This is a genomic window from Phocaeicola oris, assembly GCF_021295095.1.
GTDB lineage: Bacteria > Bacteroidota > Bacteroidia > Bacteroidales > Bacteroidaceae > Phocaeicola > Phocaeicola oris.
In genome coordinates this window covers 1-57,671 of record NZ_JAJLQX010000020.1, presented here as the reverse complement: position 1 = coordinate 57,671, position 57,671 = coordinate 1, and the positions used below count along the sequence as shown (strand labels likewise).

The window sequence follows — 57,671 nt, the reverse complement described above, 5'->3', positions numbered from 1 at the left end:
AATAGTTTAGTTAGCTCTACTCCCCTTTCTGTCAGCGAGCTTCCCAACTACTTCTTCCTGCCTGCTCTTGGCCTCTACGAAAACGGCAAGCTCTACCGCATTAACAGCGCTGGCCACTATTGGTCGTCGAGTGCTCGCCCGTACGGTGACAACAGCGCATACAATATGAATTTCAACTCGGGTGGCGTGATCGTGAGCATCGCTTCCCGTTACGCTAGCTACGCAGCCGTTCCGTTCTAGTAGTCCGCTGTTGTCCACTTGAGATTTGCTCTTTGACATATTGACACACACGATGGGAAAATGAAAAACCCCATTGGATGTTTGGAATTTTTGTTTGTTTGTATTACATTTGCATACAATGTAATCAGAAAGGATAAGAAGATGGATACAATGACAGTAAGAAAGCCGGCATCTTTCAGATTGAACGCAGAATTGCTCGAAACGTTGAAGCGTCGTGCTAAGGCTGCCAATCGCAGCCTGAACAACTATGTGGAAAGCGTGCTGTTTGATGCCATGTACTTTGAGCCTAACGAGGAAACGAAAGCCGCCATTGAGGAGGCCCGCTCGGGAAAACCCTCTGCCGGAGAACTCGATCTCTCTAATTTTGACGCGTTTGTGAAATCTATTGACGAGATTGATGAAACAGATTGAGTACAGCGCCAAGGCAAAGAAAGACTTGAAACGCTATCGGCACAAACCTCGCGAATTGAAAGAACTTTTCAATGTGCTGAAAATGTTAGCGCAGGGACAAGAACTTTCCACACCTTATCATCCTCATCAACTACATGGCGAATACGAAGGCTGTATGGAATGTCATATCAAAAGTGATTTCCGACTTATCTGGATAGATGAAGATTTATCCAAGATACGAGTGCTAAGAGTAGGCAGCCACTCCGAACTTTTCAAGAAATACTGAAACTCCTTTCTCGTCCCACGCTTCAATCAACACGAAGCGTGGGACGATTGTTTTCAACCGTTCGGAACGGTATTTCGTTTCCCCGTCGTGTTGTCAGTGTGGTAGAAACATCGTCGATTTCGCTCGACAGTGCTTTTATGAAAGAAAAAGCGTTGGCGAGCCACTCACCACTCCATTCTTTATAAAAATAGACTTAATGTTCAACTCAAAAAACGAAATGCTTATGAAAACTATAAAAATCAAATCGTTCGACCTCGCCCACACACGTGTGGAGGAAGATTTCGGATTTCAGAAACTCGTTGTGGCAGAAACCGAGAAACTGCCATTGGCTGGCAGCAAGCCCGGACACGCCGCGGGATTGACGCGCTGCGCGACGAGGCATGGCGCGCCATGCGCAAGTATGTGAAAGCCTCGACAAGTTATCCCGTGGCGGAAGTGGCGCAAACTGCCACGGAAGTTTATGAATTGTTCAAGAAGTATGGCGACTTAGCTACGTTGCCGCAGACCGAAGAGACGGGTCGGTTGCACAATCTGCTGCAAGACCTCAATGCCATGGACGACGCGCTCAGCCCCCGTTTTTTATATCCTTACTAATTCTGATGGAACGTACATCCTCTTTTTTGATTACAAAAGTCATCTTTTTGAGAGGTTACTGCTATTAACCAAAACATTCATAAACCTCAAGATTCTGCGCCATCCAATGCCACCATACTATCGTCATTATCTGTTGACTTGGGAAGGTTATACTTTCTCTTAGAATTCTCCTTGGCTCCAAACTTAATAAGGTTGTTGGCCGCAGTAATAATACTTTTGCCTGTAGGAGCTGTGGTCTTCTTCAGATTATCAAAGGCTTGTCGAGTTTTACCCAACTGTTCATCGGCAACATTGAAGCGCTCGTAAAACATCTGTACGCGGTTGACTAACTCATTGGCAGTAGCCATTATATTGTCCTGATTCTCCACCTGTCTCACTTGTCTCCACGTCATTTCCAAAACACGGAGCATCATGTAGAGGTTCTGACTACCCGAAATCACTACTCCCTGATCATAAGCTTCCTTCCAGATTAATGGGTCGTTAGCAAGTGCCAATTGCAAGGCACTCTCGCTATAGATATACATCACCACAAAGTCGAGCTTATTATGTCCCTTCTTCAGATAGCGGCTATAATCCTTGTGTGCCAACTCCTTCACATGGTTGCGTACAGAGAGAATATGACGTGAAAGAGCATCACTACGCAACTTCTCATCGTCACTGTCAAAGTATTCTTCGAAGGCTTTCAACGACATTTTCGAGTCGATAATTACATCGCGTTCGTCAGGGAAGTGCAAAATAACATCCGGCTGCATGCGTCGCCCATTCTCTTCCTCGTGAATCACCATACCGATTTCGTCTCTCATGGTAACTTGCTCTTCAAACTGTATCCCTTCTTCCAGTCCCATGTTCTCCAGCAATGTACGAAGTCGGAGCTCACCGAAATTGCCTTGGGCTTTGTTCTCGCTTGTCAATGCCTGAGCAAGCTTGTCGGCACGATCACCAACTTGTTGTGCCTGCTTCATATTCTCCTTGATCGATTGGTCTAAACGTGCCATCGTTTCAGTCTGTTCACGATCGCTCTTTTCCACGGCTTCTTTCATCTGTCGAAGATTCTCATGTAACGGATTGAGGATGGCAGACATCTGTTCTTTGTTTACTGTAGACAGTTCCTCTGATCGTTTCTTCAAAATCTCTTCTGAGGCAGTATTAATCTGCTCCCGTATTAAGTGCGACTGTTGTTCCATCTGAGACTTCTGCTGTGTGTGAAACTCTTCAAGCTGCTGTTTATAATGCTCCTTCATCTCTACTTTCTGAGCGTCGGAACTCTCCTTGAGCGCGGCTATTGTTTTTTCGTAATGTAGTCTCTGTTCCGATAGTTGATTTTCTCGTTCCTGCTTTTGAGAATCAAACTGTACTTCATATTGCCTTTTAGTTTCATTGAGTTGTTTTTCCGCGTTTTCTTTCAGTGTACTGATAATTTGCTCATATTGCTTTTTTGTCTCACCAAGTTGATTGGATGCTTCCTCTTTCGAATTTAATATCATCTTCTCATATTGAGCCTTTTGCTCTGTCAGTTGACTGTCTTTATCTCTCTTCAGCTCACCCTTCTGCTGCTCGAAAGATTCCTTCAGTTCGTTGGTAGAATTCTTCCATGACTCAACTTGCGACTTCATTACTTCCACTGCCGAGAGAGCCTTATGGTACTCTTGATTCAAAGTATCAAGCTCTATTTGTCTTTCGCTCAATTGTTGGGTAATTTTCTGGCATTCGTGCTCTGTCATTTTCGATTTTATCACAGCGCTTGCCATACGGCTATGCGCAAAAAAGTAACCAGCAGTTATGCCGATAATAAAACAAAGAACAATAATAGAAATAACAGTAATATCCATTGTGCAATCAATTTAAATTAAAGTTCGTACTCTATCATTTTTCCGGCCAATTCTGGGAGAGTGGATTCAAGATAACCAATGATAGGGCTTTTTGGCAAAGATAACTATTTCTCTGTTATGTATCGATCTCCCTCCTATTTTTAATATTCAAAAAACATTCTAAATCTTCCATTAGACACCATTTAGCATAAAGGAATTCGAAGAGAAATAAATATCCATCAATATAAGCAACTATCGTTATGCGCGACAAAAACAAAGTTACTCTGAAAAGAAGCCCGCCATTGATATGAACTTTGTCAATGACGGGCAACTTGGTATTTTTAGATTTTATGTCGAATACGTTATTTATTAATAGCTTTTTTCATAGGTTTTATCTCCAACCTTATATACAATCTTTAGACGTGGTAAAATTGTTGATATGGAAAGTTTTGATGTCACGTCAAAGCTACCACTAACAGAACCACCATCTGCGGCTACAGTTAACTGATAGTCGATTAATGTACCCATACTATATCCGGCACTGCTATTGAAAACTTCGATTGAGGTTATAATGATTTCCTTACTTGAATTATTTGTCACAAACCAATCTACACCAGCAGCATAATTACTTCCCCATGGTGTAATAGATGCACTATTATTACCATTCCACTGCAACCTAACGGTTATAAGCTCTGAAAGGTCGTTAACAACCTTCACATGGATAGCGCAGACATGATGACCATCTTCAGATGTTATGGTTATAGTTGCATTACCTTTTGCGACCGCTGTGTAAGTACCATCGTTACTAATTTTGACAACATGGGGATTAGAAGAAACAGCAGTTACCTTTGAATTTGTAGGATCAGCTGGTGTTATTGTATACAAGTCCTTAATAGAACCAGACTCTCCCTTTACCATAGTTAATGATTCTTTCTTAGCATTAATATCAATAACTCGGATATAATGCTTCCACGAATCAGCTTCGCTTGTTTTCGGACCGTTGATAACAACATAATCTCCAGCTTTTGTTTGCTTTCCTGAATAGGTTCTTGTATATGTAGACCCATTAGCATTAACTAAAGTAACCGTAGTATTGTTAGCTTGAGTGCTTTCTAATACTCCATAGTACACGCATGTATCTCCATATATTTCTTTATAGGCATCAGCATTAGACTTCTGGTTTTTCTTCCAAGAAACAGTTGAGAGACTCTCTAACCTGTTGAAAGTAGTTAATCCATCAAGCCAATAACCTTTAGCCATGCCAATGACAGCAAATCTACTCACTGGGCGCTGATTCATCGTAAGATTGATTTCTACAGCATTATTGTATTTCTTGTAAGAGCCCTCTTTGGTATAAAGAACATCACCTTCCGTGATTGTATTCCCTGAGTTATATACAAGATTATCAGCGTGAACAGCTGTCAGGGCCCCTTCGTCTTTAGAGAAAGTTGTTGAGTCATCCTGCTTAGTTACCTTCCACAATCCGTTACCTTCGTACTGAAGATTACAGATATTATTCTCATCTCCATCTATAGACATGACGATTTTGTCTCCAACATTCCAATCGCTTTTGTCCGTGGCAGCACGTGTCGAACAACCCGTATTAACGTTGACAATAAACTTGAAATTGTCGAAATTTGAGGAAGCCACTGTCAAGGATTCTTCTATATCATTTGAACAACCTGTTATTATTAAACTTACTAATACAAGAGAAAACAAGCTTAATTTGTTGATAATATTCTTCATTTTCATTTTTTTCTATATTAATCGTTACCATTTTTGCGCATCCCCATAAGGATCATAACCTACATTCTCCGACTTTTTAACAGCAACAGTGCATGAAGCCACCTTATTACCATCATCTGTCGTTACTGAGATTACGACAGTACCTACTTTTACTGCAGTTACTAAGCCCTTATCGTTTACAGAGGCTACGGAGTCATCACTTGATGACCATGTTACCTTGGTGTTAGAAGCATCAGAAGGATTGATTGTCTCAGTTAATTGGATGGTTTCACCAGTAATCATCGAAAGGGAAGTTTGACTGAGTGACACTCCTTCAACCGGAACGGTGACTGCAACATTACAGGTTGCTTTGAAATTGCCATCCAAAGATGTTGCTGTGATTACGACATTTCCACCATTGACAGCTGTAATAGCACCATCCTTGACTGTAGCTATTTTGTTGTCACTTGAAGCCCACGTCACATCTTTATTAGTGACATCTTCAGGTAATACTTTTGCAACAAGAGTCTCTGTAGTACCCTTGACTAAAGTAAGTTTGGTAGATGAAAGAGAGATTCCTGTCGCTTTTACATCAACAGTTACACTACAAGTAGCAGTAAATTCACCGACCTTAGCTGTAATGGTAGTAGAACCAGCTTTTAGCGCAGTAAGTTTACCATCAGAAACTGAGGCAACGGAAGAGTCTGAACTGCTCCATAAAATTGTTTTTTCTGTAGCATCTGGAGGTGTAATTGTAGCTACAAGGCGCAAAGTGTCACCTTTATGCATACTCACAGATGTTTCGTTTAACGAAATTCCTGTTGCAGGGACATCATCATCACTGCAAAAAGACAATCCTATTGCCGCAATAAACAAGCATAGGATAAATAGGAAACTTTTTACTTTATCCATACTTTTAAAATTTAAGTATTAATTATTGGCATATAATAAAAAAGCGTGGAACTCGGTTACCCGTTCCACACTTCGAAGCTCTCGCATTGCCCATCTCAGTTGAACGAGCAACGCAGAAGCCCACGCCGATATATAATCCATCCCAAACTGTACACCTATATTATATAGGCATACGACGAGTAGCATGTATATTACATACCTCATGAACATCTACCGTTGCCTCATCCTTGACTGAGATTGAAATTTGCGAGATTTCGAAGTATCAAGAACAAAGCGTCAAGTAAACGCCTTTTCATTATGTCATCCCCAATTCAATCATCCACGCTCTCTGTGTGAACAATATCATAGAGACAATCGCAAATTTATTTATTTTATTCATAAGTTCCAAATTATTATTTTAAAAACTAAAAAACTTTCAATAAACTCCCAATTCAATACCTCACACTCATTTAATACCTTTCATCTATCAATTCTCTTAAATTCTTATCTCCACCCTTGTGCTTAATATTCAGATTTATGCCGCTATAGAAATCCATTGGGATACTTTCATAGCACGCTGCGGAAAAAGGATAACAAACTTAAAGGAATGACTGCAAAGATGTATTCAGTTCTTTGATGTTCATATTAAAATAATTTTGTATATTTGCATTTGAAGCATGGACTGCCGGAAAATGAAATACGCAGTACCTCGCAGGTGATGGGTACGTAAACAGACTGAGTACAGTGGCAGTACCATGTTAACCTGAAGCAGAGGCAGGACACCGGCTATCTAACCGTATGAAGCGGAATCTCTACGTGTGGATGTTCCAATAATTAGGACGGCGGACGTGAGGGCCTGCCTCACGATTTTTTTATAAATAGAGACATGCTGCTTGCATGTTTGGTTTCACATCTGCATATAGAAGACGATTGACATACAACTTACATTATTCCTTCACTCAAAGCTCATCTTATTTTGCCGCAAATATGTATGATACAATTAACCTATGGCAACATTTCAAGACTAATGGATTTTCGTACACGATGAAAGCGAAGTCATGTCAGACTTAAGTTTCCTATTAAAGCGGTGTTACAGTATGTTTAAACGACGTTTTTGCTTCTTCGCCAGATTCATTGAAATTATCATCAAGATGACTGGAAAAAGTGATCCGCATGAATCGTTCAACTCATGCGGATGAATCACACAACTCATGCGGATGAATCGTTCAACTCATACGCATCACTTTTCACGTTCATACGCAACACCGAAAGCACTTATCCTTTTCTCCTCACTCGGAGGTAATGATCACCCTGTCAAAGCTACTTTATCGATTTTAAAACCAATCTTTACTTCTTTATATATACGTTACGGAATTGAATGGGACCGCCTTCACTCTGCAGAGCGATATATCCTTCGGTATCTTCGCAATCAGCCTCATTCACCAGTATGCCATTGACTGTTGCGGTGTAATGATTATCTTTACAGGTAATAGCGGTGGTATTCCACTCCCCGATAGGCTTCTCTGTGGTTTCATCTGTTAATGCCGACTTGAAACAAACCGGGCCTTCAGACGCTACACCCAAAAGTTTAACGGCACTGATCAGCACACCCAACTGCCCGTCTTTCATCTGCATTTGAATTCCTTTAGGCCATATACGGTCTTCATCGCCTAATGCCACATAAATGCCACTGTCATAACGTGCTCCTTCCGACCAACGCCACTCCACCGATAAAGTAAAATTCTTATATCTTTCTTGTGTTCGGATATAACCGTTCGGCTTTCCGGTTACATTAATCACACCATCCTGTACAGAGAAAACGTTATCAACTGAAGAATGACTTTCCGGATCAACAAAACCAACCCAATTCGACAAGTCTTTACCATTAAAAAGAGCTGTTCCCTTATTGCTACATGCTGAGCATAAGGAGATTACCATAACCGATAAGAATAATATTTTTGCTTTCATAATTATATGATTTGCCGTAAAAATAAAAAAAAGGAAGAAGCAAAACAAGAAAAAGTTCGAAAAGAAAAAAGCTATTTAAACATCGGATTAGGCAGAAATTCAGAATTTAATTATATTTGCAGCCTTACGTTATTATTTAAATAAATATTTAAACTTTAAATCTAAAAGGATGATAACAGAAAATGCTCAAAAGGTTAAAAACAGGAACTTTGCGCTCGATATTGTACGCGTCTTGGCCTGTCTGCTTGTCGTATGGCAACACTCCAGTGAATTATACTATATTAGTCCGCAAGGTGAAGTCGTTCGCGAACACAGCACATATTTAATTGGTATCATTGACAGTGTAGCCCGTACTGCCGTTCCATTGTTTGTGATGATTTCCGGGTACTTCTTGCTGCCAATGAAAGATACATTCACCAACTTCTTCAAGAAAAGGATGAACCGTATTCTTTTCCCGTTCATTTTCTGGTGTATCATTTATGCGCTATTCGGTGTCCTGACTAAAGGAGACACTATTCAGCAGTGCCTTATTAACATCGCTCATATTCCGGTAAACTATGGAACTGAAGTCGGTCACTTATGGTATGTTTACATGCTTATCGGGCTGTACCTGTTAGTTCCCATCCTCTCGCCTTGGCTGCAGAGCTGCACAAAGAAACAACTTGAAGTATACCTCGGCATTTGGATATTCACTTGTTTCTTGCCATATATCCATCTGTTATTCCCAAGCATCTTGGGTGAATGCTACTGGAACGCCTCTCCATTATTATACTATTTCTATGGAATGGCAGGCTATTTCATCCTCGGATTTTACGTCAAGAAGTACGGAACTCCGAAAGCTATCGTATCAGCAATCATATTAATAGTAGGATACATAGCTACTGTGGTAATTTACAACTCACGTATCGCGACAGCCGAGAGCATTCATTCACTTGAACTCAGTTGGGATTACTGTGCTGTCAATGTAGCCATGATGACATTGGGTATCTTCGGTTTGGTTACAAAGATTACATACGACGGACATAGCAAATTCCGTTCATTACTCACCGACGCAGCAACCCGCGGATACGGAATATACTTAGGACATATCATCATCCTTACCCTGCTCAGTCCATACATAGTAAACAAATGGGGCAGCGTAGTCATTGAAGTACCGATATTATCTGTTACGGTTTTAATACTCACTTATATCGGCATCCGAATCCTTTCATATTTACCGAAAGCGAAATGGTGGTTAGGCATTTGAATACATTACCATTAATCCCTATCAAAGTCTGTTATTAACAATAAAAACCGCCAACCATTAGAAACAATGAGTTGACGGTTTTTTGTTGTACTCGAAGCGGGACTTGAACCCGCACAGGCGCAATGCCCAAGGGATTTTAAGTCCCTCGTGTCTACCGATTCCACCATTCGAGCATCCTCAAATGAGAGCGGAAAACGAGACTCGAACTCGCGACCCCGACCTTGGCAAGGTCGTGCTCTACCAACTGAGCTATTTCCGCGTTTACTTAGACGGGTGCAAAGATAAAACCTTTTATATAATCAACAAAATTTTGGTGTTAATTTTTTAATCCCATCGTTCAATTTAAGCGCATTAAGCATTCCACTAACGACCTAACAACTTCTTCTCTGCCTCTTGTATCTTCGCAAAGTCAAATTCATCAATCACCTTTTGCATCAGTACGGTAATCTGATCATTACAAAGATTACCAATACTGCCATCGTGTGTATGATAAATCTTTTTATCAGGTTTAAAGTTTCCTGCCACAATATCTAAGCCAACCTTTTTATATGCATCACGGAAAGGCATTCCATCCAAAGTCAAACGGTTGACTTCCTCCACACTAAACATATTATCGTAACGACTGTCATCCAAAATATGACGATTAACCTCCATACGTCCCATGATATAAGCAGCCATATCCAAACAATCTTCCAATTCTTGAAAAGAAGGCAAAAATATTTCCTTAATAATTTGAAGGTCACGGAAATAACCCGAAGGCAAATTATTCATAATCATCATAATCTGCTGTGGAAGAGATTGGATTTTATTGCATTTTGCACGAGTAAGCTCGAACACATCAGGATTCTTTTTATGAGGCATAATACTTGAGCCTGTGGTACACTCATCAGGCAACTTAACAAATCCGAAATTCTGGCTGCTGAACATACAAGCATCGAATGCCATTTTAGAAAGAGTCCCTGCAACAGAAGCTAAAGCAAAAGCTACGTTACGCTCCATTTTCCCACGCCCCATCTGAGCATAAACAACATTATAATTCATTGAATCGAAGCCCAATAGTTCTGTTGTCATAGCCCTGTTCAAAGGGAAAGAGGAACCATATCCGGCAGCGGATCCCAACGGATTACGGTTCGTTATCTTAAACGCAGCCTGAAGAAGCATCATATCATCTACCAAACTTTCGGCATAAGCACCAAACCACAATCCAAAAGAAGAAGGCATAGCCACCTGAAGATGGGTATAACCCGGCATCAGAACATCTTTATAATTATTACTCTGATCAATCAAAATATGGAAAAGAGACGATACTTTCTCTACCATACACTTAATCCGGGCACGAGTAAAAAGCTTCAAGTCAACCAGCACTTGATCATTACGCGAACGTCCGCTATGAATCTTCTTTCCCACATCGCCCAACTTACGAGTCAGCATCAATTCTACCTGAGAATGAACATCTTCAATGCCATCTTCAATAACAAACTCACCCTTTTCGGCCAAAGCATAAATTTGCTTCAATTCAGCTGATAGAATTTTCAACTCATCCGGCATCAACAGACCGATACTCTCTAACATAGTAATATGAGCCATAGAACCGAGCACATCATATTTTGCTAAATAGAGGTCTAATTCACGGTCTTTTCCTACTGTAAACTTGTCAATCTTCTCGTTTACTTGCACATTTTTTTCCCATAGTTTTGTTGCCATATCTTCAATATTTTATCATCGCAAGCAAATCTGCCAACTTCTCCACTCCTTCTTGAAGCGGCTTTGCAACCATTGACTTCATAAACATATTTACATCAGCACGAATAGTCAGCTTCATTTTAGACTGTTCTACAGTTTGATGCGGAAGAATTTGAACCCAAAGATTCATAGGAATAGGTGTATTAACCCCTTCAAACTTAATTTCTTTGCTCGGATTACGTTCAATAATCTTCATAGTCAGATTAAATCCTTGTATCTTAACCGAGATGGAATCCTGATCGAACGAGAAATCTTCGATTTTCCCTTGCAACTGTTCTTTCATTTCTTCCAACTTTCCACCCATATCGCTCAAGTTATTCAAATCGGATAACTTTTCATATACCCGTTCCTGACTATAAGGAATGTATTTTATATTACTTTCGTACTGTGCCATATTATTTATATATAAAAAGAGAATCTTCTAAAGCAATACACTCCAGAGGACTCTCTCTTCGTATGATTTAATCTGTCTTATTTTTCAACATCCCAATGAGCAGGATCCTTACGCCATGTATTCAGAACAGTAACATCTTCCTCACTGATATACTCGGTTTTCAAAGCCTCTTCGAGCACTGCTTCATAATTGGTCAACGTAACCAACGTTACTTTCGCGGCCTTAAACGCATCCACTGAAACCTGAAAACCATAAGTAAATGAAGCTACCATTCCGATAACCTCACAACCATTATTGCGAATAGCTTCTACAGCTTTTAAGCTGCTCCCACCTGTTGAAACCAAATCTTCAACAACAACAACTCTCATCCCCGGGCGAAGCTCGCCTTCAATTAAATTTTCCAATCCGTGATCTTTAGGATGAGAACGGACATAAACAAAAGGCAAGTTCAGTTCATCGGCAACTAAAGCACCCTGAGGAATTGCTCCGGTAGCGACACCGGCAATAGCATCCACCTGACCAAAACGTTCCTGAATGATCCGACTGATTTCAATCTTAACAAAATTACGGAGAGAAGGGTAAGAAAGAGTCTTGCGGTTATCACAATAGAATGGAGACTTCCAACCGGAAGCCCATGTAAATGGATTTGCAGGTTGCAACTTAATAGCCTTAATTCTCAATAACTTTTCAGCAAATAACTTCTCTAACGTTTTCATAATGCAAAATGTATGATTTGGAATGGCAAAAATAAAAAAATCAAATGTAAAAAAGAAACTTCAAATAGGGTATTTTTAATAAATAACGTGAATTCAATATAATTGGATAAATATATGGTTGATGATAAGCATTGTCATCATCGTAACATGGTTTAATGAAAACTTTTTGCATTTTTCTTGATTAATTTAAACTTAATACTTACCTTCGCCACCGAAATCATCAACGTGGATGATTTACATCCTATTATATAAATGTGTAAAGCGCAAGACTATTTTAATCATAACGTGAATTTTAAGACAAATTATTTGGCCATTCCAAACAATTTGCTAACACACACACACACACACACACACATTCTAATCGCCCCTACTTAAGCACATTTTTCCGTCTTTTCATACGCGCGCGTGTAAGCGCTGAAGACACTATCCATAAAGAGATTCCGATGAATTCTCTTGCCTCATTATTCATACCCTTTCGCGGGACTCGCGAAGAACATTATAAGCATCTAAATTCACTCAAAAAAAATATAAGTTATGAACGAAAAAGTAGAAAAAGATCAAAGTAGAAAGAAGTGGGCTTACGCAAGCCCTGCAATAGAAGTGATAACACTCCACTGTGAAAGTGTACTGCTAAGCGCATCGGGAGATCACGAACCGGGAACGGTGGCACCACCACTCGGTGACTAATGAGACTTTTATTTCGACGAAAAGGAGGGTACAGAACAAACAGTTTAGGTAATCCCCATCCTGAAACGAAAATACAGAAACATAAAGAAGAGTTATTAAGAATAAAAAACAGTAAATAAAATGAAGATAATAAAATCACTATTCATATCTGCCCTCGCATTGACGTTGGCAAGTTGCGCAAACGATGAGGTTATTGAGAATTTCTCCGGAGATACCACCTCGAAAGAGCAATCTGTGGCGGGAACGATATTCACCACAGGCGAAGATGTCTTAAAGACACGCACGAGTATGGAGACCGATTTGGCCAGCTATCTCAACTATTTCTGGGAAGCAACCGACAAGATAAGCGTGAAGAACGGTGCATCATGGGTTGCCAGCGGCAACGCCACCTTGAAAGACAGCAAAGGTAGGCGGGCTGATTTCGTTTTTGCAGGAAGCCCGCTCGCCGCTCCGGAATATATGGTTTACTACACCGGCAACGGTTCGAACAACGAGGTGAGCATCCCGGCCGAACAGATACAGGCGGAGGCAGGCAGCCACAGTCATTTCGGTATGTCGGGCGATTGCGGTGTAGCTAAGGCCGTCAAAGGTGCCGACGGGCATTACCATTTCACCCTTCACCACAAGGCGGCCATCGTAGCCTTCACACCGTACAGCACGCTCAACCTGGCCACTACGGTAAAGGTGAGAAGCATCACGTTCAAGGCCACGGAGGCTTCGAACGGAACGTTCACATTGCCCGACACGGAGGAGGGCGCCCTTGCTGTCAAGAACGCCGGTACAACCACAACCAAGGTGACGGTAACGAGCGGTGCGCCTTTCCCTAACGCAAAAGGTGTGACCAACGCCGTTTACATGGTGCTGAAACCCGGAAACTACACCAATGTAGAAATTACATACAACATAAGCGACAGCGGCAACGAGTTCGGCTCTGAAGTAAGTACCTCTTTCGTCAAGAAATATCCCTCGCTCACCATCAGCAGCAACCAGGTGCTGCCCGCAGAGCTGAAGGTCGACGAGTCGGCAATAACCACCACGCCCTACGACTATTATTACTGGGGCGCACAAGTGAGATACCCCATAGGCACCCCGGGTAGCGAGATTCATGAAGATAGTCCTGCCTACTGGAGCAATGCCACCACTTGCCCTCCGGGTACAGCCACGGCCGCATGCCCCAACATCAATGAACTGCGCTGGTATGTAGAGAAAGGTGACATCCACTGGGACGATGCCAAGCTATGGTGCATGCATGGCCATCTCTATAAGGGAGGTATATGGATAAAGAAACAGCAGGTCATTGCCACGGAGAACAGTGCAACGACGGGTGGCAGCGTAGCCTACCTGAAGACCAAGGCACCTAATGGCGTGGATTATGAAACGAATGTTGAGAATGCAGGTAGTATTATTTCGTCTGTTCCCAACGTTGCAACACAGCCCCTTACCAATGCCGATGATTATTTCTTCCTGCCGGCAGCTGGCGAGGTAGAACCCGATTGGAAGCCCGGTGAGCTGATTATTAATAATGGAAGTTGGTATTTGTGCAGTACGGCCAATAATACTATGACGTCTGTTAATGAGGGCGCGGTAGCTTTACGTATTGAACCCACTTTGATAGAAATTAATACCATTATCTACCGCAGCTGTGTTTACAAGGCTTGGACAGCCCAATAATATAAAAAACAGGCCTTGTCAGCCGACAAACCGTCCAAACGAGTAAAAAGTACGCATTGTCACGCTGACAAAGTCTCCAGACGAGTAAAAAGTACGCTTTGTCAGATGACATAGCGCCCAAACGACTCAAAAGCACGCTTTGTCAGGCTGACAAAGCCCTCAAACGAGTCAATCGGGCAATATGTCGCCTGACATTGTGTTTTATCAATAGTACTAACCCCTCAAACATTAAAAACTATGGCTAAGAAAACTGAAACCATTCTGTTTTATCGTGTCAACGCAAGTTCACTAAGGCGGAGTTTGAAATACAGCTCGGTCAGCTGGGCGGACTGCAGATAAAAAGGATAGGATAAACTGAAAAAACTTATACAATAATCTTTAAATATCAGGGGGCTGGTCGCGGTGATACGCTCAGCCCCCTTTTTTATACCCTTGCTAATTTAACGTGAATTCGATGAAATAACAGGATGCCTATGTAGAAATCTACAAAGATGGAATACGACCTTATAGTATGTTTAAAACGATGTTTTTCTCTTTTTATCAGGTTCTTTAAAATTGTCATAAAGAGATTAGTAAAAAAGAACCGTATGAATCACTCAACTCATACGCATAATCTACTTGTTTCACATCAGTGAAACAAGTGACTCACATCTGTGAAACGAATGTATCACATCTGTGAAACGAAAAATTCTTTTGATGAATACGGCAACATATATGGCCACTTTCTTTGTTCCTACGTATCGGGGTAGTAGCCGTGTACCATTGATTTCTTCAAAGATTTGCGTGTCTGTTTAAGAAGCTGCGGAGATACGCGGCTTACATTATTTTGAATTCGTCGAACTCACGTTAATTTACTTACGTATAAATAGAAGAATCGGTCAATCATATCCCGCCAAAGCTAACGTAAGTACACTTATCCGGAGTCCGCCAACTCCGGCCATAGCATCGGATGCCGCGACCAAGGTAGCGCCGGTAGTCAGCACATCGTCCACCAATAAGATATGTTTATCCTTTAAAACCTCCGGATGGATACACTCAAACATATCCCGCATACTCTCAAAACGTTCAATTCTTGTTTTATGTGTCTGAGTAGTTGAATAAGAAGAACGAATAAGCACCTCTTTATGAATGGGGAAATGTGTAATGTCAGCAATCCCTTTAGCCAACCATTCACTTTGATTATACCCTCGCTCTTTCTCTCTTTTGGGATGAAGAGGTATCGGGACGATAAAATCAATACCATCAAAAAAACCGGAAAGAGAAATGCTATTCGCCATGCAATGTCCCAAAAAACGTCCAATCTCTTTATTGCCATAATATTTTAGCTCATACAAAAGATTTCTGACATCTCCACCTTTTGAATAGTATAAATAAGAAGTAGCACGTTCGATAGGCATCTTCCCCCAAAAGTTCTTCTCTATCTCATTATCTTTCTGCAAATGCAAATTTGTCAGAGGCAAATTACTAAGACAATGCAAACAGACAAAATTCTCCATTTGCAATAAAGGCTTACCACAAATTACACACGGACGAGGAAAAAATAAATCCCATAAATTAGTCCATATAGTCATCTGTCTCGGGTTGTTTTATCAAACGTAAAATTTCTTCCATTTCATATCCTCTGCTCAACGCAAATTTAATAAGTTTGCCATTCCGTTCATAGTCAGTCCCCGCGGTTATCGACCTACGCTTCTGCCGCAGGAGCTTCTTTAAATTCCGCGCGTATTCAACCTCGTCTATTTCATTCAGTCCTCTATCAATCAGTTCTTCAGATATTCCCTTTTGCTTTAAATACATGCTGATTTTTATTCTCCCCCAACCATTAAACCTATATTTATCACGAACAAAAGCAATGGCATATCGTTGTTCATCTATAAACTTATTTTTTAATAGATGAGTAATCACTTTTTCACTTACCTCAGATGTAGTACCCCACAAACTAAGCTTAGCCTCAACTTCCGAGACACAATGTTCAACCGATGCACAATATGCTTCTGCCTTATTTCGAATGACGTCTTCTATACTCATTTCTTCTTTCATATTAAAGCCTTTATCATCCGATCATTGCCAAACATATCCTTTCGAAGTTCAACTTGATGGTAGCCTTTATTCTCCAATATATTTTTAATTTCTTTTCCAAAATGCTGATTTATCTCGAAATAAAGTTTGCCATTCGTACTCAATACATCAATACCGACGTCAGCAATTCTTTTATAGAAAAGGAATGGGTCATCATCCGAAACAAAAAGCGCGATTTCCGGTTCCCAATCTAAAACATTCCTTTCCATCGATTGTTTTTCCGCATTGGTAACATACGGAGGGTTACTTACAATCATATCAAACCTATCCGTTTTGTCCAATAAACTCAATACATCAATTTGCTTAAAACAAACATTAACTCCATTCAACTCCGCGTTTCTCCTTGCAACTTGTAAAGCCGACTCCGAGATATCCCAAGCTGTAACGTTAGCACTTTTCAATTTTTTTGCTAAAGAAATTGCAATACAACCACTCCCTGTCCCTATATCCAAAATCCTCAAACCGGAAGTCAGGTTCTCTTTAACAATCCACTCCACCAATTCTTGAGTTTCGGGACGAGGAATAAGAACATTAGGATTAACTTCAAAAGTCAAGTCACAAAAAGTTTCTCTACCTAACACATACTGTACAGGTTCATTATTTTGAAGTCGACGAAGAATATTGTCCATTTCTTTCTGTTCATTCACCGAAAGATTTCTATCTTTGCCTCCATAAAGTTCCAACTGTGTGAAGCCAAAATGTTGAGTAAGCAGCAATTTTGCAATAGACAACGCCTCGGAATCGGAACAGATTCCTTGCAAAGCTCGACGTATATAAGCAATAGTTGGATGCATCTGTTTAATTTTACAACAAAAATAAGCATTTCCGCTGAAAGGATATGACAAAAGAAGAAAAATATATTTCCCGTTGTCTGGAATTAGCAAGGAACGGACTGTCTACTACGCCTCCGAATCCAATGGTAGGCGCGGTCATTGTATATAAAGATAGGATTATAGGAGAAGGTTATCACGTTCATTACGGACAGGCGCATGCCGAAGTAAATGCAATTTGCTCTGTAAAAGAGAAAGATATCCATTTACTAAAGGAAGCAACCATATATGTTAGCTTAGAGCCATGCTCTCATTACGGAAAAACCCCGCCTTGTGCTGATCTCATTATAGAAAAGCACATACCTCATGTGGTTATTGGTTGTTTAGACCCATTCTCCCTTGTTTCCGGCAGAGGAATGAAAAAGCTGAGAGATGCCGGAATTGATGTTAAAGTTGGAGTGCTGGAAAAAGAATGTCGCCAATTAAACCGTAAGTTCTTTACATTCAATATCTATAAACGTCCTTATATAATATTAAAATGGGCAGAGTCAGCTGACAAATTTATAGGAAAAGAATATTATAAAAACAAGCCCATCATGTTATCATCACCTTTGACTCAAATGTTGGTTCACAAGCGAAGGGCTGAAAGTTCTGCTATTTTAGTAGGAAGAAGAACTGCTCTCATAGACAATCCCTCTTTAACAACTCGGGCTTGGCATGGAAAAAATCCAGTAAGAATTACATTAGATAAGGATTTAACTTTACCTTCAGGAATACATTTTTTTGATGGCAATGTTCCAACTATCGTATTTACATCGAAGACAACAACTAAAAGAGTACCCAATACAGAATTTATCCAGTTGAATTTTTCATCCAATATTCTTCCTCAAATAATGGATATCCTTTACGCTAAGAAACTACAATCACTTCTTGTAGAAGGAGGTAGTCAATTGCTCCAATCGTTTATTAACAGTAACCTATGGGACGAAGCTTTTGTTGAAGAAAGTCCAATAAAACTGGATAATGGGATAAAAGCCCCCAACATTAACAGTTGCTGTTTAAAGGATTCAGAGATGCACTTTGGACGAATAATCAAACATTATAATAACCTTTAAATTAATTAAAATGCTAAAAATAATGCTTCAACGAAGAATAAAAGCATTATTTTATCTATAATTATTATAAAACTTGATTCAAAAGCACGCTAAAGAAAAAAATCTTTTTACTTTTGCAATTTATAACTAAAGACTCATTTACAAATGAAACTAAAGTTTCTACCTGTTTTGGCAAATCTATTTATGGTGATTATCATGCTGCCATCTTGTATGGGAAGCAAGGAGAATAACATAGAATATCCATCAAATGCCAGTATCATCGCTTTTTCAATCGGTGATATTAAAACAGAATACCCCAAAGTAATCAACGGTGTCGATTCTACTGTTACTGTAACCTTAAAAGGCAAAGACTATCCTTTCGCCATCGACCAAGTGAATCATCTGATATACAATGTAGACTCTCTACCTTATGGAACCAATGTAAGCGCAGTGACCACTTCCATTACAGCTGACACTAACTATATTATTTACACTAAAAACACTTCCGGTAGAGATACATTATGGACAGCAACCGATTCAATTAATTTTGAAAGTCCTGTCAACTTTAAAGTATCTTCACAAAGTGGTACTTATGGAGCTACTTATAAAATTAGTTTGAACGTTCATAGAATTGACCCTGAAGTCATGGTCTGGTCTCAACTGGCAAGTGATTTTCCCGGAAGCGAAATCGAAAAGCAAAAAGCTGTTTATTTTAATGGTAAGATTTATGTTTTCGCGGATGCCACTGATCAAGTCAAAGTTACTTCAACAGATTATACTTCAGGAACTCAATGGTCTGAACTTAAAACATTAAACATATCAGGTAAAGCTGATTACAGCTCTGTAATGGCTTGGGCTGACAAATTATACATTCTGGTTGGAGATAAACTTTACAGTTCGGCTGACGGTTCCTCATGGGAAGAAGTTAATGGCGTGCCATCATTGAGTTTAATCGTATCAAACTATTATAAATCAGATACAAATAAATTAATGATTGCCATAAACAAAGCTGGAACTAAGTTTGTTGAAAGCTCTGACGGATTATCATGGAATGAAACTACGAATGTCCCGGCCGGATTCCCTAAAGAAAATATTTCATACGTTAGTTATGACTTACCCAGCAATAAAAACATTCAAAAAATGCTAATCATGGGTAAGAATGATTCTGATGACTATGCCATCACTTGGTCAAGACTAAGCACAGAATCCACATGGGGAGACCATACACCATCACAAGATAAATATGCGCTGCCCAAGCTTGAAAATATTGCAATGATTCAATGCAATGACAGTATTTATGCTTTTGGTGGTGACGGAGCTGTCAACAATACAACATATACAGCTTTCTCTACTTTTTTCATTTCTAAAGACCATGGTATTAACTGGCAATCATTAACGGAAAAGATTCTTTTCCCAGACGTTTTTAATACATATTATAATAATGCTCATGGAAACTTTTCATACACGATTAGTCCAAATCAATATTTATGGATTATGTGGAGTGGCAGACAGTACATTTGGAAAGGAAGAATGAACAAACAAGGATTTGTAATAAAAAATTAGAGATGTCGTATAGAGATAAAATAAATATGGATCGTATACCACAGCATGTTGCCATTATTATGGATGGTAACGGCCGATGGGCGAAGCAAAAAGGAAAGGCAAGAACTTTTGGCCATCAAGCAGGAGCCCAAACTGTCCATACTATAGCATCAGAGGCAGCTCGATTAGGAATAAAGTATCTTACTCTTTACACCTTTTCAACTGAAAATTGGAATCGTCCGGCAGATGAAGTCGCGGCATTAATGGCATTGCTGATAGACTCTATCGAAGAGGATACTTTCATGAAAAATAATATTCGATTCAGAATTATTGGAAATGTTGAGAAATTACCAAAAGATGTTCTGACACGTCTTAATCAATGCATTGAACACACTTCTAAAAACACGGGTATGAATTTAATTCTTGCGCTCAGTTATTCTTCAAAATGGGAATTAACAGAAGCAACTAAGCAAATAGCCCAAGAAGTGAAAGAAAATAAATTAGAAATAGATTCCATATCAGAAAAGGTCATATCAGCACATTTAACCACGAACTTCATGTCCGATCCGGATTTTCTCATAAGAACAGGAGGAGAAATCCGATTAAGCAATTATCTGCTTTGGCAATGTGCATACACAGAACTTTATTTCTGTAATACATATTGGCCGGACTTTAACAAAGAAGAACTTTGGAAAGCAATCTGTGATTACCAACAAAGAGAACGACGTTTTGGAAAAACAAGTGAACAAATATAAAGATAATATATAATAAGAAATATGCGATACCGTTTAATACCTATCATTTTAGCCCTTCTTTGCCTATTGAATATTCCAATAGAAGGTAAAGCTCAGCAAGTGGCTGAAACTGATACAATCTTTAACCCCATCATTCTTTATAATGGCACACCAAAGAAATATACTATAGCAGGAATAAGTGTCAGGGGAATAGAAAATTATGAAGATTACGTATTAATTGGTCTATCAGGCTTATCAATAGGACAAACAATTACAGTTCCCGGCGATGAGATAACAAATGCCATCAAACGATATTGGAAACATGGCCTTTTTTCTGATGTTCAAATAACAGCGGAAAAAGCACTTGGTGATAAAATCTGGTTAAAAATTCTTTTAACCCAACGCCCACGAATCGCGAATATTAATTACCACGGAATAAAGAAGAGTGAAAAAGAAGATCTGGAAGCTAAATTAGGATTAGTGAAAGGTAGTCAAATCACACCTAACTTAATAAGTCGTGCAGAAATCTTGATAAAAAAGCATTTTGATGAAAAAGGATTCAAGAATGCAGAAGTCAATATTATTGAACGAAATATCAATGGAAAGAAAGATCAAGTTGATGTTGACATAAATATTGATAAGAAAGAAAAGGTAAAGGTTCATAAAATAACTATCGATGGTAATCAGATCCTCAGCGATAAGAAATTGAAACGAGTAATGAAGAAGACCAACGAAAAAAACAAACTTAAAAATATCTTCCGTACGAAAAAATTTATCGAGGAAAACTATGAGAAAGATAAACAGCTTATCATAGACAAGTACAACGAACTTGGCTATCGTGATGCTATGATTGTCTCCGATAGCATTTCAAATTATGATGACCGTACTGTAGATGTTTATATGAAAATTGAAGAAGGTCAACGTTACTACTTAAGAAATATAACATGGGTTGGCAATACCGTATATCCTTCTGATTACTTAGAGGCAAAATTGCAAATGAGTCATGGAGACGTTTATAATCAGAAGTTATTGAACGATCGTTTATCAAAAGATGATGATGCTATTGGAAATGATTATTATAATCATGGTTATGTATTCTATGGTCTCGACCCTGTAGAAGTTAATATCGATGGTGATTCCATTGACTTAGAAATGCGCATACAGGAAGGACCACAAGCAAGCATCAGCAAAGTGAGAATTAACGGTAACGACCGACTATATGAGAATGTCGTCCGCCGTGAGCTTCGTACTCGTCCGGGTGACTTATTCAGTAAAGAAGCCATCGAACGATCTTATCGTGAGATAGCTCAGATGGGACATTTCAATCCTGAGAATATAAAACCTGACATTGTGCCGAACGCTCAAAATGGAACAGTAGACATCAATTGGGACTTGGAATCTAAAGCAAACGACCAGGTGGAATTTTCTGCGGGTTGGGGACAAACAGGTGTAATTGGTAAATTAAGCTTGAAGTTCACCAACTTCTCTTTAAAAAATTTGTTCCATAAGAGTAATAACTATCGAGGTATTCTTCCACAAGGTGATGGTCAAACGTTAACAATCAGCGGTCAGACAAATGCCCGTTACTATCAACAGTATAGTGTTTCATTCTTCGACCCGTGGTTTGGAGGCAAACGCCCTAACTCTTTATCCGTTTCCGCTTACTACTCAAGGCAAAGTGATATAAACAGTAGTTTTTATAACTCCGCTTACCTTAATAGTATGTATAGCACGATTTACGGATATGGGTATGGAGGCTATAACGGAGGATATGGAAGATACAGCCCCGAAGCCTATTCCGACCCGGACAAAACTCTTCAGATGTACGGTTTGTCTGTTGGGTGGGGTAAACGTTTAAGATGGCCGGACGATTACTTTACTTTAACGGCAGAATTGTCTCTCCAGCGTTTCATATTAAAGAACTGGAGCTATTTATTTGTCCGTTTAAACAATGGAGAATATCTGACTACTGGTAAAAGTAACTTAGTGAGTTTAGGTCTTACCTTGTCACGTAACTCCTCTGATAACCCAATTTATCCACGTCGTGGTTCTGAGTTCACCGCATCGGTACAACTCACACCTCCTTACTCACTATTTGATAATAAAGATTATAGCACCTATGGTACAACAGATTATGATGAAGCTGCCAGCATGTTTAAATGGGTTGAGTTCCATAAATGGAAATTCAAATCAAAAACCTATACCTCTTTAAGCACAGCGCAAAAGACTCCGGTCATAATGACACGTTTTGAATTTGGATTATTAGGGCATTATAATAAGTATAAAAAATCTCCATTTGAGACATTCTATGTAGGTGGTGATGGTATGACCAGATATAGTACAAACTATGCGTCCGAGACCATTGCCCTTCGAGGTTATGAGAATGGAGCACTGACCGATTACGGGTCAGAAGGTTATGCATACACTCGAATGGGAGCAGAACTTCGCTATCCGCTAATGTTAGAAAACTCTACAAGTATTTATGTACTTGGATTTATAGAAGCAGGTAATGCTTGGCATGATGTAAATAAGTTCAATCCTTTTGATATGAAACGTTCTGCCGGTGTCGGTGTCCGTATCTATCTTCCTATGATCGGTATGATGGGTATTGATTGGGCTTATGGATTTGATAAGGTTAGAGGTACAAAAGAGTACGGTGGAAGTCGTTTCCATTTTATATTAGGACAAGAGTTTTAACCATAAAGATGAATTATATGAAAAAGGTAATTTTAACAACCCTATTGGTGATAGCATGTACATTTACAGCTAATGCACAGAAATTTGCTTTGATTGATATGGAGTACATCACAAAAAATATTCCTGAATACCAAAAGGCAACAGAACAACTGAATTCTCTTCAAGAACAGTATCAGAAAGAGATTGAAGCTTTGTCAAAAGACGCGCAGAATCTTTACAAACAATACCAACAAACGTCTTCCAACCTTTCGGGTTCACAACGTAATCAGAAAGAAGAGGCAATTGTAAATAAGGAAAAAGAGGCTCAACAACTTCGTCAGAAGTACTTTGGACCGGAAGGAGAGATGACTAAAAAGCAAGAAGAATTAATCTCTCCTATCCAAAACAGAATTTACGAAACAGTAAAACAATTAGCACAAAGTCATGGATACAGTGTAGTTTTCGACCGTGCAGCTGCACAAAATACGATGATTTTTGCTTCTCCCAAAATAGATATTAGTGATGAAGTCCTTTCAAGATTAGGATATTCAAAATAATTTCATATATTTGCAGCATAATTAAAACGAAGTAACTAATAAAAAAATAAAACAATGTTGAAGAGAATCTTACTTTTATTTTTGCTTATCGCTCCAGTAAGCGTTTTTGCACAGAAGTTTGGGCATATCCGTTCTATGGAGATTGTGTCTTCTATGCCGGAATACACTAAAGCTCAAACAGATATCCAAGCAATGCAGAAACAATATGAAGACGAGATGAAGCGTACTCAAGACGAACTCCAGAAAAAGTACTCCGAGTACCAACAGGAGCAAGCTAACCTTCCTAAAAATATTCAGGAAAGACGCCAGAAAGAATTACAGGATTTAAACGATAAAGGCATTCAATTCCAGCAAGACGCTCAGCAGAATCTACAAAAATCTTATCAAGATATGATGCAACCCATTATTAAAAAGGTAGAGGATGCTATCAAATCTGTAGGTGATGCCGGTGGTTATACTTATATCTTTGATTTAGACCGTACGGATATTCCATATATCGGTACATCTTCAACTGATATCAGCTCAGCCGTTAAAGAAAAATTAGGTTTGAAATAAAATCAAATCTTTCGGTAATATTCCAATACATAGCATATCTCTCGATTATTTGATAGCAAATGGTCGAGAGATTTTTTAAATTTATCAAGTAATGGAAAATACGAAAAGACTCTCTATGAATGGACCGATTGGAGTATTCGATTCCGGATACGGTGGACTTACCATATTAAAAGGTATACGACAACTTATGCCCGAATATGATTATATATATTTAGGAGATAACGCAAGAGCACCTTATGGAACCCGATCTTTCGAAATAGTTTACGAATTTACACTTCAAGCTGTAAATAAACTATTTAACCTTGGCTGTCCACTAATCATATTAGGATGCAACACAGCCTCAGCAAAAGCACTCCGCTCCATTCAACAAATAAATCTTCCAAAAATAGATTCAACCAGAAGAGTTCTCGGAGTAATCCGACCAACTGCCGAATGTATAGGTTCCATGACCAAAAGCCGACATGTAGGTGTACTTGGGACAATAGGCACCATTAAATCGGAATCTTATCCAATAGAAATAAAGAAATTATTCCCTGATATAACCGTTACGGGACAAGCCTGTCCGATATGGGTCCCCATGGTGGAGTATAACGAGTTTAATAATGAAGGAGCAGATTATTTCGTTCAAAAATATATCTATGAACTTCTTGAAAAAGATCCAACAATTGATACTATTATTTTAGGATGCACTCATTATCCTTTATTAATTGATAAAATAAAAAAATATATCCCGCAAAACATCCATTTAGTCTCTCAAGGCGATTATGTGGCAAAAAGTTTACGCAATTACTTAAACCGACATACAGAAATGGATGTCAGGTGTACCAAAGGGGGCACTTGTCTTTTCCTAACAACAGAAAGTGTCGATAAATTCGAAGAATCGGCATCCATCTTTCTCGGACAAGAAAAAATTGAAGTACAGAGCATCTCTTTAGAGTAAAAAATTCAACTTTAATACCTTAATAAATATATGTATTCCAACGGAATTAAAAAAATCGCGGCAGTACACGACCTTTCCTGCTATGGACGTGTATCTCTGACAGCCGCTATTCCCATCCTCTCTCACATGGGATTTAAAGTTTGTCCATTACCTACTGCCATTCTTTCAAGCCACACGCAATTGCCACATTTCTCTTTTCTCGACTTAACCAATGAAATGAAAAAAATTATTGAAGAATGGAGAAAATTAGATTTGAAATTCGATAGTATCTATACCGGATATTTGGGATCTCCGGAACAGATTCAAATTGTTTCGCAGTTTATAAACGACTTTAGGGAAAGGGAATGTTTAATTGTTACCGACCCTGTTCTGGGAGACAATGGGCATCTATATGCCGGCTACGATGAAAAAATGGTTCCACTCATGCGCGACTTAATTAAAAGTGCCGACGTTATCACTCCCAACCTAACCGAATTGTTTTATTTAATGGGGCGTCCATTTAAAAATGAAAATACAGATGATGAGTTGAAAAACTACTTGCACGAACTATCGGATAAAGGTCCCGATACTGTCATTGCAACCAGTGTTCCTGTTCAAGGCAATCCACATAAAACATCAACATACGCTTACAGCCGAGAAGGTCAACGATATTGGAAAGTTACATGCCCATATATTCCGGCACATTATCCGGGTACAGGCGATGCTTTCACCAGTGTTATTACCGGTTCTATTATGCAAGGAGACAGCCTGCCTATTGCCCTCGATCGAGCTGTTCAATTTGTACTGCAAGCAATTCGGGCAACCTTCGGATATAATTATAATAATATGGAAGGTATTCTCTTAGAGAAAATGCTTCGTAATTTAGATATGCCTATCCAAATAAACAGCTATGAACTAATATAAGACGAGTTCGACAAATTCAAAAGAAAGCAAACCGCATATCATTATTTCTTTTTAAAAGGACACACAGTCTTTTTGGAAATCAATCATAAACAGTTACTATTTCCGTATATACAAAAAAGAAAAGAGATTTGAGTGAGTTTTCATCTTCATCAGAAGTATTTGTCAATCCATACGTATGAGTTTGTCAGTTCATGCGCATGAATTGGACAAGTCATCCGCATGAGTTTGGCAAGTCATCCGCATGAGTTGATCGATTCATCCGCATCACTTTTCCCGGTCATCTTGATAATAACTCTAATGAATCTGACGAAGAAGCAAAAACTCCGTTTTAAAGGGAAATTGAAGCCTGACATAACCTCTCTTTTTATAATGCACGAAAATCCGTTAGTATTGAAATATTACCAAAAGATTAACCATATTATAAACATATATTACAGTAAAATAAACTGAGCTTTAAAGTAATAAACAGTATGCCATAAACGAATAATCGGCGATAGTGATTCCAGCCTCCAATGCTTTAGCGTATATTTTACTCTCACCACATCAAAAACTTAGTAAAATCCATCTACCATAAAATAAATTCTGTAAATTTGCTATCAACGCACATAGCGATAATTGCATATATTGATACTAATATAATAAGAATATGAAAAAAACCATTTGCTCTCTTTTATGCTATTTCTTCTTTTTAGGATTAAATGCCCAATCGTTAGAAAGAGTTTCTCCTGAATCAGTTGGGCTAAATGCCAACCAATTTAAGTATGCTGACGAAGCCATTAACACTTCCATTGAAAAAGGTGATATTCCGGGGGCTGTTCTGGCAGTTGTCCGCCATGGGAAGTTAGCATACCTTAAAGCTTATGGAAACAAAGAAATCTATCCACGGAAAGTCGCCATGACTACCAACACCATATTCGATCTGGCCTCGTGCAGTAAACCTACTTCAACGGCTATATGTACCATGAAACTCATTGAACAAGGAAAAATCCGCCTCATTGATCCTGTTAACTTATATATTCCCGAATTCCAAAATTGGAAAGATGCCAAAGGAGAGGAAACGACTATTCGCATAGAAGACTTGCTTACCCACACATCCGGACTTCCTCCTTACGCTGAATCCGACGAACTTATAGCTAAATATGGTATAGCAAATCCCCGGGTGCTCATGAAATACATATCAATTTGTAAACGAGACTTTGCTCCCAAAACAAAATTCCAATACAGTTGTCTGAACTTCATCACTTTACAACATATTATTGAAATAGTCAGTGGAGAATCTCTCAGAACATTCTCCCAAAAAAATATATTCGAAGTCCTTGGTATGCAGTATACCGATTATTTGCCAACTGATGTTGACAAACATGGAAACTGGATCAATACTTCACCTGCCAAATGGGAACAGGGGAACAACTCAAAAACCATCATCGCGCCTACTGAAGTCCAAAAGAATGGTCAGATTCTTCAAGGACAAGTTCATGACCCTTTGGCCAGAATCATGAATAAAGGCATCAGTGGCAATGCCGGACTTTTTTCATGTGCAGAAGATTTAGCAATTCTCTGCGCGGCACTCCAAAACGGAGGCGAATGGGAAAGGCATCGCATTCTTAGTCCTCAAACAGTAAAAGCAATGATCACCGTTCCTGACAATGTAAAAAAATTAGGAAGAACACTTGGCTGGGATTCATATTCCGATTATGCTTCATGTAAGGGAGACTTATTAAGCAACCATACCTATTGTCATACCGGATATACCGGAACTTCCATCGTCATTGATCCGGATAACGACATTTCCATTATTCTTTTATCCAACCGAGTTCATCCAAAAGATGAGCATAACGTAAGCCGTCTTCGTTCGTATATAGCTAATATTATTGCCGCGTCTATTCATAGATAAACAAAATGTTCCTAAATAATACTAAACTAAATTTTATAACATCTTTACAAAAGAATAAAATTTATTGGCTACATTTGACCCCAAGAAATAAAAAGAATTTTAAAGACCATGTATAAAAACAATGAGCTTTACTTATATCAATAACATGATTGGATAATAAAAACAACTAATTAATGCTGAGTATATAAACGGTTTTAAACCTGTAAATTAATACGAAAATGAACAAAATTAGAAAAAACCTATGTAAGGTATGTATTAGCTCCATGCTTATGTCTGCTTTTCCGGCAACGTATGCATTAGCAATTAACAACCCTGCCATAAAGGATATGAAAATTATCCAACAGCAGAGGAGTATTTCCGGTACTGTAAAGGACTCTAAAGGAGAAGCCATTATTGGTGCCAATGTTTTAGTTAAAGGTACTACCACCGGTACTATTACTGATATTGATGGTAATTTCACCTTAAATGCCCCGAACAACGCTACATTAGTTGTTTCCTTCATTGGCTATAAATCTGCAGAAATTGCTGTTGGCAATCAGAAAAACATCAATATAACATTAGCCGACGACACAGAGAAATTGGAAGAAGTTGTCGTCGTAGGCTATGGTACACAGAAGAAAGTCAACTTGACCGGCGCAGTTGAACAAGTAACAAGTGAAGTTATTGAAAACCGTCCGGTTTCTAATTTAACACAAGGTTTGCAAGGCGCAATTCCTAACTTACAGATTTCATTCGCTGATGGTAAACCAACTCGTAGTTCAAGTTATCAGGTTCGCGGTACATCTTCAGTAGGTCAGGGAGGTAGCGCTCTTGTTTTAATTGATGGCGTTGAAGGCGATCCTGCTATGTTAAACCCCAGTGACGTTGCCAGCGTATCTGTTTTGAAAGACGCTGCCGCTTCAGCTATCTATGGCGCCCGTGGTTCTTTTGGCGTTATTCTGATAACAACAAAAAATCCTAATAAGGAACGTGTATCTATCAACTATATAGGCAACTTCATAGTCAAAGCACCAACCATTGTTCCTGATGTTGTCACTGATGGCTATCAATATGTAACCATGTTCTTAGATTCTTATTATAATAATACAGCGGCGAAACCTAATCGTTTTCACCACGCTCTGAGTTATACCGATCAGTGGTATGAGGAGTTGGCTAACCACCGTCCTTGGATGAACGCATCGGAAGTGGAAATTGATCCATCTAATGGTAAATACATGTATTATGGTAATACCGACTGGTGGGATCTGCTCTATAAAGATCATTTCATCGGACAGGAGCAAAACGTAAGTATCCAAGGTGGCGGTGAGAAATCAGACTTCATGGTCTCGGGTCGTTTCTATTCTCAGGGTGGTGTATTCAATTTTAACCCTGATAAATATAAAATGTTCAACGTCCGTGCAAAAGGAAGTTTACAAGTCACTCCTTGGTTAAAGGTTTCTAATAACATGGAATTTAACCAAATGCAGTATCATAACCCAATGAGTGTAGGCGAAGGTTCTGTTTGGTATGGTATGGAATCAGAGAATCAGGCTCCTACAGTTATGTTTAACCCTGACGGAACATTAACTCAAGCAGCCGCTACTTCGGTTGGTAGTTTTTATTATGGCAATAATTATCAGGATACTACAACACGAGTTTTACGTAATACAACAAGTTTCACTTCTAAGTTCTTTAACAATCACTTAACTGTTAATGGCGATATTACATTCCGTTACACAGACGAAGGAATCGACGCAAAGCAGTCTCCTGTTCCTTATAGCTCATATCAAGGTGTTATTGCTTACTTGGGCTCCAACTATAACAGTTATATGGTTACTACTAATTCTACTAAGTATTTAGCAACTAACATATATGCTCAGTGGGACCAGAATTTCAACGAAGCTCACGATGTTAAAATTATGGCAGGTTATAATTACGAACAGTCAATCTATAACCATAATTTTGAACGCCGTAATACATTAATCTATCCGGAAGCTGAGAATATCAATTTGGCCAACGGTTCTATCGCATTAAACAGCAACTATCGGAAGTGGCGTATCGCAGGAGGTTTCTATCGTGTAAATTACAGCTATAAAGATCGTTATCTGTTAGAGGCTGATGGTCGTTATGATGGTTCTTCTAAGTTCCCTAATGAAAAACAATGGAAATTCTTCCCTTCAGGATCAATTGGGTGGCGCCTTTCTCAGGAACCATTCTGGCATGTTAATCCAAAAGCCATTTCTGATGTTAAATTCCGTGCATCTTATGGCTCTTTGGGTAATGGTAATATTGATCCATACAGATTTCAGGAATTATTCTCTATTGCCCAACAACAACGTCTGTTAGGTGGCCAAAAGAACTCTGTGACATCTTCTCCAAGACCAATACCAACAGGTTTGACTTGGGAAACAGCTACAACATCTAATTTCGGTATTGATATCTCATTCTTGAATAACAGACTTAAATTAAATGCCGACTACTACATTCGCAAGACAAAAGATATGTTTGCTCCCGGTACTACTCTTCCTTCTGTTTATGGAGCTGATACTCCCAGTGGAAACTACGCGGACATGACTACTCACGGATGGGAGTTGACATTGACATGGAACGATCAGTTCAATTTAGGAGGCAAACCATTCCATTACGAACTTCGTGGAACTTTAGCAGATTCAAAATCTAAAATCGACAGTTATCCTAACGATGAGAAATTCTTAGGCAGTAACACCAGCTATAGACCTGATTATTGTAACTATTACTCAGGTATGACTCTTGGTGAAATATGGGGCTTTGTAAACGACAGGTATTTCACAGCTGCCGATTTCGATGCAGATGGCAAACAAATTAACGGACCTGACCAGAGTTGGATTAGTGCCAACCGTAAATCAGGAAACCCTTGGGAACCGGGTTATCCTATGTACAAAGATTTAAATGGTGATGGCAAAATTGACTGGGGTAACAGTAAGGTAGGTGATTCCGGTGACCGGCAAGTTATCGGCAACAGACTTCCTCGTTATACCTTCAGTTTCAATGTAAGTGCTGACTGGAACAACATCTTCTTTGGAGCATTCTTCCAAGGTGTTGGTAAGCAAGATTGGTGGCCGGGCTCTGATAATGGCTTATTCTGGGGACAATACAACCGTCCATACTCTATGATTCCAAAAGATCAGATAGGAAATTACTGGACAGAGGATAATCCTAACGCTTATTATCCTAAGTATGTAGGTTATCAAGCATTACAGAGCAATTGTTTTTTGCACTTACCACAATCTAAATACTTACAAAACGTTGCATACATTCGCTTAAAGAATATTCAGTTAGGTTACAACTTACCAAAGAAATGGGTTTCAAACTTGCACATGCAAAACGCAAAAGTATATGTTTCAGCAGAAAATCTCTGGACATATACCCCATTCTACAAACACAGTAAGCAAGTCGATGTTGAGAGTATCTATGGTGAAGATGCAGAAACAAACAGTATGATTAACGATGGTTACTATACTTCTCCTATTATCGGTGGTGGTGGTAGATCATACAACTACCCAGTATTGAAGAGTGTAACATTTGGTGTATCAGTAACATTCTAAAAATTTACGAAGATGAAGAAAATATTATATTTAGCCACAGCAACAGTTCTTGCTTTCACGTCTTGTAATCTGGACGAAAATCCCAAGGCACAGATTGGCAAAGGACCTATTTTTGGAAGTGAAAATGGCTTATCAATGTATGCAAACTCTTTTTATGGAGTTTTTACAAACCCTGCAAATTCTTTAACTACTTGGGGCGATGTAACAAATACATTCTACGAGGGAACAAACTCATATAGACGTTTCTATACCAACGACTATCTCCCTTCAAACGAAGGCAGTTGGTACTGGGGAACATTACGTAACATCAACTACTTTCTTGATAATAACACCGACACAAAAGTTGATGAAAAAGTCCGTAATAATTATAATGGTATAGCCCGCTTCTTCAGAGCTTACTTCTATTTCGATAAAGTCTGCACCTATTGCGATGTCCCATGGATTGATCACGCCCTTGATGTAGATGATGAATTGCTAAAAGCCACCCGTGACCCTCATGCTGTAATAGCAGATCATATATATGAGGATTTCGAATATGCCATTAATAATATTACCGCTGAGTCGGACGCTACTGCTACCAGAGTAACTAAGATGGTGGCCGCTGCCATGCAGTCTCGTTTTTGCTTATGGGAGGGTACTTTCCGCAAATATCATACAGAAGCAGGATTAACTGCCACTGCCGATACATGGTTACAACGCGCTCAACAAGCAGCAGAGATTGTTATCAAGAGCGGTGACTACTCTATTTATACGGCTGAGGGTGATCAATCTTATCGCGCATTATTTAAAGCAAAAGATCCTATCAACCAAGAAGTAATGTTGGCAACTGTATTTAATTCCGCAGAAGGTTTGACCAACGCAGAAACTCGTCGTGTAAATACTACTACTTTAGGTGGTCCGTTCGCGCCTATCCGTCAATACATGAACTTGTATCTGAAACTGGATGGAACTCCTTATACCGCGGACGGCAACTATAAGACTACTCCTTTCACAGAAGAATGGAATAACCGTGATACGCGCGCTAAACAAAGCGTCCGCACCCCGGGTTTTACTCGTATCAATGGTTCTACTGTTATTCGCACTGCTCCCGATTACGCTTGTGCAAAGTGCGGTTACCAAGGTTACAAGTTTGCTTTGGATGACGAAACTTTCGATGGTGTTGACGCCGGTGAGAACAATAAAATTGAATTGCGTTACGCAGAAGTTCTATTGAACTGGGCAGAAGCAAAAGCAGAGTTAGGAACAATGACCGACGCGGATTGGGCTTCTTCTATTGGTATCCTTCGCGCACGTGGCGGTATTACCGGTGGTTTATCGACAAAACCAACTACAATCGATTCCTATCTGCAGGAAACGTTCTTCCCAAGCATCTCTGATCCTACCATTCTCGAAGTACGTCGTGAAAGATTACTTGAGTTGACATTTGAAGACTTCACTTTTGCTGATATTCAACGATGGAAATGTGGTTACTTGATGGAAATGCCTATGGAAGGTGTATATGTCCCGAAATTCGATACTTTAATAGATATGGACCTTGACGGGAATCCTGATGTTTACTTTTGGACCGGAACTGAAGCTCCATCTCCAAAGATCGCAGGCGTTTACTATCGTCAGGTACAACTAACCCCCGACGCTGATGGTAACTATACTTGCGATACTACAGTTGAAGCTGACGGACATACCTTGTTATTCAATGCCAATGGGCAAAAAATTGTCTGGAACGATCGTATGTACTTCCACCCAATCTCTCAGACAGATATAATCTTGAATCCTAACTTGACTCAAAACCCTGGTTATTAATTCGATTAAATATTTATTGAGACTTAAGAATCCCGATTACAGCATTGCAATTGGGATTCTTTTTATATATTGATTCCAAACCATAAACTAACGATAATCGCAAGCCTTTTCACTACTTAAAAGCATCGGATAACAATGTACCGCAGTTAAACAAAACCAGCTATCTGAAAAACTTTCCATTTCATATTTTTATATACTAAAAGTAATGAGCAACAACATCCCAACTCATCTGTATCATTCTTCAAAGTGATGCGGATGAGTTGATCAAATGATGCGGATGAAACAGACAACTCATACGCATGAGTTGAGCAAGTGATGCGGATCATCCAACAATCTTATACTGATGAGTATAAGTTTTTTCTTTATGCGTTAAAGTAAACGTTTGCTTAGATAGCGCACCGGATACCATACAGAAAGGAATCCGACGAGAAGAACGGTAATAAATACCAAGATTACATCGCCTATATGTACACTTACCGGATAGGCGTCAACCACAAATCCTTCTGCGCTTCCACCGCCCAAAGAAAGTAATCCGAAAGTCTGCTGAACGTAGCAAAAGGCTAATCCTAATACTAAACCAATTATCGCGCCAAACAATGTAATGAATCGCCCCTCAAACAAGAAAATACGAGTAATGAGTTTATCATCTGCTCCCAAATTCCGAAGCGTTATCACGTCTTCTTTTTTATCGATAATGAGCATGGAAAGCGACCCGATGACATTAAAACAAGCAATAACCAATATAAAAGTCAGAAACAGATACGATATCAGCTTCTCCACTTCCATGATACGGAATGTATCCAACTGCTGTTCATACCGGTCTTGAACAATGAATTCATCCCCCAACAACTGTTGAATTTTCTTTTTTGCCTGACGCTCGTCCACTCCATTCTTTAAACGGAGAGATATAGAACTTACTTCCTTATCATACTGAAACAATTGACGGGCAAATTCAATAGAAGTCAAGATATACGAAGCATCATACTTCGCCTGATTCACTGCAAAAACCAATCCAGACGAGAACAACCTTTCCGTGATAAAGCTATTCGATGGATTTGTCAAATTTACCTTACTTCCTCGCTTTGGAGCATAAACTATCAATGGTTCAAGGAATCGGACACCTGAATTCAACATAGCAACAAGATCAACACCCGGAATAGCATAGTCAGCCACCTCATCACGAAGAGTCGTGCTACCCTTTCCATATAATATACTGTCAATTGGTGCCAACTGCTCAAAATTATCCTCCACGCCCTTTATAACAACCATTGTTTGCCGGTCTTTATATTGAATCATCGCAGTCTCCTCTAACACTTCAGAAAATACAGCCACTTCCGATAAGTTACGAAGCGATTGAATCTTCTGATCGGCCGGATTAAATACCTTTCCTGACGCAACGGAAACTTTCAACTCCGGATCAAACGCTGTAAAAAAGTCAGCAACCAAATCACGGAATCCATTAAAGACAGACAAAGTACAGATCAAAGCTAACGTAGCCAACGCCACTCCGCAAACAGAAATTCCCGAAATCACATTAATAGCATTATGCGATTTCTTCGAAAGCAAATAACGCTTGGCTATGTAAAAAGAGACATTCACTGTTGATTATTTTTTCAACAGTTCATCAATATGTTCCAACTTGTCTAACGATTCATCGAGGAAGAACTTCAACTCCGGAATGATACGCAGCTGATAGCGAACCTTTGTACCTAACTCAAATCGAATGGCTTTCTCATTCCCATTTAAATTCTTTACAATCTCTTCCCCTTTATTTGAAGGAAAGACGCTTATATAAACCTTAGCAATGCTCAAATCGGAACTAACGCGCACTTCAGACACCGTAATAATAATATTTTTAATAGTCCGAGTCTGGGAAAGCAATATATTACTAATTTCTTTCTGAACTAAGCGATCAATTTTATTTATTCTTGTATTATCCATTTTTTATTTACTTTTTACGTATTATTGTCATGCCATCGCGTAATGGAAGAATTACCTTTTCCACCCGTTCATCAGCTGCTACAGAATCATTAAATTTCTCCATTCCTATTGTTTGCAGATCATTATCTTTAGGGGTCTCCAGTACATGTCCGTCCCACAAAGTATTATCCGCAAATATAAACCCTCCCTTTCGCAGTCTGGGCAATACCAACTCATAATATTCCATATAGTTCCGCTTATTACCATCAATAAATGCCATATCAAAAACAATATCCATCTTAGGTAACAGTTCCAACACATCACCAATATAAAAAGTTATTTTATCAGCATAATCGGAATGTTCAAACCATGATCGAGTAAAATCTTCCTGCTCATCATTAATCTCGAAAGTATGAATCATCGCGCCTTCACCCAATCCCTCTGCCATACAGAGTGCAGAATATCCGCTATATGTACCTATTTCCAATACTTGGCGAGGATGTATCATCTCCACAAACATCTTCAGTATTCTACCTTGAAGATGTCCGGAAGCCATCCTTGGCCGAAGAAGTTTCAGATTTGTTGCTCGATAAAGAGCATTCAAATATTCTCCTTCTTTATCCGTATGCGAAAGGATATATTCATCTATCTGATCGGTTTCTTTCATAAACGCCTGTACTTTTTCAATAAAGCCTCTACAGCTAAACGATAAGAATCTAATCCAAAACCACAGATGACTCCAAGGCAAGCACAAGAAATCATAGACTTATGACGGAACTCCTCACGCTGATGGACATTTGAGATATGGACTTCAATAACCGGAGCCTTTATTGATCGGATTGCATCTTGTAATGCAATAGAAGTATGAGTATAAGCTCCGGCATTTAAAACAATGCCATCATAATCAAAACCTATCTCCTGTATTTTATCAATCATCACGCCTTCCACATTCGACTGAAAATAATCTATTTCCACATCAGAATATACCTTACGGAGTTCTACTAAATAATCATCAAAAGAACGAGCTCCATAAATCTCGGGTTCTCTTTTACCCAACAAGTTAATGTTCGGGCCATTAATAATTTGAATCTTCATCTTTTAAAACTCTCTGAAGTTTTCTAATTTTGTATTTAGAAGCAAAGTTAGGAAAAGAAATGAAAAATAACGAGGAAATATCCAATATATTAGCGAAATACAAACAATATTTAAGGTTAGAGAAATCGTTTTCCAACAATACTGTTGAGGCTTATTTGACCGACATTGATAAATTATTTCATTATTTATCATCCGAGGACATATCACCTTTAAACATCAATTTAAACGATTTGGAAACATTCTCCGCGACACTAAAAGATATTGGTATAACAGCTCGGTCGCAAGCACGGATTTTATCGGGTATTCGTTCTTTTTACCACTTCCTTTTAATAGAAGATTATATAAATAAAGATCCGACAGAACTCTTAGAGTCTCCACAAATAGGATTCCACCTCCCTGAAATCCTATCTGTAGAGGAAATAGACGCCCTAATTGGAGCTATAGATCGTTCAACAAAAGAAGGGCAACGTAACCGAGCTATTCTTGAAACCTTATACAGTTGTGGACTACGTGTGTCAGAACTCTGCAATCTGAAATTATCCAATCTTTATTTCAAAGAAAGCTTCATCCAAGTAGAAGGAAAAGGAAATAAGCAGCGATTAGTCCCCATTTCTACACGAGCCATCAATGAGATTAATATGTATTTTGAAGACCGAAACCAAAGAAACATTAAATCCGGTTTCGAAGACTTCGTCTTTATAAGCAACTTCGGAAAAAATATTTCACGTATTATGGTATTCCATATTATAAAAGAATTAGCTGACAAAATCGGTCTGAAGAAAATTATCAGCCCGCATACATTTCGTCATTCTTTTGCTACGCATCTTCTGGAGGGAGGAGCAAATCTTAGAGCCATTCAAGCCATGTTAGGTCATGAAAGCATTGGAACAACAGAAATATATACTCACATTGACAGGAATATGCTTCGAAGTGAAATACTGGAACACCATCCACGAAACATAAAATACAGAGAAGAACACAAAAAATGAAAAATTTATTTTAATCTTTTTAAGATAATTTGCAAAAGAAAAAGAATAATAAAAGAATCAGATAGCATTGTTTTCATTATCTTTGTAATGAGTATTGTAAAATAGAACATATACATCGAATAACTATTACAAACAATAAAAAGAATAACTATGATCAAAAAATTGTATCTGCCATTGATGGCATTATTGGTTATTGCGTTATCATCTTGTAGCAAGATGGGTGCATTATCTTCCGATTTTTTCACAACTAATCCGGAAGTACTTGAAGCTGTTGGAGGAAAAGTACCTGTAACAATTAACGGTCGGTTCCCGGAAAAGTACATGAAGAAAAATGCTACAGTACAAGTTACTCCTGTTCTTAGATGGAAAGGTGGCGAAGCTAAAGGACAACCAGCTACATTCCAAGGTGAAAAAGTTGAAGGCAATGGACAACCCATTTCTTATAAGATGGGGGGTAACTATACCATGAAAGCATCTTTCGACTACGTTCCTGAAATGGCAAATTCTGAACTTTATCTGGATTTTGTTATTAATAAAGGAAGTAAGTCATACACCATTCCATCCGTAAAAATTGCTGATGGTGTTATCGCGACATCCGAGCTTCCTACGGTAAACAGCGCTAACGCGTCTCATGCAGACGATGCTTACCAGCGTATCATTAAACAAGCAGAACAAGCTAACATCATGTTCTTGATTCAGCAAGCTAACTTACGCAACAGCGAATTGAATTCTGAAGATATTAAGAATTTTCATAAGAAAGTTGCTGAATTAAATAGTGATACTAAAAACTATAAGATTGATAACATCGAAGTCTCTGCTTATGCTTCTCCTGATGGTGGTGTAAGTTTGAACACCGATTTAGCTAAGAGCCGTGAAGCTAATACAGAGAAGTATATGGCTAAACAGCTGAAGAAAAACAAGATTGACGCTAATTTAGACGCTACCTATACAGCACAGGATTGGGAAGGTTTCAAAGAATTAGTATCTAAGTCTAACTTGCAGGATAAAGATTTAATCCTCCGCGTTCTTTCCATGTACAGCGATCCTCAGCAAAGAGAAACTGAAATTAAAAATATCTCTTCAGTTTATAAATCATTAGCTGATGATATTCTTCCTCAGTTACGTCGTGCTCGTTTGACAGCTAACTATGAAATCATCGGTCGTTCAGACGATGAAATCAACGAAGCGTTCAATAGCGATCCTAAGGTATTAAGTGTTGAAGAGTTACTTTACGCTGCTACTCTGACAAGTGACAATACTCGTCAAGAATCCATCTTTAACACGACTACTCAACTCTTCCCTAATGATTACCGTGCATATAATAACCTTGGAGAGTTGGCTTATGCTGCCGGCAATATTGATAAAGCACAATCTTACTTCCAGAAAGCTGCTTCTTTAAATGCAAATGCTCCGGAAGTAAACTCCAACTTAGGACTGGTTGAATTAGCAAAGAACAACGTTTCTGCTGCTGAATCATACTTAGGCAAAGCAACTGGCGCAAATGCTGCTGCCGAGTCTCTTGGTAACTTATACATCAAACAAGGGGATTATCAGAAAGCTGTTAGCACATTCGGTAATATCGCTTCCAACAGTGCTGCTCAAGCGCAGATTCTTGCCAAAGATTACAACAAGGCAAAGAACACATTGGAAAGCATTAAGAATAAAGACGCTATGACAGACTATTTAATGGCTATCGTTGGTGCTCGTACCAACAACGCATCTTTAGTAAAGAGCTCTATCCAAAGCGCTATTCAAAAAGACGCTTCTTTAGCTGCTAAGGCTGCCTTAGACCGTGAGTTTGCTAAATATCAAAGCGAAATCAAATAATAAGAAATAACTCTTATTTAAATATATAAACCGGAATACTCAAACGAGTATTCCGGTTTTTTATACAAATTATGCCGGTTTTCTTCTTTATATTGGACTAAATTGCTTAATTTCGCAACAAACATAATCAAAATGAAAAATATCAGTTTCCTTTTCATCTCTTTCTTAATACTTCTCTCCTCTTGTGGAAAGAAGAATACTTTTATTTTAGAAGGGAAACTGGATGACCTTACATCTGACTCCTTAGTACTATATTATATAGAACCTGTTTACAAACTTGATACTCTTATTCTGAAAAAAGGAGTCTTTAAACAAAAATTTAATGCCGACTCTATAAGTCTCTTTTATATCATTCTTGATAATCAAGAAAAAATTCCTGTTATAGTAGAAAGTGGCGGTAAGATTCAAATTAAAGGAAATAACCGATTATACCTTATCAAAGGTAAAGGTGAGAATAAGTTGATGGGAGAAACACTTCTCACATTGAAAAAAAGAGAAGTTATGAATTTACCAATGAAAGCACAAGTAGATACTTTTATAAAAAATAATCCGAGATCTTACGCAAATGTATTCTTAATTGATAGATTCTATGCTCACGATAGTACTCCTGATTACAAACATATCATCGAACTTATACAATCTCTCAACGGAAATGTTCAAGATACCCGATACTTAACAGATTTGTTAGCAAAGGCCAAAGAGCAAAAAGGCGACGAAAATAAATACATTAATCTGTTCAACGAACCTGATAAAGACGGAAAGACCATTGATTTCAGAGACTTGAAAAACAAATATGTACTCGTTAGCTTTTGGGCAAGTTGGGATGCAAAAAGCATGGAAGAGCAAGATTCGATAGCTACGATTGTCAAACAGATGAAAAAAGAGCCATTCACTGCTATCAGTGTTTCGTTAGATATGGATAAAGACGCTTGGACAGAAATTATCAGCAAACGTGACACAACCCAATGGAAGCAAGTCTGTGGATTTAAAGGCTGGAAAGGTAATATCGCCAGACAAATCGGTTTGAACAAATTACCAACCAACATATTAGTAGCAAAAGACAAATCGATTATAGACAATGATATATCAAGCCAAACTATTCTAAACAGAATACGAAATTTAATTAAACAAGATAAAGAAAAAGATAAAAGTAAATAACAGCTATTCGCATTTAGCTTTCTAAACTATAATATATATGCTTGTAAAAGTTTATGGTGCCGCCTTGCAAGGCATAGACGCCACTATTGTAACCATTGAGGTTAACAGCTCACGGGGTATAAAATTTTTTTTAGTAGGTCTGCCTGATAATGCCGTTAAAGAAAGTCATGAACGAATTCATTCTGCCTTACTTGTTAATGGATATAAGTTCCCCACGCGACAAATAATTGTTAATTTAGCACCGGCTGATATTAAGAAAGAAGGTTCTGCGTACGATTTGCCCATGGCGATAGGCATATTAGCTACCGCAGAAGAAATACAAGCAGAAAAATTATCCCAATACATGATTATCGGAGAATTAGGTCTGGATGGAGGACTACAACCCATTAGAGGTGCTCTTCCTATTGCTATTGAAGCTAAAAAGAAAGGCTTCAAAGGACTAATCCTACCTATACAAAATGCAAAAGAAGCTGCAGTAGTAAATGGGATAGAGATTCTTGGGGTCAAAAATTTGAAACAAGTAATCAATTTCTTTAATGGCACACAATCATTAGAAGCAACCATTGTCAATACCCAAGAGGAATTCTATAAACAACAATACAGTTTTCCTTACGACTTTTCTGATGTAAAAGGACAAGAGTCTGTTAAACGGGCATTAGAAGTAGCAGCAAGTGGCGGACATAACCTAATAATGATTGGAAGTCCGGGGTCCGGTAAATCCATGATGGCAAAACGATTGCCAAGTATTCTACCTCCCCTAACATTGGAAGAAAGCCTCGAAACAACAAAGATCCATTCAGTTGCAGGAAAACTCGGAAAAGACAAATCTCTTGTCACCATCCGCCCTTTCAGAAGCCCACATCATACTATTTCCCAAGTTGCTATGGTAGGCGGAGGAACCAATCCGCAACCGGGTGAGATAAGTTTATCTCATAACGGCATCCTCTTTCTCGACGAACTTCCCGAATTTTCCAGATCAGTTCTTGAGGTTCTTCGACAGCCCCTTGAAGATAGACACATTACCATTTCAAGAGCAAAATATTGTTTGGATTATCCGGCAAGTTTTATGTTAATTGCGTCCATGAATCCTTGTCCATGTGGCTATTATAATCACCCAACCCGTTCGTGTGTTTGTACACCCGGACAAGTTCAACGATATCTTAACCGCATATCAGGCCCTTTATTAGATAGAATCGACATCCAAGTAGAAATCGTACCTGTCCCTTTCGAAAAACTTTCCGATACACGAAAGGGTGAAAGCAGTGCAACAATTCGTGAAAGAGTAATTAAAAGTCGAGAAATTCAAGCAAAACGTTTTAAAGATTATCGAGGAATTTACTGCAATGCGCAAATGGAAAGTAAATTACTTCACAAATATGCACAACCCGATACTGCAGGTTTAGCCTTATTAAAATCTGCGATGATAAAGTTAAACTTATCGGCGAGAGCATACGATCGAATTCTCAAGGTTTCCAGAACTATTGCCGATATGGAAGGAAGTGAAAACATTAAAACGGCTCATTTGGCAGAAGCCATCTCATATCGAAATTTGGATAGAGCCGGCTGGGCCGGATAAGTTATTCGATAAACATTCAAAATAGAAGTGTTATTTTCCTGATGCCGTGTTTCAAATTAACGAAATGACAGAAAGACCATGTGGAAACCTACAAAAGTAGAATACATCCTTAGGGAATGATAAACAGAATTTTTCCCTTTTTGCCAAGTTCATTAAAATTGTCATAAAGAGATTAGTAAAATAGATCTGTATGAATCACTCAACTCATACGGATAATTTATTTGTTTCACATTGGTGAAACAAGCGAATCACATAAGTGAAACAAGCGAATCACATAGGTGAAACAAGTGAATCACATAGGTGAAACAAGTGAATCACATAGGTGAAACAAAAAATTCTTTTGATGAATACGGCAACTTATACGATTCGCTTTCTTTGTTCCTACGTATCGGAGTATCATAATACCACAACGAACAATAAGTATGTTATTCGATTTTACAATTATAAAAAAGCCTATTTATTAATAAGTTAGTCGGTAAATTTCACTAACTTTGCGCAATAATATATAAGGAAATAAAAACGTTATAAATCTATATGGAAAAGAATTTTAAAAGAACGACTGTGACGGCAGCACTACCTTATGCCAACGGTGGTGTACATATTGGGCATTTAGCCGGAGTTTATGTACCGGCAGATATCTATGTCCGTTACTTACGACTGAAAAAACAAAATGTAAAATTCATCTGCGGTTCTGACGAACATGGAGTCCCAATTACTATTCGCGCGAAAAAAGAGGGGATAACTCCAAAACAAGTCGTTGACCATTATCATAAATTAATCAAAGATTCTTTTAGAGACTTTGGTATCTCTTTCGACATCTATAGCCGTACCACTTCTGATATTCAAACAGAAGTAGCATCAAACTTTTTTAAGAAATTATATGATGATGGGAAACTAATTGAGAAAGAATCAGAACAGTATTATGATGAAGAAGTTCACCAATTTTTAGCCGACCGTTATATTATGGGAGAATGCCCGTATTGCCATAATCCAAATGCTTATGGTGATCAATGCGAAAAGTGTGGTCATGACCTTTCTCCAATGGAACTAATCAATCCCCGTTCTACTATAAGCGGATCAAAGCCTGTCATCAAAAAAACAAAAAACTGGTATCTGCCTTTAAACGAGTATCAGGATTGGTTGAAAAAATGGATTCTGGAAGGGCACAAGGAATGGCGCCCGAATGTATATGGCCAATGTAAGAGCTGGTTAGATATGGATCTACAACCTCGTGCTATGACTCGTGATTTAGATTGGGGTATTCCTGTTCCGGTTGAAGGAGCTGATGGAAAAGTTCTATATGTTTGGTTCGATGCTCCTATCGGTTATATCTCAAATACCAAGGAACTTCTTCCGGATGAATGGGAAAAGTGGTGGAAAGATCCGGAAACCCGTTTGGTCCACTTTATCGGAAAAGATAATATTGTGTTCCATTGCATTGTTTTCCCGGTTATGTTGAAAGCCCATGGAAACTATATCCTTCCTGATAATATTCCGGCTAATGAGTTTTTAAATCTGGAAGGAGATAAAATCTCAACCTCCCGCAATTGGGCTGTATGGTTAGACGAATACTTGGTCGACTTCCCGGGGAAACAAGATGTACTCCGCTATGTCTTAACAGCTAATGCTCCTGAGACAAAAGATAACGACTTTACTTGGGAAGATTTCCAAGCGCGAAATAATAACGAACTCGTTGCTATTTATGGAAACTTCATTAATCGTGCATTGGTTCTTACTCAAAAGTATTTTGATAATAAAGTACCTGACAAAGGAGAATTCCTACAAATTGATAAAGATGCTTTGATGGAATTTTCTGATGTAAAGGAAAAAGTAGAGAAATTACTTGATAATTTCAAGTTCCGTGACGCACAAAAGGAAGCCATGAACTTAGCCCGTATAGGAAATAAATATTTAGCGGATACAGAACCTTGGAAGGTTGCAAAGACAGATATGAATCGTGTTGCGACAATTCTAAATTTATCTCTCCAGCTGGCTGCTAATTTAGCTATCGCATTCGAACCGTTTCTGCCTTTTAGCAGTAAGAAGTTACGTGATATGTTGAATATCAACGAATTTGATTGGAATCAATTAGGAAGAATAGATTTATTGGAGACAGGTCATCAGTTGAATAAGCCTACGTTGCTGTTCGAAAAGATTGAAGATACCGTCATTGATGCACAAATGAAAAAACTTGATGATATTAAAAAAGCTAATATGGCCAACAGCTATACTGCAAATCCTATTAAGGAGACAATTGCTTATGAAGACTTTGAGAAATTGGATATTCGCGTAGGAACAGTCCTCGACTGCAAAAAAGTTCCAAAAGCCGATAAATTACTTCAGTTCACTATTGCAGATGGTTTGGAAAATCGCACTATCGTTAGTGGCATTGCAAAGTTCTATAAACCGGAAGATTTAATTGGAAAGCAAGTATGCTTTATTGCTAATCTTGCTCCAAGAACGTTAAAGGGCATTGTAAGTCAAGGAATGATTTTAAGCGCAGAAGATTTCGATGGCAGTATTTCGGTAATTACTTCCACAAACGAAGTAAAATCTGGAAGTCAAGTAAAATAATATATTATATAAAATAGGGCGGATGAAAGTCCGCCCTTACCATATTTCTAAGATACATGTACAAACAGTCCTTAAAAGAAAAAACAGCAAAAGGTCTTTTATGGGGAGGGCTGAACAATGGTTTTCAACAATTGCTCGGCTTGATTTTCGGTATTATTCTTGGACGGCTGCTCTCGCCAAGGGAATATGGTATGATAGGTATGATTAGTATTTTCGCTTTAATAGCGAATGCCTTACAGAGCAGTGGATTCAAGAATGCTATTGCCAACTTAAAAGAACCGAAACATGAAGACTACAACTCCGTCTTCTGGTTTAATATCATCGTGGGTACATCCTGCTATATTATTCTCTTCTTTTGCGCACCTCTCATTGCTATGTTTTATCATAATGATGAACTTATTCCACTATGTCGTTACGCCTTTCTGAGCATTATCTTTTCCTCTTTAGGTACTGCCCAGTCTGCTTACCTGTTTCGTAACTTAAAGGTAAAACAACAAGCTATAGCCGGAATGACTGCGGTCATCATTTCCAATATCATTGGTGTGACTATGGCATGGAAAGGTTATTCATACTGGTCGTTAGCTACTCAATCATTGGTATATATCTCGTTGAACTCTCTGTTATTATGGTATTACTCTCCTTGGAGGCCAACACTTCAGATAAATTTCATCCCCGTAAAACGAATGTTTAAATTCAGCAGTAAAATACTGGGTACCACCATTCTTACTCATATCAACAATAACATTCTTTCTGTCTTGCTCGGGCGGCATTTTACTCCAAAAGAAGTTGGTAATTATAATCAGGCATATATCTGGGATTCTAAATGCTATTACTTAATTCAAGGAATGGTCGATCAGGTTGCACAGCCTGTATTTACCACCGTATCGAATGAGCAGGAACGCCAACTGAATATTCTTAGGAAACTGGTAAGGTTCACTTCTTTCATATCTTTTCCACTATTACTCGGATTAGCTTTGATTTCTCGCGAATTCATTGTGTTAGCTATTACCGAGAAATGGCTCACTTGTGCAGGTTACCTTCAAATTCTCTGTATCAGTGGAGCTTTCATGCCATTTTATACTATTTTTTCCAACCTGATTATCAGTAAAGGAAAGTCGGGAACGTATTTAATGCTTACCTTAGCATTTTGTGTGTTACAAATCGTATTGATGCTCATGCTTTATCCTTATGGTATTTTGTCAATGATCATTGCATACGTCATTCTGAATATCTGCTGGGTATTTGTTAATCATCACTTTGTTCGTTCGTATACGGGGTATCGATTTATGCTGTTTCTGAAAGATATTCTTCCGTTTTTCCTCATAGCTTTAGGAGTGATGACTATTACTTACGCGCTTACCTCTACTATCACCAATCTGATCGTTTTACTAATAACAAGAATTATCATTGCCACAATACTCTATATAACCATAATGAGATTAGCAAAAGCTGAGATTTTAAATGAGTGTATCCAATTTATATTCAGGAGGAGACGCCATGAGTAATTTAACTTTAATACCGGTTGGTGGGCTGGCCAATAGAATGAAAGCAATAGATGCCGCAACAAGTATGACCAACAAATTGAAATGCAGCTTACATATTATCTGGTTCAAAGATAAAGGATTGAATTGTTTGTTTAAAGAACTATTCCAACCGATAGATTTACCCTATGTAGAACTGAAAGAGGCAAAAATATTCGATTCCATCGTGCTTGACCGTCCTCGAAAACATAATTTATGGATTCCTAAACTTTTCCAGTCCTTCCTTTTTGACGAGTGCATCTATGAAGATAAAGCTACAATGCTTTTCTATAATCACTTCGATTTTCGCGCTTGGGTGAAAGGAAAAAAGAATTATCTGGCCAGTTGCGTTTACTTTCAGCCAAACAAAAACAGTCATCCTTTTCATATCTTCCGCCCTATTGGCTCTTTACAAAAGCGTATTGATTCCATTTATCAGTCTTTTGGCAATCACACCATCGGCATCCACATTCGGCGAACCGATAACATAGCCTCGATAACAGAAAGTCCGACTGAACTTTTTATCAACCGGATACAAGAAGAAATTGCGCAGGAACCAAACGTTCAATTTTATTTAGCTTCCGATTCGGAAGAAGATAAACGTATTCTAATAGATAAATTCGGGAAAAGAATCATTACTTCTGTGAAAAAAACAAGTCGAAACAGCCTGCAAGGAATGCAAGACGCACTTGTTGAACTATATGTTCTTTCTAAAACAAAAAAAATACTGGGTTCTATGAAAAGTTCCTTTTCTGAAACAGCTGCACAAATCAGTGGCATACCATGCGAACTATTAAAGAAAACCGAATGAAAATTATTGTCATCATAGTATCCTACAATTTTGAGCGATGGATTGACCGTTGCTTAGGTAGTCTTCGCACGTCGGAACGCACAGCAGATGTGATTGTTGTGGACAATTGTTCACAGGATTGTACAGTTCAACGAATTAAGAAGGATTATCCGGAAGTCCGGCTGATTCAAAGCAAAACAAACCTCGGATTCGGACGCGCCAATAATATAGGAATGAAAATTGCACTGGAAGAAGCATACGATTACGTATTCCTTTTAAATCAAGATGCTTGGATCGATAAAAATACCATCGGAACCTTAGCTGATTTAGGCGAGAAGCACCCTGATTTTGGAATTATCTCACCCATTCATCTGACAGGAAAAGGAGACCAACCGGATTTCGGATTTGCGGATTATACACACCTTAAAAGCAAAGAAGAGATTCCGACAAGCGATTATGCCGAAATTCCATTTGTCAACGCTGCTTTCTGGATGATTCCCACCCATGTACTTCGAACAATAGGAGGCTTTTCTTCTTTATTTCACCACTATGGAGAAGATGTTGACTTTGTGAATCGTCTTCATTTTCATGGTTTTAAAGTTGTTTACGCTCCGGTATTCGGATACCACGACCGGGAGAAAAGAGTTGTTACCAAACCTATGGAATTCAAGGCAAATACAGTTTACTTACTCACTGCTTACGCCAATATTAATCATTCCTTTGGATATTGCTTCGTAAAAGCCATTGGTGGCGGGTTTCAACAAGTGGTCTATGCCATTCAACGGAAAGAGTTAAATGATGCTTGGAACTATTTCAAATACACTTTCCAACTACTCGCAAAAAGTTTCCATATATATAAGGTAAGAAAATATGTTGTCCGAAAGGATCCAACTTTCATTTTATAAAAAAACAATCATGAGTTACGCGCCAATTCTCTTATTCGTTTATAATCGATTGGAACACACCAAACAATGTCTCTTTTCCCTCCAACAAAATGTATTGGCAAAAGAAAGCGAACTATTTATCTATTCGGATGCGGCAAAGCATCCGGAAGAGGAAAATAAAGTCGAAGAAGTACGAAAATTTATCCATTCCATCGAAGGATTTAAGTCGATTACCATTATCGAACGGGATACAAATTGGGGATTAGCAAAGAGTATTATTACAGGGGTAACTGATATGGTAAACAAGTTCGGAAAAGTGATTGTTATAGAAGACGACCTCATTCTTTCCCCTTATTTTCTTCTGTTTATGAACGATGCTCTGGAGATTTATAAAGATGAACCGAAGGTTGGGCACATTCAAGCATGCGATTATATACAAGACAACCGTCTCCCCTACACTTTTCTTATTAAATGGACGGGCAGTTGGGGATGGGCAACGTGGGCTCGGGCATGGAAATATTTCAATCCGGACGGGAAGGCATTGCTTCAACAATTGGAAAAACAAAGACAGACAAAGATATTCGACTTTAACGGTCGATACGGATATACACGCATGTTACGCCGGCAGATAAAAGGCAAGAACAATTCGTGGGCTATTCGCTGGAATGCGTCACTTTTCCTGAAAGATATACTCTCTCTGAATGTAGGACGATCACTGGTAAAGAACATAGGATTTGATGGATCCGGAACAAATGCGGGGGGAGGCGGCCTCTATTCTTCGGTTCTTTATATGAATCGCCTGCCCGTTGAGAAAATCTCTCCCATCGTTGAGAACAAACAAGCCCGGCAAGCCTACTCCGATTACTATGCACGCACAAATTCATTCCTCGCAAAAGCTATCCGAAGAATTAAACGGACTTTAAGAGGAGATTTCGGAGCTTAAAGAGGTGGATAAATGAATTAAAAGTTAATCATCTTCACTACTCAGAAAACAGATAATAAGGTAAACTTATGTTCCTAAAGTATTCATTTAAGTTCCATAAAGAGATCAGAAAAAGTGATGCGTATGAGTCAATAAAGTGATGCGTATGAATCGCCTAACTCATCCGCATGAATCGTTCAACTCATCCGCATGAACTGACCAACTCATCCGCATCACTTTTCGCTTTTATACGCATCGGAATAACAACTCTTCTTTTTGAATAGGTCTATTTAATTTATGGAACATTTTCTCTATAAGAATGCTTTCCGTATTATTCTTTTCATAACCCGAATGCGGCCCAAAGATATAGATATTTTACGACAGTCTTTCTAAGAAAGAATAGTCCAGACCTATGTTATACCTTCTCAATACATCTTATAATACGATTATTTCGACTATTTTGACATTCTTATGGACTATTGTTGCGTTCTATCAATAAGAAAAGTTTTTTCTTTGTGTCACATCAAAAGATACAATATTAATCTTTAAAACGATAATGTAATATGAAGACACATGAAAAACGAGTCTTATTCGGCAAAGCAGTCTTACGAGTTGCAGCCGGTCTATTCCTTGCAACAGGTGCCGGAATCTGTCCCGTACAAATGCTTGCGGAAACCGTAAAAACAACAAGCATCGAGGCTATGCAACAGCAATCTGTTACCATTACAGGTATTGTGAAAGACAAGAATGGCGATCCCATCATTGGTGCCAACGTGATTGAGAAAGGGACAACCAACGGTGTGATAACCGATATGGACGGTCGATACACACTGAATGTACGAGATTCACATTCTGTGTTATCCATTTCTTACATTGGCTACAAAACTCAGGAAATCACTGTCGGGAATAACCGCCAACTCGATATCGTACTCCATGACGATACAGAGCTGCTGGACGAAGTGGTGGTCATCGGTTACGGTACTCAAAAGAAAGGAGATGTGACAAGTGCAATCTCAAGTGTGAAGTCCGAGAATTTTGTCAAAGGAGCTGTGAGTGATGCCGGGCAGTTGATTCAAGGCAAAGTAGCCGGATTAAACATCTCTTTACCTTCAGGAGATCCTACCGGAAACTCACAAATAATGCTTCGTGGTATTTCATCTTTAAAAGGAGGAACTTCTCCTTTGGTATTGGTAGATGGAGTGCCCGGCAGTCTGAATACGGTGGCTCCGGAAGATATTGAATCCATAGATGTATTGAAAGACGGATCTGCCACTGCTATCTATGGAACTCGTGGCACAAACGGCGTTATTATTATTACTACGAAACAAAGCCGTAAAGAAATGCCCCCTACCATTGATTATAACGGATATATATCTGTTTCAAATATTTTACAGAGACCGGATTTTATGAGTGCCGACGATCTTCGTCAGAAATGGGATGAAGGATATATTTTCAATGGTGCCAATCTGAAAGATTTCGGGGCCAATACCGATTGGTTGGGAGAACTGACTCGTACGGCAGTATCTCACTCGCATAACTTATCTTTGAGAGGAGGCAGTAAAAATACCCATTATACGGCATCGGCCAATTATACCAAGCGCCAAGGAACTTTCATAAAGACAGACTTTGAAGCTATGAATGCTCGAATGGATGTCACTCATTCTATGTACGAAAACAAATTGACCGCTGACGTCAGTCTGTTGGTAAGCCAACATACTATGCCTCGAAGCTGGAATACCTATGCTTACAGACAAGCTTTAATTCATAATCCGACAGAACCAATAAAAGATGAAAAGAACAACTGGTTTGAGCGTGATTTATATTTCTACGATAACCCTGTAGGTTATATTCGCGAAACGATTGGTGAAATGAAACGTAAAAACATGCGTTTTAATGGTAGCTTGACTTTCCGACCGATTGAATCTTTGACACTGAAAGCTATGTATGCCCGTCGCAGCACAACAACCACAGATGGATATTATCAGACAAAGCAACATGTATCCACCACCAAGAACGGTCGTAACGGTTATGCCTACCGCTATGGTTCTGACTTCGATAATAACTTGATTGAATTGACAGCTCATTTTCAGAAAACGTTCGGAAATCATAATGTCAGTGCATTGGTAGGTTATAATTATGAAGACAATACGAATTCCAATATGTCAATGACTAACTATGATTTCCCAACAGATGCTTACTCTTACAATAAAATGGAAGCAGGTATGGCATTGAAACGCGGCGAGGGATCCATGAGCAGTTATAAGAGTTCCGACAAATTGATTGGTGTATTTGCACGCGTGAGCTATAATTTCAATGATCGTTATTTATTAATGGCCTCTCTTCGTCATGAAGGCTCTTCTAAGTTTGGTAAAGATCATAAATGGGGTAATTTCCCGGGCATATCATTAGGATGGAGAATCAATAGGGAAAATTTTATGAAGAACTTAAATTGGTTGGACAATTTGAAGTTTCGTGTGGGCTATGGCGTAACCGGTATTAATGTGGCTGATCCATACACATCACTTTCCGGCTTGAATTATGAAGGTGCTTTCTTATACAATGGCACATGGGTAAAAGCATTGGAAACGGTTCGAAACAATAATGCGGATTTGCGTTGGGAAAAGAAACATGAATTCAATATCGGTTTGGATTGGGATATCCTAAACGGACGAGTGGGAGGTACAATCGACTACTACACCCGTAAGACTAAAGACGCGCTTTGGGATTATCCTGTTCCCGTTCCACCTTTTATGTTCCCATCCATGCTAGCCAATGCTTCGGAAATGGAGAACAAAGGTCTGGAGATCTTAATTCGTGCCATTCCTTTTCAGAGTGAAAACTTTACTTGGAATACCAACATCTCTTATTCTACCAATACAAACAAAATCGTTGCTTTGTCAAGTGATAAATTCTCCATGACCCAAGATTATTTTTATTCCGGTTATACAGGTGAACCTATCCAGACAACCACTCATATTGTACAAGTAGGTAAGGCTATCGGTACATTCTATGGCTTGAAATCAGTTGATATTACTGAAGATGGCTTGTGGTTGGTTGAAAACAAGGAAGGAGAACATATATTAGCAACAGAAGCTGATGCTACAGACTGGCAGGTTTTGGGAAACGGAATTCCCAAACATTATCTGAATTGGAACAATACATTCAATTTTTATAATTTTGATCTAAGCGTAAATATGCGGGGAGCTTTTGACTTCCAAATTTTGAATTATCAACGAATGTTTTACGAAAACGCAAAACCGGAAATTCAATATAACCGTTTGAATTCCGCTTTTAACAAGGTCTACGGAAAAACCCAACTGAAAGATGAACAACGGTATGTAAGCTATTATATTGAAGATGGAGATTACTGGAAAATAGACAATGTAACTTTAGGATATACCATCAAGCTGCCCAAACAAAAGGTTATCAAAAATTTACGAGTATATGCATCAGTCTTAAATTTAGCAACCATTACCGGTTATAAGGGTATGGATCCGGAAGTTCCTTTGAGCAGTAGTAGCTATGGATTACTGGATGCCGGTACAGATAATCGAGACAAGTATCCTACCAATCGTACGTATACTTTTGGTGTTAACCTCACATTCTAAGTCTAATCATACAAAAGAGAACAATTATGAAACGATTAAAATATAGCGTTTATGCATTCTGCGCATCTGCAATGCTCAGTATGAGCAGTTGCTTTAATTTGGATGAGACCCCTTATTCGGAAATTGTTGAAGAAGAATATGTACCGACTGAAGCCGATGAAGTTGCGTTGTTAGCTACCACATACTCGAAGCTTCGCTATGTTATGGACTGGTATGGCCTGTTTGACTTACAAGAAGAACCAGGTGATGTAATTGTCACCCCCACTCGTCCCAACGGTTGGGACGATGGTGGTACTTACAAACAAATGCACAAGCACACATGGGATAATCAACAAGGACAGCCTCAAAGTACTTGGTCTGTTTGTTTCGAGGGCATTGCCAATGCTAATAAAATATTAAAACGTGCCGATGAAGGTTTCTTCTCGGAAAATAGTAAGCCGAAAATTGTAGCTGAAGTAAGAGCTATTCGTGCACTTTGGTATTCAATCTTATGTGACACTCACGGAAATGTGCCTATTCAGACTACATTTAGCGAAGATGTCCCTAACCAATCTACCCGTAAAGAGGTCTTTGATTTCATTATCAAAGAATTGACGGAGGTAATGCCTGAACTGTCTTCAGCTGTCGATAAAACTACTTATGGACGACTTACTCAATGGGGAGCCAAATGTCTGATGGCTCGTATGTATTTGAATGCCGAGGTATATACAGGCACTCCGATGTGGAACGAATGTCTGCAACAATGTGATGAAATTATCAATAGCAATTTATTCAAACTGGAATCGAAATACACAGATATCTTTAAGACAGACAATGCTGCCTGTGTGGAAACGATTTTTGCTATTCCATACGATGAGGTTTACAACTCCGGAGACAATAACGGACCGGTATTCGGAGCACACATGAAGTTTTTATCTTCAAACAGCCGTAAGGTATTCAACATGCAATCTACTCCATGGGGAGGCTCAGCCGCAAATCCTCAATTTATTAATAGTTATGACAAAAACGATATGCGTTTGAAGTACTCTTGGTTACAAGGTGACCAATACAGTCCTGACGGAGTTTTGATTACCACATTTCCCAATAAGCTACCGAGTATTTATAATACAGGGACCGATGACGGTTACCGTATAGGTAAATATGAAATTAAAATCGGTGCAAAAAGCTTATTAAGCAACGACTTCCCGTATTTCCGTTACGCAGAAGTATTATTAATGAAGGCAGAATGTTTGCTCCGTTTAGGACAGAATGAAGCAGAAGCCGCTAATCTCGTTTCGCAAATTCGCGAACGTGCGTTCAGTGAATCTGCTCATCCGGAGAAAGCAACGGTTGATGTGACTTGGTTAAAAGGAGATACACACATTCAATATGGTACACTTGATGAAAATGGTAATATTGATGCCGTAGGCAATACTGACCCTGTGGAGTTTGGTGGACTTTACGATGAATGGGGATGGGAATTTGCAGCAGAAGGTCGTCGTCGTATTGATATGATTCGGTTTGGAACTTTCCAAAAGAAGAGTTGGTTTAATCATGTTCCAACAGAAAATGATTTAAAAGGGAATTCCATTTTATTCCCTATTCATTTGGAAGATTTAAATAAGAATCCTAATTTACAACAAAATCCGGGTTATGCCGGCAGATAACGAATTGACATGTGAGCACTAATATGTTAGTGTGTAAAAGCCTGATTTTGTTTATTGAAATTGGGCTTTTATATACTAATCCTTATAAAAAAGATAAGAATGAATAGATTTTTTTCTTCTATAATGGGACTATGCTTATGGCTAATCTCTGCTAATGTATCTGCTTTGAGTTTAGGTGGAATAAATGTCCATAAAGTATGGACAAGTGATTCTGAGATACGAACTATTGCTTCGGTAGAGCCGATAGTGGTTCGCTGTCCTGTAGGGACGGTGCCTCGACTGCCTTACCAAGTATGGGTGACCTATTCGGATGGGAAGACCGAATTTCGCCAAACCAAATGGGATAATGCCACACTTGCCACGGAGCAACAAGAGGCTGATGCTCGCACTTATCCTGCGGGAAGTATATATACAATAAATGGTTATGTCACAGGCGACGATACTACAGATAACGGGTATCCTATTTCCGCGAGAATAGAAGTGACAAGCGAAGGGTATAAGACTCCTACCAAGCCCATAGCAAATACCATCCCATTAACTAATGTGACTATCGATGGTAATAACCGACTGGTATCGAATCGTGATTTAGCCATTAAAGAGATTGTAAGTTGGGATGTTACTCAGCAGCTGTATAATTATCGAGATACGTATGGGCTGAGTACAGAAGGATATACTCGTTCCGACGGGTGGGACTCTCCGGATATAAAGTTGAAAGGACACGGTTCCGGCCATTACATGTCGGCACTGGCGTTAGCCTATGCCGTTACGACAGACACTATACAAAAATCAATCTTACGAAACAATATCACCCGAATGGTCAATGAACTGCGTGAATGTCAGGAGCGCACTTTTGTATGGAGTAAAGAATTAGGAAGGTATCTTGAAGCACGTGACTTTGCTCCCGAAGAGGAGTTAAAAAAAATGAAAGGAACATGGAAGGACTTTGACAAATACAAGACTCAATGGAGTACTTATGGCTATGGTTATCTGAATGCCATTCCCGCTCATCATCCGGCACTTATAGAAATGTATCGCGCCTATAATAACTCCGATTGGGTATGGGCTCCTTATTATTCCATTCATAAACAATTAGCCGGACTGATAGATATAGCCACTTACATGGATGACAAGGCTGTTGCCGATAAGGCTCTTTTGATAGCCAAGGATATGGGGTTATGGGTGTGGAATAGGATGCATTATCGTACTTATGTGAAGATGGATGGTACACAAAATGAACGTAGAGCCCGGCCGGGCAACCGTTATGAAATGTGGAATATGTACATTGCCGGAGAAGTGGGCGGTATCGGAGAATCTTTGGCACGTCTTTCAGAGATGGTTGATAATCCGGAAGAACGTATGCGCCTGATAGAAGCTTCCAATTGTTTTGATAGTCCGGCTTTCTATATTCCTTTATCGAAAAACATCGATGATATACGCAATCGACATGCCAATCAGCATATTCCAATGATTATTGGGGCATTAAGAAGCTATCTGACCAATAAAAAACCCTTCTATTACAATTTGTCTGAGAATTTTTGGAGCCTGATACAAGGTCGCTACCGCTATTCTACCGGCGGCGTAGGCAACGGAGAAATGTTCCGTCAACCTTATTCGCAAATATTAAGTATGGCCATGAATGGAATTTCTGAAGGAGAAAGTCACCCGAACCCGAATATTAATGAGACTTGTTGTGCCTATAATCTACTAAAACTGACCAAGGAACTAAATCGCTTCAATCCGGACGACGCGCGATATATGGATTACTATGAGCGTACTCTTTATAATCAAATTATCGGTTCGCTACATCCTACATGTTATCAGACAACTTACCAGTATGCCGTAGGGTTGGACGCTTCCAAGCCTTGGGGAAACAAGACACCACAATCTTCCTGTTGCGGTGGTACCGGATCAGAAAATCACGTGAAGTATCAAGAAGCTACATACTTCGTTTCGGATAATACTTTATGGGTGGCTTTATACATGCCAACCACTCTTCAATGGAAAGAGAAAGGAATAACATTAAAACAAGAATGCTTATGGCCGGCAGAGAGTTCTACCATTAAGATAGTGAAAGGAGAAGCTGACTTCGCGATGAAGCTGCGTGTACCTTACTGGGCAACCGATGGTTTTAATGTAAAAATAAACGGAGTGTCGATTGTTGATAATTATCAACCTTGTACTTATGTGGTAATTCCTTCTCGTCATTGGAAAGAAGGAGATATGGTAGAGATAACTATGCCGTTCACTAAACACATCGACTATGGACCCGACAAACTTCCTGCCGAGTTAGCCAACCAAGGGAAAACGCAATCAGAAGATTCTTGGGTAGGGACATTAATGTATGGACCATTGGCTATGACGGCTACCAATATAAGCAATTGGTCGGAAGCTGCCTTGAATATTGATTCTCGATTAGCTACCATCATGACAGTGAAACCGGATGGTATAGAGACAGGCACTAATGGTAATTTATATACTTTTACTCAAGGCGGGCACGTTTTCCAACCGGACTATTACCGCCACGACCACTCAACCCACTATTTCCGTATTAACCATATTGATTCTCCCTCCTCGGAATTAAAGATGGCCTTATCTACTAAGTTAAGGGAAGTAACGGCGTATAACAAAGAGAATTATACTAAAGCAACTTTCAACCGTCTAAAGAAGGCTATGAAAGAAGGAGAAAAAATAATGAGTAAATCAACGGTTACGGAAACCGAAATATCGACCGGCATGGCGGCTATTGACGAAGCTGTCAATGGTTTGAACACCTTTAAATTAAATAAAAGTAACCTACAAGCAACTATTCGTTCTGCTGAAAGTCAAGATTCCACCCTTTACACCACGGTCAGTTTCGAGACTTTGCGGACAGAACTTAATGTGGCTTACGAAGTAATGAACAGTAGTAATCAGCAGACAACAATCGATCATCGAACATTAGCCCTGAAAGATGCTATTGCTGCCTTAGTAAAGGCAGACAGTGTAAATAAAAACTCACTGAAGGAACTCCTGAATGTAGGAATGAAACGGATTAGCGAACAAGAGAGCTGGGAAGCCCTTACCGTTAAGGTACCGGAACATGCTCCTTGGGCACACTTTGGATTCTTCCGATTAAAACATGCGATGAAAGAAGCGCAAAACATCTATGATAATAAAGATAGAATTTATTCGCAAAACGAAATAAATGCAGCGATGGCAACACTGAATATGGCCATCAATACAATGCGTCCGGGTAACTTGCCTGAAATGGAAGATTTACGCCCTTTATCAGCTTTGCTAAGACGAGTGGGGAAGGTAGACGATTCCACCGAACCGGTTCTGAAAGAAGCGGTGGAATACGCACGGATGGTTATGAAATATGTAGCCGACGGTAGTGGAACGAAAGATATGATAGAGACTGCTGTAACTCGATTAAAGATGGCGACAGGGCAATGAATTGTCAATCTCATCAGACTCTTTGATCTTTGTCATAAAGAGATCAGTAAAAGTGATACGCATGAATCACCTACTCATATCAATGAATTACATGAGTTCGACATAAAATCAAAAAAAAGAGGGCTGAGCGCGTTACCGCGACCGGCCCCCTGATATTTAAAGATTATAAAGAAATTATTATGCAGTTTGTTTCGGACTGCATTATTCATTTAATGGGTAGTCCGTCTGGTCGCCCTTGGGAGCGGAAGGCTTCTTGGCGTT

At 38.9% G+C, this 57,671-nt stretch carries 42 protein-coding genes, 2 tRNA genes and 1 pseudogene (1 of these 45 running past the window's edge); 29 read left to right on the top strand and 16 right to left on the bottom strand.

The genetic code is table 11. The annotated features are described in order from the left end of the window. The 4 genes from LO761_RS10275 to LO761_RS12565 all read left to right on the top strand — a co-directional run. A protein-coding gene (locus tag LO761_RS10275) for a hypothetical protein (RefSeq protein ID WP_272818199.1) crosses the window boundary here: on the top strand, positions 1 to 240 show its final stretch. The gene continues 1,209 nt to the left of window position 1, outside the view; only the last 240 of its 1,449 coding nucleotides appear in the window; its start codon lies beyond the left edge, outside the window; the stop codon is at positions 238 to 240. 141 nt (positions 241 to 381) lie between these two features. Beyond that, complete coding sequence (locus LO761_RS10270; protein WP_272818198.1) at positions 382 to 651, top strand: toxin-antitoxin system protein; 270 nt, start codon at positions 382 to 384, stop codon at positions 649 to 651. Next, positions 638 to 916, top strand: a complete 279-nt coding sequence (locus LO761_RS10265; protein WP_272818197.1) for a type II toxin-antitoxin system YafQ family toxin — start codon at positions 638 to 640, stop codon at positions 914 to 916. The genes LO761_RS10270 and LO761_RS10265 overlap by 14 nt, the downstream gene beginning before the upstream one ends. Positions 917 to 1,090: 174 nt before the next feature. After that, complete coding sequence (locus LO761_RS12565) at positions 1,091 to 1,510, top strand: DUF6261 family protein (RefSeq protein ID WP_336385772.1); 420 nt, start codon at positions 1,091 to 1,093, stop codon at positions 1,508 to 1,510. Positions 1,511 to 1,596: 86 nt separating this feature from the next. Here the strand turns inward: LO761_RS12565 and rmuC are convergent, their stop codons facing one another. From rmuC to LO761_RS10240, 4 genes are all read right to left on the bottom strand, one after another. Then, a complete protein-coding gene (gene rmuC, locus LO761_RS10255) occupies positions 1,597 to 3,339 on the bottom strand; it encodes a DNA recombination protein RmuC (RefSeq protein ID WP_272818196.1) in 1,743 nt (580 codons plus the stop codon). Between the two features lie 348 nt (positions 3,340 to 3,687). Further along, positions 3,688 to 4,968 carry an Ig-like domain-containing protein gene (locus LO761_RS10250; protein ID WP_272818195.1) on the bottom strand — a complete coding sequence of 427 codons (1,281 nt, stop codon included), beginning with the start codon at positions 4,966 to 4,968 and terminating at the stop codon, positions 3,688 to 3,690. Between the two features lie 120 nt (positions 4,969 to 5,088). Further along, entirely contained in the window at positions 5,089 to 5,955 is an 867-nt protein-coding gene (locus LO761_RS10245) for an Ig-like domain-containing protein (protein WP_272818194.1), read from the bottom strand. 1,326 nt (positions 5,956 to 7,281) lie between these two features. Then, complete coding sequence (locus LO761_RS10240) at positions 7,282 to 7,902, bottom strand: 3-keto-disaccharide hydrolase (protein ID WP_272818193.1); 621 nt, start codon at positions 7,900 to 7,902, stop codon at positions 7,282 to 7,284. A 169-nt stretch (positions 7,903 to 8,071) separates the two neighbouring features. Between LO761_RS10240 and LO761_RS10235 the strand changes: the two genes are divergently transcribed. Then, positions 8,072 to 9,148, top strand: coding sequence for an acyltransferase (locus LO761_RS10235; RefSeq protein WP_272818192.1), 1,077 nt, complete (start codon positions 8,072 to 8,074; stop codon positions 9,146 to 9,148). Between the two features lie 88 nt (positions 9,149 to 9,236). Here LO761_RS10235 and LO761_RS10230 read toward each other — a convergent pair. The 5 genes from LO761_RS10230 to pyrE form a co-directional block, all read right to left on the bottom strand. Further along, positions 9,237 to 9,321, bottom strand: a tRNA-Leu gene (locus LO761_RS10230). A gap of 13 nt (positions 9,322 to 9,334) precedes the next feature. Then, positions 9,335 to 9,407: transfer RNA gene (locus LO761_RS10225), tRNA-Gly, on the bottom strand. A gap of 104 nt (positions 9,408 to 9,511) precedes the next feature. Next, on the bottom strand, positions 9,512 to 10,852 hold the full coding sequence (gene argH, locus LO761_RS10220; RefSeq protein WP_272818191.1) for an argininosuccinate lyase: 1,341 nt from the start codon (positions 10,850 to 10,852) through the stop codon (positions 9,512 to 9,514). Positions 10,853 to 10,856: 4 nt separating this feature from the next. Beyond that, positions 10,857 to 11,285 carry an SRPBCC family protein gene (locus LO761_RS10215; protein ID WP_272818190.1) on the bottom strand — a complete coding sequence of 143 codons (429 nt, stop codon included), beginning with the start codon at positions 11,283 to 11,285 and terminating at the stop codon, positions 10,857 to 10,859. 77 nt (positions 11,286 to 11,362) lie between these two features. After that, positions 11,363 to 12,001: an orotate phosphoribosyltransferase gene (gene pyrE, locus LO761_RS10210; protein ID WP_272818189.1), complete on the bottom strand. Its 639-nt coding sequence runs from the start codon at positions 11,999 to 12,001 to the stop codon at positions 11,363 to 11,365. A gap of 807 nt (positions 12,002 to 12,808) precedes the next feature. Here pyrE and LO761_RS10205 point away from each other — a divergent pair. Continuing rightward, entirely contained in the window at positions 12,809 to 14,359 is a 1,551-nt protein-coding gene (locus LO761_RS10205) for a hypothetical protein (protein ID WP_272818188.1), read from the top strand. An 878-nt stretch (positions 14,360 to 15,237) separates the two neighbouring features. Here the strand turns inward: LO761_RS10205 and LO761_RS10200 are convergent. Genes LO761_RS10200 through prmC form a run of 3 tightly spaced genes read right to left on the bottom strand, consistent with a single transcriptional unit; the run spans position 15,238 to position 17,232 of the window. Beyond that, entirely contained in the window at positions 15,238 to 15,930 is a 693-nt protein-coding gene (locus LO761_RS10200; protein ID WP_272818187.1) for a ComF family protein, read from the bottom strand. After that, complete coding sequence (locus tag LO761_RS10195; protein WP_272818186.1) at positions 15,914 to 16,399, bottom strand: regulatory protein RecX; 486 nt, start codon at positions 16,397 to 16,399, stop codon at positions 15,914 to 15,916. Before LO761_RS10195 ends, LO761_RS10200 begins: the two co-directional genes overlap by 17 nt. Then, positions 16,396 to 17,232: a peptide chain release factor N(5)-glutamine methyltransferase gene (prmC, locus tag LO761_RS10190; RefSeq protein WP_272818185.1), complete on the bottom strand. Its 837-nt coding sequence runs from the start codon at positions 17,230 to 17,232 to the stop codon at positions 16,396 to 16,398. Before prmC ends, LO761_RS10195 begins: the two co-directional genes overlap by 4 nt. Positions 17,233 to 17,276: 44 nt before the next feature. On the opposite strand from prmC, the gene ribD reads away from it, so the two are divergent. From ribD to LO761_RS10135, 11 genes and pseudogenes are all read left to right on the top strand, one after another. Next, positions 17,277 to 18,323, top strand: a complete 1,047-nt coding sequence (ribD, locus tag LO761_RS10185; RefSeq protein ID WP_272818184.1) for a bifunctional diaminohydroxyphosphoribosylaminopyrimidine deaminase/5-amino-6-(5-phosphoribosylamino)uracil reductase RibD — start codon at positions 17,277 to 17,279, stop codon at positions 18,321 to 18,323. 144 nt (positions 18,324 to 18,467) lie between these two features. Further along, positions 18,468 to 19,865 (top strand): DUF6242 domain-containing protein, encoded by a 1,398-nt coding sequence (locus LO761_RS10180; protein WP_272818183.1) that lies wholly within the window; start codon positions 18,468 to 18,470, stop codon positions 19,863 to 19,865. A 2-nt stretch (positions 19,866 to 19,867) separates the two neighbouring features. Then, a complete protein-coding gene (locus tag LO761_RS10175; RefSeq protein ID WP_272818182.1) occupies positions 19,868 to 20,599 on the top strand; it encodes an isoprenyl transferase in 732 nt (243 codons plus the stop codon). Positions 20,600 to 20,620: 21 nt separating this feature from the next. After that, positions 20,621 to 23,275, top strand: coding sequence for a BamA/OMP85 family outer membrane protein (locus LO761_RS10170; protein WP_272818181.1), 2,655 nt, complete (start codon positions 20,621 to 20,623; stop codon positions 23,273 to 23,275). Positions 23,276 to 23,292: 17 nt separating this feature from the next. Next, the gene (locus tag LO761_RS10165) at positions 23,293 to 23,811 is read left to right on the top strand and encodes an OmpH family outer membrane protein (protein ID WP_272818180.1); all 519 of its coding nucleotides are present in this window, start codon (positions 23,293 to 23,295) and stop codon (positions 23,809 to 23,811) included. Positions 23,812 to 23,865: 54 nt separating this feature from the next. Then, entirely contained in the window at positions 23,866 to 24,366 is a 501-nt protein-coding gene (locus LO761_RS10160; protein WP_272818179.1) for an OmpH family outer membrane protein, read from the top strand. A 91-nt stretch (positions 24,367 to 24,457) separates the two neighbouring features. Beyond that, the gene (murI, locus tag LO761_RS10155; RefSeq protein ID WP_272818178.1) at positions 24,458 to 25,306 is read left to right on the top strand and encodes a glutamate racemase; all 849 of its coding nucleotides are present in this window, start codon (positions 24,458 to 24,460) and stop codon (positions 25,304 to 25,306) included. Positions 25,307 to 25,336: 30 nt separating this feature from the next. Then, positions 25,337 to 26,209, top strand: coding sequence for a pyridoxamine kinase (locus LO761_RS10150; protein WP_272818177.1), 873 nt, complete (start codon positions 25,337 to 25,339; stop codon positions 26,207 to 26,209). Positions 26,210 to 26,855: 646 nt separating this feature from the next. Then, a pseudogene (locus tag LO761_RS10145) lies at positions 26,856 to 28,097 on the top strand (serine hydrolase domain-containing protein); the annotation flags it as partial. A 224-nt stretch (positions 28,098 to 28,321) separates the two neighbouring features. Next, positions 28,322 to 31,666 carry a SusC/RagA family TonB-linked outer membrane protein gene (locus LO761_RS10140; RefSeq protein WP_272818176.1) on the top strand — a complete coding sequence of 1,115 codons (3,345 nt, stop codon included), beginning with the start codon at positions 28,322 to 28,324 and terminating at the stop codon, positions 31,664 to 31,666. Positions 31,667 to 31,678: 12 nt separating this feature from the next. Beyond that, positions 31,679 to 33,466: a RagB/SusD family nutrient uptake outer membrane protein gene (locus LO761_RS10135; protein WP_272818175.1), complete on the top strand. Its 1,788-nt coding sequence runs from the start codon at positions 31,679 to 31,681 to the stop codon at positions 33,464 to 33,466. Positions 33,467 to 33,835: 369 nt separating this feature from the next. On the opposite strand, the gene LO761_RS10130 is transcribed toward LO761_RS10135, so the two are convergent. From LO761_RS10130 to aroQ, 4 genes are read right to left on the bottom strand one after another with little or no spacing between them, the layout of a single operon-like run. Continuing rightward, complete coding sequence (locus tag LO761_RS10130) at positions 33,836 to 35,065, bottom strand: FtsX-like permease family protein (protein WP_272818174.1); 1,230 nt, start codon at positions 35,063 to 35,065, stop codon at positions 33,836 to 33,838. Positions 35,066 to 35,071: 6 nt separating this feature from the next. Next, positions 35,072 to 35,407, bottom strand: coding sequence for a 30S ribosome-binding factor RbfA (gene rbfA, locus LO761_RS10125; protein ID WP_272818173.1), 336 nt, complete (start codon positions 35,405 to 35,407; stop codon positions 35,072 to 35,074). Between the two features lie 7 nt (positions 35,408 to 35,414). Beyond that, entirely contained in the window at positions 35,415 to 36,053 is a 639-nt protein-coding gene (locus LO761_RS10120; RefSeq protein WP_272818172.1) for an O-methyltransferase, read from the bottom strand. Further along, positions 36,050 to 36,481 (bottom strand): type II 3-dehydroquinate dehydratase, encoded by a 432-nt coding sequence (aroQ, locus tag LO761_RS10115; RefSeq protein ID WP_272818171.1) that lies wholly within the window; start codon positions 36,479 to 36,481, stop codon positions 36,050 to 36,052. Before aroQ ends, LO761_RS10120 begins: the two co-directional genes overlap by 4 nt. A gap of 59 nt (positions 36,482 to 36,540) precedes the next feature. On the opposite strand from aroQ, the gene xerD reads away from it, so the two are divergent. From xerD to LO761_RS10055, 12 genes are all read left to right on the top strand, one after another. Beyond that, a complete protein-coding gene (gene xerD, locus LO761_RS10110; RefSeq protein ID WP_272818170.1) occupies positions 36,541 to 37,470 on the top strand; it encodes a site-specific tyrosine recombinase XerD in 930 nt (309 codons plus the stop codon). 150 nt (positions 37,471 to 37,620) lie between these two features. Further along, positions 37,621 to 39,297 carry a tetratricopeptide repeat protein gene (locus LO761_RS10105; RefSeq protein WP_272818169.1) on the top strand — a complete coding sequence of 559 codons (1,677 nt, stop codon included), beginning with the start codon at positions 37,621 to 37,623 and terminating at the stop codon, positions 39,295 to 39,297. A 132-nt stretch (positions 39,298 to 39,429) separates the two neighbouring features. Then, positions 39,430 to 40,455, top strand: coding sequence for a TlpA disulfide reductase family protein (locus tag LO761_RS10100; RefSeq protein WP_272818168.1), 1,026 nt, complete (start codon positions 39,430 to 39,432; stop codon positions 40,453 to 40,455). A gap of 37 nt (positions 40,456 to 40,492) precedes the next feature. Beyond that, positions 40,493 to 42,031 carry a YifB family Mg chelatase-like AAA ATPase gene (locus LO761_RS10095; RefSeq protein WP_272818167.1) on the top strand — a complete coding sequence of 513 codons (1,539 nt, stop codon included), beginning with the start codon at positions 40,493 to 40,495 and terminating at the stop codon, positions 42,029 to 42,031. A 534-nt stretch (positions 42,032 to 42,565) separates the two neighbouring features. After that, positions 42,566 to 44,605 (top strand): methionine--tRNA ligase, encoded by a 2,040-nt coding sequence (gene metG, locus LO761_RS10090; protein ID WP_272818166.1) that lies wholly within the window; start codon positions 42,566 to 42,568, stop codon positions 44,603 to 44,605. 56 nt (positions 44,606 to 44,661) lie between these two features. Next, a complete protein-coding gene (locus LO761_RS10085) occupies positions 44,662 to 46,110 on the top strand; it encodes a lipopolysaccharide biosynthesis protein (protein WP_272818165.1) in 1,449 nt (482 codons plus the stop codon). Then, the gene (locus tag LO761_RS10080) at positions 46,103 to 46,936 is read left to right on the top strand and encodes an O-fucosyltransferase family protein (protein ID WP_272818164.1); all 834 of its coding nucleotides are present in this window, start codon (positions 46,103 to 46,105) and stop codon (positions 46,934 to 46,936) included. Before LO761_RS10085 ends, LO761_RS10080 begins: the two co-directional genes overlap by 8 nt. Continuing rightward, complete coding sequence (locus LO761_RS10075) at positions 46,933 to 47,820, top strand: glycosyltransferase family 2 protein (RefSeq protein WP_272818163.1); 888 nt, start codon at positions 46,933 to 46,935, stop codon at positions 47,818 to 47,820. Before LO761_RS10080 ends, LO761_RS10075 begins: the two co-directional genes overlap by 4 nt. 10 nt (positions 47,821 to 47,830) lie before the next feature. Further along, the gene (locus tag LO761_RS10070; protein WP_272818162.1) at positions 47,831 to 48,742 is read left to right on the top strand and encodes a glycosyltransferase; all 912 of its coding nucleotides are present in this window, start codon (positions 47,831 to 47,833) and stop codon (positions 48,740 to 48,742) included. Between the two features lie 542 nt (positions 48,743 to 49,284). Then, entirely contained in the window at positions 49,285 to 52,329 is a 3,045-nt protein-coding gene (locus LO761_RS10065) for a SusC/RagA family TonB-linked outer membrane protein (protein ID WP_272818161.1), read from the top strand. A gap of 26 nt (positions 52,330 to 52,355) precedes the next feature. Continuing rightward, on the top strand, positions 52,356 to 53,975 hold the full coding sequence (locus LO761_RS10060; RefSeq protein ID WP_272818160.1) for a RagB/SusD family nutrient uptake outer membrane protein: 1,620 nt from the start codon (positions 52,356 to 52,358) through the stop codon (positions 53,973 to 53,975). A gap of 99 nt (positions 53,976 to 54,074) precedes the next feature. Continuing rightward, on the top strand, positions 54,075 to 57,410 hold the full coding sequence (locus LO761_RS10055) for a beta-L-arabinofuranosidase domain-containing protein (protein WP_272818159.1): 3,336 nt from the start codon (positions 54,075 to 54,077) through the stop codon (positions 57,408 to 57,410). Positions 57,411 to 57,671: the final 261 nt, after the last annotated feature.

Bases quoted from the DNA above. Each gene is read 5' to 3' on its own strand.
- LO761_RS10095 (WP_272818167.1), top strand. From the start codon at position 40,493: ATGCTTGTAAAAGTTTATGGTGCCGCCTTGCAAGGCATAGACGCCACT.
- metG (WP_272818166.1), top strand. From the start codon at position 42,566: ATGGAAAAGAATTTTAAAAGAACGACTGTGACGGCAGCACTACCTTAT.
- LO761_RS10100 (WP_272818168.1), top strand. From the start codon at position 39,430: ATGAAAAATATCAGTTTCCTTTTCATCTCTTTCTTAATACTTCTCTCC.
- LO761_RS10080 (WP_272818164.1), top strand. From the start codon at position 46,103: ATGAGTAATTTAACTTTAATACCGGTTGGTGGGCTGGCCAATAGAATG.
- LO761_RS10140 (WP_272818176.1), top strand. From the start codon at position 28,322: ATGAACAAAATTAGAAAAAACCTATGTAAGGTATGTATTAGCTCCATG.
- LO761_RS10075 (WP_272818163.1), top strand. From the start codon at position 46,933: ATGAAAATTATTGTCATCATAGTATCCTACAATTTTGAGCGATGGATT.
- LO761_RS10165 (WP_272818180.1), top strand. From the start codon at position 23,293: ATGAAAAAGGTAATTTTAACAACCCTATTGGTGATAGCATGTACATTT.
- rbfA (WP_272818173.1), bottom strand. From the start codon at position 35,407: ATGGATAATACAAGAATAAATAAAATTGATCGCTTAGTTCAGAAAGAA.
- LO761_RS10170 (WP_272818181.1), top strand. From the start codon at position 20,621: ATGCGATACCGTTTAATACCTATCATTTTAGCCCTTCTTTGCCTATTG.
- prmC (WP_272818185.1), bottom strand. From the start codon at position 17,232: ATGCATCCAACTATTGCTTATATACGTCGAGCTTTGCAAGGAATCTGT.
- pyrE (WP_272818189.1), bottom strand. From the start codon at position 12,001: ATGAAAACGTTAGAGAAGTTATTTGCTGAAAAGTTATTGAGAATTAAG.
- LO761_RS10120 (WP_272818172.1), bottom strand. From the start codon at position 36,053: ATGAAAGAAACCGATCAGATAGATGAATATATCCTTTCGCATACGGAT.
- LO761_RS10150 (WP_272818177.1), top strand. From the start codon at position 25,337: ATGTATTCCAACGGAATTAAAAAAATCGCGGCAGTACACGACCTTTCC.
- LO761_RS10245 (WP_272818194.1), bottom strand. From the start codon at position 5,955: ATGGATAAAGTAAAAAGTTTCCTATTTATCCTATGCTTGTTTATTGCG.
- LO761_RS10180 (WP_272818183.1), top strand. From the start codon at position 18,468: ATGAAACTAAAGTTTCTACCTGTTTTGGCAAATCTATTTATGGTGATT.
- argH (WP_272818191.1), bottom strand. From the start codon at position 10,852: ATGGCAACAAAACTATGGGAAAAAAATGTGCAAGTAAACGAGAAGATT.
- LO761_RS10055 (WP_272818159.1), top strand. From the start codon at position 54,075: ATGAATAGATTTTTTTCTTCTATAATGGGACTATGCTTATGGCTAATC.
- ribD (WP_272818184.1), top strand. From the start codon at position 17,277: ATGACAAAAGAAGAAAAATATATTTCCCGTTGTCTGGAATTAGCAAGG.
- LO761_RS10270 (WP_272818198.1), top strand. From the start codon at position 382: ATGGATACAATGACAGTAAGAAAGCCGGCATCTTTCAGATTGAACGCA.
- xerD (WP_272818170.1), top strand. From the start codon at position 36,541: ATGAAAAATAACGAGGAAATATCCAATATATTAGCGAAATACAAACAA.
- LO761_RS10235 (WP_272818192.1), top strand. From the start codon at position 8,072: ATGATAACAGAAAATGCTCAAAAGGTTAAAAACAGGAACTTTGCGCTC.
- LO761_RS10060 (WP_272818160.1), top strand. From the start codon at position 52,356: ATGAAACGATTAAAATATAGCGTTTATGCATTCTGCGCATCTGCAATG.
- LO761_RS10215 (WP_272818190.1), bottom strand. From the start codon at position 11,285: ATGGCACAGTACGAAAGTAATATAAAATACATTCCTTATAGTCAGGAA.
- LO761_RS10200 (WP_272818187.1), bottom strand. From the start codon at position 15,930: ATGACTATATGGACTAATTTATGGGATTTATTTTTTCCTCGTCCGTGT.
- LO761_RS10175 (WP_272818182.1), top strand. From the start codon at position 19,868: ATGTCGTATAGAGATAAAATAAATATGGATCGTATACCACAGCATGTT.
- LO761_RS10065 (WP_272818161.1), top strand. From the start codon at position 49,285: ATGAAGACACATGAAAAACGAGTCTTATTCGGCAAAGCAGTCTTACGA.
- rmuC (WP_272818196.1), bottom strand. From the start codon at position 3,339: ATGGATATTACTGTTATTTCTATTATTGTTCTTTGTTTTATTATCGGC.
- LO761_RS10070 (WP_272818162.1), top strand. From the start codon at position 47,831: ATGAGTTACGCGCCAATTCTCTTATTCGTTTATAATCGATTGGAACAC.
- LO761_RS10105 (WP_272818169.1), top strand. From the start codon at position 37,621: ATGATCAAAAAATTGTATCTGCCATTGATGGCATTATTGGTTATTGCG.
- LO761_RS10195 (WP_272818186.1), bottom strand. From the start codon at position 16,399: ATGAAAGAAGAAATGAGTATAGAAGACGTCATTCGAAATAAGGCAGAA.
- LO761_RS10135 (WP_272818175.1), top strand. From the start codon at position 31,679: ATGAAGAAAATATTATATTTAGCCACAGCAACAGTTCTTGCTTTCACG.
- murI (WP_272818178.1), top strand. From the start codon at position 24,458: ATGGAAAATACGAAAAGACTCTCTATGAATGGACCGATTGGAGTATTC.
- LO761_RS10205 (WP_272818188.1), top strand. From the start codon at position 12,809: ATGAAGATAATAAAATCACTATTCATATCTGCCCTCGCATTGACGTTG.
- LO761_RS10265 (WP_272818197.1), top strand. From the start codon at position 638: ATGAAACAGATTGAGTACAGCGCCAAGGCAAAGAAAGACTTGAAACGC.
- LO761_RS10160 (WP_272818179.1), top strand. From the start codon at position 23,866: ATGTTGAAGAGAATCTTACTTTTATTTTTGCTTATCGCTCCAGTAAGC.
- LO761_RS10240 (WP_272818193.1), bottom strand. From the start codon at position 7,902: ATGAAAGCAAAAATATTATTCTTATCGGTTATGGTAATCTCCTTATGC.
- aroQ (WP_272818171.1), bottom strand. From the start codon at position 36,481: ATGAAGATTCAAATTATTAATGGCCCGAACATTAACTTGTTGGGTAAA.
- LO761_RS10085 (WP_272818165.1), top strand. From the start codon at position 44,662: ATGTACAAACAGTCCTTAAAAGAAAAAACAGCAAAAGGTCTTTTATGG.